The organism is Xanthomonas sp. NCPPB 2933, assembly GCF_056725225.1.
Map to the genome: position 1 here is coordinate 516,639 of NZ_CM161518.1, position 57,671 is coordinate 574,309.

General features: G+C 64.7%; 44 protein-coding genes, 1 tRNA gene, 3 other RNA genes and 2 pseudogenes (1 of these 50 only partly in view). 28 read left to right on the forward strand and 22 right to left on the reverse strand.

All coding sequences use genetic code 11. The features are described from left to right. From AC1PLU_RS02200 to AC1PLU_RS02210, 3 genes are all read left to right on the forward strand, one after another. A protein-coding gene (locus AC1PLU_RS02200; RefSeq protein WP_481107577.1) for a pyridoxal-phosphate dependent enzyme crosses the window boundary here: on the forward strand, positions 1-215 show its final stretch. 745 nt of this gene lie to the left of the window's left edge; 215 of the gene's 960 nt are visible here — the last part of the coding sequence; its start codon lies beyond the left edge, outside the window; the stop codon is at positions 213-215. Next, entirely contained in the window at positions 200-817 is a 618-nt protein-coding gene (locus AC1PLU_RS02205) for a YdcF family protein (protein WP_006451966.1), read from the forward strand. The genes AC1PLU_RS02200 and AC1PLU_RS02205 overlap by 16 nt, the downstream gene beginning before the upstream one ends. A gap of 79 nt (positions 818-896) precedes the next feature. After that, the gene (locus AC1PLU_RS02210) at positions 897-1,316 is read left to right on the forward strand and encodes a nuclear transport factor 2 family protein (RefSeq protein ID WP_481107578.1); all 420 of its coding nucleotides are present in this window, start codon (positions 897-899) and stop codon (positions 1,314-1,316) included. 218 nt (positions 1,317-1,534) lie between these two features. Here the strand turns inward: AC1PLU_RS02210 and lpxO are convergent, their stop codons facing one another. Beyond that, positions 1,535-2,440 carry a lipid A hydroxylase LpxO gene (gene lpxO, locus AC1PLU_RS02215; protein ID WP_481107579.1) on the reverse strand — a complete coding sequence of 302 codons (906 nt, stop codon included), beginning with the start codon at positions 2,438-2,440 and terminating at the stop codon, positions 1,535-1,537. A 94-nt stretch (positions 2,441-2,534) separates the two neighbouring features. Here lpxO and AC1PLU_RS02220 point away from each other — a divergent pair. Continuing rightward, positions 2,535-2,612: non-coding RNA, sX9 sRNA (locus AC1PLU_RS02220), on the forward strand. A 171-nt stretch (positions 2,613-2,783) separates the two neighbouring features. Here the strand turns inward: AC1PLU_RS02220 and bioC are convergent. The 5 genes from bioC to bioB all read right to left on the reverse strand — a co-directional run bounded on the left by bioC (position 2,784) and on the right by bioB (position 8,077). Then, complete coding sequence (gene bioC / locus AC1PLU_RS02225; RefSeq protein ID WP_104551520.1) at positions 2,784-3,668, reverse strand: malonyl-ACP O-methyltransferase BioC; 885 nt, start codon at positions 3,666-3,668, stop codon at positions 2,784-2,786. 213 nt (positions 3,669-3,881) lie between these two features. Then, positions 3,882-4,664, reverse strand: a complete 783-nt coding sequence (locus AC1PLU_RS02230) for an SDR family oxidoreductase (RefSeq protein ID WP_481094086.1) — start codon at positions 4,662-4,664, stop codon at positions 3,882-3,884. 43 nt (positions 4,665-4,707) lie between these two features. Then, positions 4,708-5,469, reverse strand: coding sequence for a pimeloyl-ACP methyl ester esterase BioH (bioH, locus tag AC1PLU_RS02235; protein WP_481094085.1), 762 nt, complete (start codon positions 5,467-5,469; stop codon positions 4,708-4,710). Positions 5,470-5,738: 269 nt separating this feature from the next. Further along, positions 5,739-6,944 (reverse strand): 8-amino-7-oxononanoate synthase, encoded by a 1,206-nt coding sequence (bioF, locus tag AC1PLU_RS02240; protein ID WP_481107580.1) that lies wholly within the window; start codon positions 6,942-6,944, stop codon positions 5,739-5,741. A gap of 98 nt (positions 6,945-7,042) precedes the next feature. Then, positions 7,043-8,077: a biotin synthase BioB gene (gene bioB, locus AC1PLU_RS02245; protein ID WP_481107581.1), complete on the reverse strand. Its 1,035-nt coding sequence runs from the start codon at positions 8,075-8,077 to the stop codon at positions 7,043-7,045. A gap of 49 nt (positions 8,078-8,126) precedes the next feature. Between bioB and AC1PLU_RS02250 the strand changes: the two genes are divergently transcribed. Further along, positions 8,127-8,852 carry a ComF family protein gene (locus AC1PLU_RS02250; protein WP_481107582.1) on the forward strand — a complete coding sequence of 242 codons (726 nt, stop codon included), beginning with the start codon at positions 8,127-8,129 and terminating at the stop codon, positions 8,850-8,852. Positions 8,853-9,229: 377 nt separating this feature from the next. Here the strand turns inward: AC1PLU_RS02250 and ubiA are convergent, their stop codons facing one another. Continuing rightward, on the reverse strand, positions 9,230-10,135 hold the full coding sequence (ubiA, locus tag AC1PLU_RS02255) for a 4-hydroxybenzoate octaprenyltransferase (RefSeq protein WP_481107583.1): 906 nt from the start codon (positions 10,133-10,135) through the stop codon (positions 9,230-9,232). 230 nt (positions 10,136-10,365) lie between these two features. Here ubiA and AC1PLU_RS02260 point away from each other — a divergent pair. The 3 genes and pseudogenes from AC1PLU_RS02260 to AC1PLU_RS02270 all read left to right on the forward strand — a co-directional run. Then, positions 10,366-10,442, forward strand: a tRNA-Arg gene (locus AC1PLU_RS02260). Positions 10,443-10,557: 115 nt separating this feature from the next. Then, positions 10,558-10,773, forward strand: coding sequence for an Arm DNA-binding domain-containing protein (locus tag AC1PLU_RS02265; protein WP_481107584.1), 216 nt, complete (start codon positions 10,558-10,560; stop codon positions 10,771-10,773). 227 nt (positions 10,774-11,000) lie between these two features. Beyond that, positions 11,001-11,288 (forward strand): annotated as a pseudogene (locus tag AC1PLU_RS02270) (tyrosine-type recombinase/integrase); the annotation flags it as partial. Positions 11,289-11,361: 73 nt separating this feature from the next. Here the strand turns inward: AC1PLU_RS02270 and AC1PLU_RS02275 are convergent. Then, positions 11,362-12,270 (reverse strand): LysR family transcriptional regulator, encoded by a 909-nt coding sequence (locus AC1PLU_RS02275; protein ID WP_481107585.1) that lies wholly within the window; start codon positions 12,268-12,270, stop codon positions 11,362-11,364. Positions 12,271-12,383: 113 nt separating this feature from the next. On the opposite strand from AC1PLU_RS02275, the gene AC1PLU_RS02280 reads away from it, so the two are divergent. Both AC1PLU_RS02280 and AC1PLU_RS02285 read left to right on the forward strand, forming a co-directional pair. After that, positions 12,384-13,304: an alpha/beta hydrolase gene (locus AC1PLU_RS02280; RefSeq protein ID WP_481107586.1), complete on the forward strand. Its 921-nt coding sequence runs from the start codon at positions 12,384-12,386 to the stop codon at positions 13,302-13,304. A 336-nt stretch (positions 13,305-13,640) separates the two neighbouring features. Continuing rightward, positions 13,641-15,884, forward strand: a complete 2,244-nt coding sequence (locus AC1PLU_RS02285; protein WP_481107587.1) for a beta-glucosidase — start codon at positions 13,641-13,643, stop codon at positions 15,882-15,884. Here AC1PLU_RS02285 and AC1PLU_RS02290 read toward each other — a convergent pair. The 7 genes and pseudogenes from AC1PLU_RS02290 to AC1PLU_RS02320 all read right to left on the reverse strand — a co-directional run bounded on the left by AC1PLU_RS02290 (position 15,881) and on the right by AC1PLU_RS02320 (position 22,903). Beyond that, on the reverse strand, positions 15,881-16,225 hold the full coding sequence (locus AC1PLU_RS02290) for a hypothetical protein (protein ID WP_481107588.1): 345 nt from the start codon (positions 16,223-16,225) through the stop codon (positions 15,881-15,883). The two genes, AC1PLU_RS02285 and AC1PLU_RS02290, sit on opposite strands and share 4 nt — an antisense overlap. Positions 16,226-16,279: 54 nt before the next feature. Next, positions 16,280-17,209, reverse strand: coding sequence for an amidohydrolase family protein (locus AC1PLU_RS02295; RefSeq protein WP_481107589.1), 930 nt, complete (start codon positions 17,207-17,209; stop codon positions 16,280-16,282). A gap of 114 nt (positions 17,210-17,323) precedes the next feature. Further along, the gene (locus tag AC1PLU_RS02300) at positions 17,324-18,055 is read right to left on the reverse strand and encodes an SDR family NAD(P)-dependent oxidoreductase (protein ID WP_481107590.1); all 732 of its coding nucleotides are present in this window, start codon (positions 18,053-18,055) and stop codon (positions 17,324-17,326) included. 215 nt (positions 18,056-18,270) lie between these two features. Further along, on the reverse strand, positions 18,271-19,737 hold the full coding sequence (locus AC1PLU_RS02305; RefSeq protein WP_481107591.1) for an aldehyde dehydrogenase family protein: 1,467 nt from the start codon (positions 19,735-19,737) through the stop codon (positions 18,271-18,273). A 107-nt stretch (positions 19,738-19,844) separates the two neighbouring features. After that, a pseudogene (locus AC1PLU_RS02310) lies at positions 19,845-20,611 on the reverse strand (SDR family NAD(P)-dependent oxidoreductase). Between the two features lie 156 nt (positions 20,612-20,767). Next, a complete protein-coding gene (locus AC1PLU_RS02315; protein ID WP_481107592.1) occupies positions 20,768-21,190 on the reverse strand; it encodes a nuclear transport factor 2 family protein in 423 nt (140 codons plus the stop codon). A gap of 33 nt (positions 21,191-21,223) precedes the next feature. Beyond that, a complete protein-coding gene (locus AC1PLU_RS02320) occupies positions 21,224-22,903 on the reverse strand; it encodes a GMC family oxidoreductase (protein WP_481107593.1) in 1,680 nt (559 codons plus the stop codon). 51 nt (positions 22,904-22,954) lie between these two features. Here AC1PLU_RS02320 and AC1PLU_RS02325 point away from each other — a divergent pair, with 51 nt between their 5' ends. The 3 genes from AC1PLU_RS02325 to AC1PLU_RS02335 all read left to right on the forward strand — a co-directional run bounded on the left by AC1PLU_RS02325 (position 22,955) and on the right by AC1PLU_RS02335 (position 25,240). After that, entirely contained in the window at positions 22,955-23,881 is a 927-nt protein-coding gene (locus tag AC1PLU_RS02325; RefSeq protein ID WP_481107594.1) for a LysR family transcriptional regulator, read from the forward strand. A 120-nt stretch (positions 23,882-24,001) separates the two neighbouring features. Further along, positions 24,002-24,448, forward strand: coding sequence for an Rrf2 family transcriptional regulator (locus AC1PLU_RS02330; protein WP_481107595.1), 447 nt, complete (start codon positions 24,002-24,004; stop codon positions 24,446-24,448). 147 nt (positions 24,449-24,595) lie between these two features. Beyond that, the gene (locus AC1PLU_RS02335) at positions 24,596-25,240 is read left to right on the forward strand and encodes an NADPH-dependent F420 reductase (protein WP_481107596.1); all 645 of its coding nucleotides are present in this window, start codon (positions 24,596-24,598) and stop codon (positions 25,238-25,240) included. A gap of 298 nt (positions 25,241-25,538) precedes the next feature. Here AC1PLU_RS02335 and AC1PLU_RS02340 read toward each other — a convergent pair whose 3' ends face one another. After that, on the reverse strand, positions 25,539-25,880 hold the full coding sequence (locus tag AC1PLU_RS02340; protein WP_006451224.1) for an HPF/RaiA family ribosome-associated protein: 342 nt from the start codon (positions 25,878-25,880) through the stop codon (positions 25,539-25,541). A gap of 352 nt (positions 25,881-26,232) precedes the next feature. Here AC1PLU_RS02340 and AC1PLU_RS02345 point away from each other — a divergent pair, with 352 nt between their 5' ends. After that, positions 26,233-28,656, forward strand: coding sequence for a DUF3772 domain-containing protein (locus AC1PLU_RS02345; protein ID WP_481108448.1), 2,424 nt, complete (start codon positions 26,233-26,235; stop codon positions 28,654-28,656). Between the two features lie 638 nt (positions 28,657-29,294). Here the strand turns inward: AC1PLU_RS02345 and AC1PLU_RS02350 are convergent. From AC1PLU_RS02350 to AC1PLU_RS02360, 3 genes are all read right to left on the reverse strand, one after another. Further along, positions 29,295-29,372: non-coding RNA, sX9 sRNA (locus tag AC1PLU_RS02350), on the reverse strand. A gap of 78 nt (positions 29,373-29,450) precedes the next feature. Next, on the reverse strand, positions 29,451-31,559 hold the full coding sequence (locus AC1PLU_RS02355; RefSeq protein ID WP_481107597.1) for a phosphoglycerol transferase I: 2,109 nt from the start codon (positions 31,557-31,559) through the stop codon (positions 29,451-29,453). A gap of 360 nt (positions 31,560-31,919) precedes the next feature. Beyond that, positions 31,920-33,644: an ABC1 kinase family protein gene (locus AC1PLU_RS02360; RefSeq protein WP_023902319.1), complete on the reverse strand. Its 1,725-nt coding sequence runs from the start codon at positions 33,642-33,644 to the stop codon at positions 31,920-31,922. Between the two features lie 129 nt (positions 33,645-33,773). On the opposite strand from AC1PLU_RS02360, the gene AC1PLU_RS02365 reads away from it, so the two are divergent. Together AC1PLU_RS02365 and AC1PLU_RS02370 are read left to right on the forward strand one after the other, a co-directional pair. Continuing rightward, entirely contained in the window at positions 33,774-34,715 is a 942-nt protein-coding gene (locus AC1PLU_RS02365) for a DUF808 domain-containing protein (protein WP_481107598.1), read from the forward strand. Between the two features lie 427 nt (positions 34,716-35,142). After that, positions 35,143-36,447: a glycoside hydrolase family 10-like protein gene (locus AC1PLU_RS02370; RefSeq protein ID WP_481108449.1), complete on the forward strand. Its 1,305-nt coding sequence runs from the start codon at positions 35,143-35,145 to the stop codon at positions 36,445-36,447. A 111-nt stretch (positions 36,448-36,558) separates the two neighbouring features. Here AC1PLU_RS02370 and AC1PLU_RS02375 read toward each other — a convergent pair whose 3' ends face one another. Beyond that, positions 36,559-38,187, reverse strand: coding sequence for a GGDEF domain-containing protein (locus AC1PLU_RS02375; protein WP_115037356.1), 1,629 nt, complete (start codon positions 38,185-38,187; stop codon positions 36,559-36,561). Positions 38,188-38,673: 486 nt separating this feature from the next. Here AC1PLU_RS02375 and glgA point away from each other — a divergent pair, with 486 nt between their 5' ends. The 8 genes from glgA to AC1PLU_RS02415 all read left to right on the forward strand — a co-directional run bounded on the left by glgA (position 38,674) and on the right by AC1PLU_RS02415 (position 51,911). Continuing rightward, positions 38,674-40,257, forward strand: a complete 1,584-nt coding sequence (gene glgA, locus AC1PLU_RS02380) for a glycogen synthase GlgA (RefSeq protein ID WP_006449759.1) — start codon at positions 38,674-38,676, stop codon at positions 40,255-40,257. Then, entirely contained in the window at positions 40,254-42,485 is a 2,232-nt protein-coding gene (locus tag AC1PLU_RS02385) for a 1,4-alpha-glucan branching enzyme (RefSeq protein WP_481107599.1), read from the forward strand. Before glgA ends, AC1PLU_RS02385 begins: the two co-directional genes overlap by 4 nt. 2 nt (positions 42,486-42,487) lie before the next feature. Further along, positions 42,488-44,245: a malto-oligosyltrehalose trehalohydrolase gene (treZ, locus tag AC1PLU_RS02390; protein ID WP_481107600.1), complete on the forward strand. Its 1,758-nt coding sequence runs from the start codon at positions 42,488-42,490 to the stop codon at positions 44,243-44,245. Then, a complete protein-coding gene (gene malQ, locus AC1PLU_RS02395; protein WP_481107601.1) occupies positions 44,242-46,191 on the forward strand; it encodes a 4-alpha-glucanotransferase in 1,950 nt (649 codons plus the stop codon). The genes treZ and malQ overlap by 4 nt, the downstream gene beginning before the upstream one ends. After that, the gene (gene treY, locus AC1PLU_RS02400; RefSeq protein ID WP_481107602.1) at positions 46,188-48,791 is read left to right on the forward strand and encodes a malto-oligosyltrehalose synthase; all 2,604 of its coding nucleotides are present in this window, start codon (positions 46,188-46,190) and stop codon (positions 48,789-48,791) included. Before malQ ends, treY begins: the two co-directional genes overlap by 4 nt. 13 nt (positions 48,792-48,804) lie before the next feature. Further along, the gene (locus AC1PLU_RS02405; RefSeq protein WP_481107603.1) at positions 48,805-48,978 is read left to right on the forward strand and encodes a DUF2934 domain-containing protein; all 174 of its coding nucleotides are present in this window, start codon (positions 48,805-48,807) and stop codon (positions 48,976-48,978) included. Between the two features lie 121 nt (positions 48,979-49,099). After that, on the forward strand, positions 49,100-51,262 hold the full coding sequence (gene glgX / locus AC1PLU_RS02410) for a glycogen debranching protein GlgX (RefSeq protein WP_481107604.1): 2,163 nt from the start codon (positions 49,100-49,102) through the stop codon (positions 51,260-51,262). A 16-nt stretch (positions 51,263-51,278) separates the two neighbouring features. Beyond that, positions 51,279-51,911 carry an NAD(P)H-binding protein gene (locus AC1PLU_RS02415; protein ID WP_481094073.1) on the forward strand — a complete coding sequence of 211 codons (633 nt, stop codon included), beginning with the start codon at positions 51,279-51,281 and terminating at the stop codon, positions 51,909-51,911. A 381-nt stretch (positions 51,912-52,292) separates the two neighbouring features. Here the strand turns inward: AC1PLU_RS02415 and AC1PLU_RS02420 are convergent, their stop codons facing one another. Then, positions 52,293-53,069, reverse strand: a complete 777-nt coding sequence (locus AC1PLU_RS02420; protein ID WP_481107605.1) for an SDR family NAD(P)-dependent oxidoreductase — start codon at positions 53,067-53,069, stop codon at positions 52,293-52,295. Positions 53,070-53,239: 170 nt separating this feature from the next. On the opposite strand from AC1PLU_RS02420, the gene AC1PLU_RS02425 reads away from it, so the two are divergent. From AC1PLU_RS02425 to AC1PLU_RS02440, 4 genes are all read left to right on the forward strand, one after another. Continuing rightward, positions 53,240-53,316: non-coding RNA, sX9 sRNA (locus tag AC1PLU_RS02425), on the forward strand. Positions 53,317-53,559: 243 nt separating this feature from the next. Then, the gene (locus tag AC1PLU_RS02430; protein ID WP_481107606.1) at positions 53,560-54,969 is read left to right on the forward strand and encodes an FAD/NAD(P)-binding protein; all 1,410 of its coding nucleotides are present in this window, start codon (positions 53,560-53,562) and stop codon (positions 54,967-54,969) included. A 249-nt stretch (positions 54,970-55,218) separates the two neighbouring features. Then, complete coding sequence (locus AC1PLU_RS02435) at positions 55,219-55,650, forward strand: VirK family protein (RefSeq protein ID WP_006448758.1); 432 nt, start codon at positions 55,219-55,221, stop codon at positions 55,648-55,650. Between the two features lie 32 nt (positions 55,651-55,682). Next, entirely contained in the window at positions 55,683-56,120 is a 438-nt protein-coding gene (locus AC1PLU_RS02440; RefSeq protein ID WP_481107607.1) for a VirK family protein, read from the forward strand. Positions 56,121-56,205: 85 nt separating this feature from the next. On the opposite strand, the gene AC1PLU_RS02445 is transcribed toward AC1PLU_RS02440, so the two are convergent. Then, a complete protein-coding gene (locus AC1PLU_RS02445; protein WP_481107608.1) occupies positions 56,206-57,666 on the reverse strand; it encodes an efflux transporter outer membrane subunit in 1,461 nt (486 codons plus the stop codon). Positions 57,667-57,671 lie beyond the last annotated feature (5 nt).

Sequence of the window (57,671 nt, forward strand, 5' to 3'; positions counted from 1 at the left end):
CGGCCGGCGCGCAGGTGATCACCGTGGACGATGCCGCGGTGGTGCAGGCGATGCGGCTGATCTGGCAGGTGCTCAAACAAGTCGTGGAGCCGTCCTCGGCGATTGCGCTGGCGGCGGTGCTGGCCGACCCGGCGCGCTTTGCCGGGCGCCGGGTCGGGCTGATCCTGTCCGGCGGCAATGTCGATCTGGATGCGCTGCCATGGGCCGCGGCGTGAGCAGGCGTTCGCGCGGGCTCGGCCTGTGGGGCTGGGGCTGGCGGTTGTGCATGCTGGCGGCGATCTGGCTGGTGGGCGTGGCGGGCTGGATCGTGTGGATCGGCGACCGCGACCAGGCCGCGCCGGCCGATGTGATCATCGTGCTGGGCGCGGCCGCCTACGATGCGCGGCCTTCGCCGGTGTTCGAAGAGCGCATCCGGCATGCGCTGGATCTGTACGCGCAGGGCTATGCGCCGCGGCTGTTGTTCACCGGAGGCTTCGGCAATGGCGCGCGCTTTGCCGAGTCGCAGGTCGCGCGGCGCTATGCGCTGCGTCACGGCATTCCGCCGGAAGCGATCGTGATCGAAACCGAATCACGCACCACCCGGCAGAACCTGCAGCAGGCGCGCGCGCTGATGGAGCGTCACGGCATGCACCGGGCCATCATCGTCAGCGACCCGCTGCACATGGCGCGCGCGCTGCGGCTGAGCCAGGAGCTGGGCGTGGATGCGCTGGCCTCGTCCACCCCCAGCACGCGCTTTCGCAGCTTCCACACCAGCTGGCGCTTTCTGCTGCAGGAGGTCTATTACTTCCACCGCGACCTGGTGGTGCAGGGCGCCTGATGCCGGGTCTGCAGCGTGCGATGACGTTGCAGTGCAAGACGCGCTCTATGATGCGGCTTTCCCAGCGGCAGGTTCGAGCATGAGCGAGAGCAATCGGCAACGCGCCACCGGCCTGGTCCAGGCCTACTACGAAGCATTCAACCGCGGCGAGTGGGACGCCATGTTGGCGTTCCTGGCCGACGACGTTGCGCATGACCTCAATCAGGGGCCGCGCGAGATCGGCCGGGCGGAATTCGCCGCCTTCCTGCAGCGCATGAACGACAGTTACCGCGAGCAGTTGCGCGACATCGTGATCACCGCCAACGACGACGGCACCCGGGTCGGCGCCGAGTACGTGGTGCACGGGGTCTACCACACCACCGACGAAGGCCTGCCGGAGGCCAACGGGCAGACCTACGTGTTGCCGGGTGGTGCGTTCTTCGATGTGCGCGACGGCAAGCTCACCCGCGTCACCAACTACTACAACCTGCAGGAATGGATCGCGCAGGTCTCGCGCTGATTGCATCGACCGGCACGGGCTAGACCTGCGTAGGAGCGCACCTGGGCGCGATGAGGCGCTACCGGGAATGCTTGGTCGCGCCCGGGTGCGCTCCTACGTGGTTGGTGCGGTAGTGCGGCCGGACCTATGCCTATGTAGGAGCGCGCTTGCGCGCGATGAGGCTTTCTCGGTAACGCTTCATCGCGCGCAAGCGCGCTCCTACGCGGTCGGTCTTGGCGTTACAGCAACACGATGCCGATCACTACCAGAATGAAGATGCCCCATTTGAGCGTCTGGTACAGCGGGTTGTTGCGTTCCTTCAAGGCTTTGGCCTTCAGGCGGCCAGCGTAGAAATAGCGGAACACGCGGTTGATGCCGCCGGTCTTGTCGCCTTCCTGATTGGGCGAGGCGCCGGCCGAGAGCAGGCTGCGGCCGACGAAGCGGTTCACCGCCGCCGCCCAGCGCCAGCGCATCGGGCGCTCGATATCGCAGAACAGGATGATGCGGTCCTGGTCGGTGTCGTTACGCGCGTAGTGGATGTAGGTCTCGTCGAACATGGTCCATTCGCCATCGCGCCAGCTGTGACGCTGGCCGTCGACGTCGATGAAGCAGCGGTCGTCGTTGGGCGTGGCCAGGCCCAGATGCAGACGCATGGACCCGGCGAACGGGTCGCGGTGCGGGCGCAGTTCGCTGCCCGGCGGCAACTCGGCGAACATCGCCGCCTTCACCGTGGGGATGGACTTCAGCAAGGCGGTGGTCTGCGGGCACAGTTCGGACGCCGACGGGTGCGCGGTGCCGTACCACTTCAGATAGAAGCGCTTCCAGCCACGGCGAAAAAACGAGTTGAAGCCGATGTCGGTGTAGCCGTCGGCGGCGCGGATCTTCTGCATCTGCTGCAGGGCCACCGCTTCATCGCGGATCAGCGACCAGTTGGCGCGCAACGGTGCCAGCTCCGGGAATTCCTTGCCGGGATCGATGAAGGGCGTGGTCGGCACCCGCGAACACAGATACATCAGCGTGTTGATCGGTGCCATGAAGGTGGAATGGTCCAGCAGCTGCCGGCTGAGCCGGTGCCGCACGCGACCGCGGTAATGGATGTACAGCGCCGATGCGATGAACAGCGCGATGATGAGCCACTTCAACATGGAGAAGGCCAATTAGGGAGCGGGGGCCGCAAACGCAAGAGCGGGATCAAAACGACGATGCAGCAGCCGGGCGCTGCCGGTGCTCGGAACCAGCATGTACTGCACACGTACACACCGGTTCCTCCGCGCCGTCTGCACGCACCCGACGACTGCTTGCCACGTTTTGCCAGCCACTCTGGTTGAGGCGTTGAACAAGGTGAGCCGTCACAGGAACATGCGGCCGTTAACGACTGAATTCTACCGGGTGTCGCCGCCGAGCCTGACAGGTCGGCATTGGCATCGGCCCAAGATTGTGTGTCTCACCGGCAGCAGCTGCATTGCGGCCAGCGATCTGTACCGCCGCTCAGTCGATGCGGCGGCGGATCGGGATCGAGGCCAACGGTACGCTGGCGATGTCGTGCCCTTGTTCGCGGATGGGCGCGCCCGGTGCCGGTGCCCAGGCGTGCGCGTAGATCACTTCCCAGGAGCTGGGCAAGGTGCCGTCGGGCCGCCGTAACGGCTCGTACGCGGCGCTGGCGGCGGCGAAGCGACCGCGTCCGGTCAGGGTGGCGCGGCGATCGCTGAGCGCGTTGGTGGCGCCCATCGCCCGCAGTTCGCGCATCAAGGCGGGCAGGTCGCTGTAGGTCAGCGTGAACAGGTCGCGGTCCAGCACCGGGTCGCGGAAGCCGGACATCAACAAGGCATCGCCGAACTGCGCGATTGGCGGGAAGCGGCTGACGTGCGGGGCCGGGTCGGCCTGGGCGAAGGCTTCGCGCAGTTCGATCAGCGTCTCCGGGCCGAAGGTGGAGCACAGCAACAGCCCGCCCGGGCGCAGCGCGCGGCGGAAGCCGGCGAACACCGCCGGCAGGTCTTCCACCCATTGCAGGCACAGATTGCTGAAGATCACATCCACGCTGCCGTCGGCGACCGGGAGCGCGCGCGCATCGGCGCAGACCTGCGCGAACGGTTTCCACCAGCCCGCGGCCTTGCGCGCCTGGCGCAGCATCGGCATAGCCTGATCCAGTGCGATCACCTGCGCCTTGGGCCAGCGTTTCTTGATCGCGCCGCTGGCATGGCCGGGGCCGGCGCCGACATCCAGCACCACCTTGGGCAGCTGGTCGTCAAAGTAGTCGAGCGATTCGAGCAGGCGCGTTTCCGCTTCGCGCTGCAGTGCGGCGGCGGCGGCATAGCTGCTGGCGGCACGCGCAAAGGCGCGCCGGACGTGGCGGGGGTCGAAGGTACTGTTCATTGCGGGGCTATTGTCGCCGCTGCGCGCGGCGGAGGGAATCGATGTGTGGTGTGGCGTGGCAATCGGCATGGAGAGCTCTGCACGCGGTCGCTCTGCCAGCGACTGCGTGGCGACCGCAATGGACCGGCACTGTGTTTCGACACGCCGAGTCGTGGCCGAAAACGACCGCGACGTCCGCCGCGGTCGCCACAACCTCCGCATGGCCGAAGCGCTCTAGAACGTGCCCGGGTAGCTGCCGCCATCGATCAGCAGGTTCTGCCCGGTGATGTAGCCGGCCTGCGCGCTGCACAGGAATGCGCAGGCCGCGCCGAATTCGTCCGGCTCGCCGAAGCGCCCGGCCGGAATGCCCGCGCGCTTGCGCTCGGCGACGTCCTCGGCGGTGCCACCTTGCTGTTGCGCGATCGCGGCGAAGTTGCCGCGCAGGCGGTCGGTCGCGAACTGGCCGGGCAGCAGATTGTTGATGGTGACGTTATCGGCGACCGTGCTGCGCGCCAGCCCGGCGACGAAGCCGGTGAGGCCGGCACGCGCGCCGTTGGACAGGCCCAGGATGTCGATCGGCGCCTTCACCGCGCTGGAGGTGATGTTGACGATGCGGCCGAAGCGCCGTGCGCGCATCGCATCGACGCTGGCGCGGATCAGTTCGATCGGCGCCAGCATGTTGGCATCCAGTGCGCGCAGCCAGTCTTCACGTTCCCACTGACGGAAATCACCTGGCGGCGGGCCACCGGCGTTGTTGATGAGAATATCCACCTGTGGGCAGGCGGCGAGCGCATCGGCGCGTCCTTGCGGGGTGGCGATATCGGCCACCACGCTGCGCACCTCGCCGGCGCCCGGAAGCGCACGCAACGTATCAGCGGCCTGCTCCAAGGCATCGCGCCCGCGCGCGACGATCACCACGTTCACCCCTTCACCGGCGAGTGCGCGTGCGCAGCCCAACCCCAAACCTTTGCTGGCGGCGCATACCAATGCCCAACGTCCGGCGATTCCCAAGTCCATGCGCTGCTCCTCGATCGATGAGTTGGCATGATCGGCGATCCGCTCATGGTACGGACGCAACGAAGCGTTGCAGTGCCTCGGCGACCTGATCGGCGTGGCCGAGAAATGGCGCGTGACCGCCGCTGGCGATGGTGAGTGCTTGCGCATGCGGGGCCAGCGCCGCGGCGGCGTGCATGCCGGCTGCCGGAACCAGGCGATCGCGTTGGCCGGCAATCCACAGGCTGGGGCGGGCCAAGTGCGGCAGCGCGCGGCGCAGGTCGGTGCGTTCCAGCAGGCTCAGGCCTTGTTGCAAGGCGTCGGCGGCCGGTTCGCCGCGCGCAACCAGCGTCTCGCGCAGGCTGCGCAGCTCGGCGCGGGCATGCGCCGAGCCCAGCGTATCCAGCGCCAGAAAGCGCTCCAGGGTGCCGCGATAATCGCGCGACAAGTCCTGGCCGAATTGCACGAAGACCTCGCGTTCGACCGCCTCCGGCCAATCGTTGCCACGCACGAACCGCGGCGTGGCCGCGATCATCGCCAGCCCGCGTACCTGCGGTTGGGTGGCCGCGGCATGCAGCGCGAACAAGCCGCCCAACGACCAGCCGATCCACACTGCCGGCGGTGTGGCCGCAGCGATTGCGGCGACCACGTACGGCAGCGCCAATGGCGTGCTGTCGTCGCGGCTGAAACCGTGCCCGGGCAGGTCCACCAGATGCAGTTGATAGTGCGGCGCCAGTCGCTCCACCAACGGTGCAAACACGCCGCCGTGCAGCGCCCAACCGTGCAGAAGAACCAGCGCAGGCCCGTGGCCGATAACATCGATATGCATGCGCGCATTGTCGCCGATCGGCACGGATCGGCGTGCACAGATCCGCGCGGAAGGGGCGGTGAGTCTTGAGTCAGTGCATGAAGCTTGCGCGTGGCGCATTGATCCTGGGTGCGAGCCAGTACGTGCGCGCATGTCCGCGCCAGCACCAGCGCTTGCGCCACTGATCCAGCAAGTATCAGCTGGGCGTGGACTGCGCGCTCGGTACTGTAGTGGTCGGGTGGTCCATGCCACCCCGCGCACCGGCTGCGCAGTCGTTTCGATCGCCGCCCTCAGGCGGAGGCGCGCAGCGGTTGCCGGCTCACCACATCGCGGGCCTGCACCAGGGCTTCGATCAACGCCTGCACCTGTTGTGGCGTGTGCAACGCAGACAGGGTGATGCGCAGACGCGCCTTGCCTTCGGGTACGGTGGGCGGGCGGATCGCGCCGATCAAAAAGCCGGCCTGTTCCAGCGCAGCGGACATCGCCATCACCGTGGCTTCTTCGCCGCACAGCAAGGGCTGGATCGGTGTATCGGAGGCCATCAGTTCGAAGCCATACCGGCGCGCGCCATCGCGAAAACTGCCGATCAATTCGGTCAGCCGCGCACGCCGCCAGTCGTCGCGCCGCGCCAGGCGCACGGCCGCCAGGGTCGCGGCGACCTGCGCCGGCGGCAACGCGGTGGTGTAGATGTAGGGGCGCGCGGTTTCGGCCAGATGGCGCACCAGCGCTTCGTCGCCAACCACCACCGCGCCATAGCCACCGAGCGCCTTGCCTAGGGTCACCAATTGCAGCGGCACTTCGGCCACGCCGAGCCCCGCATCGGCAACGCAACCGCGCCCTTGCGGGCCGAGCACGCCCACGCCATGCGCATCGTCGACGTAGAACAGCGCTTCCTGCATGCGCGCGACCAGACTCAATGCACGCAGCGGCGCAACGTCACCATCCATGCTGAAGACGCCATCGCTGGCCAGCATCGCCGCGCCCTCGGGCGCACCCTTGAGCTGACGCATCGCACCTTCCACATCCAGATGCGGATACCGCCGCAGCCGGCAGCCGGCCAGGCGTGTGGCATCGAGCAGGCTGGCGTGATTGAGCCGGTCCTGCACGCAAACATCGTCTTCTTCGCTGAGCAAGGCCTGCTGTACCGCCAGATTGGCGATGAAGCCGCTGCCGAACAACAGCGCCGAGGGATAGCCGAGCCAGTCGGCGATCTCGCGTTCGAGCGTTTCGTGCGCGGTGTGGTGGCCGCAGATCAGATGCGAGGCGGTGGCGCCGGCACCGTCGCGCGCGGCGGCGTCCTGCAAGGCGGCGACCACTTCGAACTGCTGCGACAGGCCCAGATAGTCGTTGGAGCAAAAACCGGTCAGCCAGCGGCCATCGATTTCCAGACGCACGCCATCGCGGCGGCCCACCTGGCGCCGCACCCGGACCCGTTCCTGGGCCACACGCAACTTGCGTAGCGACGAAATCCGTTCGTGCAGATCGGGGCGAGCCATGGAGTCGTTCAACGGCGGGAAGGGCCGCTAGCGTAGCGTGCGCAGCTCAGCGCGCCCAGCCGGCACCGACGACCGGTGCCGGCTGGGTGGAGCTGCGGTTACGCGGCGTGTTCGCAGGCCGCGCCGCGGGTGATGTCCGCATGCACGGTGCCGGGGTGGTCGTGGTCGGCGGCGTCGACGGTGATCTGCATCGGGCGCAGGCCCAGGCGCTGGAACAGGGCCTGGTCGCGTTCGGTGTCCGGGTTGCCGGTGGTCAGCAGTTTTTCGCCGTAGAAGATCGAATTGGCACCGGCCAGGAAACACAGCGCCTGCAGTTCGTCGCTCATCGCTTCGCGGCCTGCCGACAGGCGCACCATCGACTTGGGCATGGCGATGCGGGCAACGGCAATCATGCGCACGAACTCGAACGGGTCCAGTTGCTGGGTGCCATGCAGCGGCGTGCCGGCGACCTGCACCAGTTGATTGATCGGCACCGAATCCGGATGCGACGGCAGCGTGGCCAGCGCCAGCAGCAAGCCGACGCGGTGCTCGCGGGTTTCGCCCATGCCGACGATGCCGCCGCAGCAGGTCTTCAGGCCCACATCGCGCACGTGCTCCAGGGTGTTCAGGCGGTCCTGGTACTGGCGGGTGTGGATGATCGAGTCGTAGTAATCCGGCGCGGTGTCCAGATTGTGGTTGTAGTAGTCCAGCCCGGCGTCCTTGAGCGCGCGCGCCTGGCCGGCGTCGAGCATGCCGAGCGTGGCGCAGGTCTCCAGGCCCATCGCCTTGACCTCGCGGATCATCGCCGCGACCTTGGGGATGTCGCGCTCCTTGGGCGAGCGCCAGGCCGCGCCCATGCAGAAGCGCGAGGCGCCGGCGGCCTTGGCCTGGCGCGCCTTGGCGACGACTTCTTCGGTCTCCATCAGCTTCTGCGCGGTCACGCCGGTGTCGTAGCGCTGCGCCTGCGGGCAGTACGCGCAGTCTTCCGGGCAACCGCCGGTCTTGACCGACAGCAGCGTGGAGACCTGCACTTCGGCCGGATCGAAATGGGCGCGGTGCACGCTGGCGGCGCGGTGCAGCAGCTCCGGAAACGGCAGATCGAACAGCGCCTGCAGCTCTTTGCGATCCCAGTCATGGCGTACGACAACAGACATTGGGGTTTCCTGACAGTCAGCGGCTTGGAAGGCAGGCAGTCTGGTGAGCATGCAAGAGGCTGTCAACTTCGATGGGGTGCGCTCGGTTTACAGGTGGCCGCAACGGGTGTTGCGGCTGCTGCTGCCGAGCGTGTGCCTGGTCTGTGAAGAGGCCGGCACTGCCGATTGCGATCTGTGCCCGGCATGCCGCGCCGCCCTGCCGGATCACGGCCACGCCTGCCTGTGTTGCGCGACGCAGTTATATGTTTCCGATGGAGCGCTGCGATGCGGACACTGCCTGCAGCACCCGCCACCGCTGCAGCGCGTGCATGCGTGCTTCACCTATCGCTGGCCGGTGGATGGCTTGCTGCGACGTTTCAAGTTTCATCAGGATCTACCGGCCGGGCGCTTGCTCAGCGAGTTGATGGCCAAACGCTGTGCGGACTTGCCGCGCCCACAGGCGCTGGTGCCGGTGAGCCTGCATCGGCAGCGCCTGCGCCAGCGCGGCTACGACCAGGCGTTGGAGCTGGCCAAACCGATTGGCCGCGCGCTGCGGTTGCCCTGCCTGCCGTTATTGCGCCGCGTGCGGGCGACCGCTCCGCAATCGGAGCTGGATGCGGACGAACGCCAACGCAATATGCGGGATGCGTTCGTGGCGCGCGGCGTGTTGCCAGCGCATGTGGCCTTGGTGGACGACGTGATGACCACTGGCGCCACGCTGCACGCGGCGGCGCAGGCGTTGCGGCACGCGGGTGTGCAGCGGGTGGATGCGTGGGTATGCGCGCGGGTGCCGTGAGGCTTGGCTTACGCGTTGTAGCCTGCACCGTGAGGCTTCGCACGCACTGTTTGATGCGACTGGTCATCAAGTCGCGAGCCCACCTAAGTCATGAAAATAACGTGCCGAAGCGACGGCGTGACCGGGGATTGGCGGAGAGCGGCACAGGGATGTGTCGCGGCGGCGAGTCAGACAGGATGTCTGACCGAGCCGAGGAGCCGATTCCCGGTCGCGCTGTCGCCTCCCACCGAAGCCGGCACCTGACAAGTGGAACCATGCCGTACCCCAAACCCCGCTCCGCGCTTCAGCCCGCGTCTGCGACGTGGGCGCTCCAAAGCGCGCAAACAGTACCTTCTCGTCCCGGGCTTAACTCGCGACGCGATTGCCGCATCTGCCCGTCAGCGCAATGCCAGCGCAGCGGCGATGCCGACGAAGATCGCCAGGCCTACCCAGTTGTTGTGCAGGAAGGCGCGGAAGCAGGGGCCGCGTTCGCGATGGCGGGCGATGCGGAATTCGTAGGCCACCAGCAGCGCGGCAATGCCCAGCCCGGCCCAGTAAGCGATGGCAAGATCGGCACGTAGGCCCACCAGCACCAGGGCCGCGAACATCAATGCATACAGCACGCCTTGTGCAACCAGATCGAACTTGCCGAACAGGATGGCGGTGGACTTGCTGCCCATGCGCAGGTCGTCCTCGCGGTCGACCATGGCGTACCAGGTGTCGTACGCGGTGGCCCACAGGATGTTGGCCGCATACAGCAGCCAGGCCAGTGGCGGTACGCTGCCTTGCACTGCCGCGAACGTCATCGGGATACCCCAGCCGAAGGCCATGCCCAGATAGACCTGGGGCAGGTGGGTGTGGCGCTTGAGATAGGGATAGCTGGCGGCCAGGAACACGCCCGGCACGCTCAGCGCCACGGTCAGCCAGTTGAGCGTGAGCACCAGCGCGAACGCCACCAGCATCAGCACCACGAACACCCATAGCGCCTCGCGCCCGGATACCGCGCCGGTGGCCAGCGGACGCGACTTGGTGCGCTCCACATGCGGGTCCAGCCAGCGGTCGGCGTAGTCGTTGATCACGCAACCGGCCGAGCGGGTCAGCCAGACCCCGGCGGTGAACACGAACAGCGTCCATAACGGCGGCAGGCCATCAGCAGCCAGCCACAGCGCCCACCAGGTGGGCCAGAGCAGCAACAGGCTGCCGATCGGGCGATCGCCGCGGATTAACTTCCAGTACTGGCCCAGTCGCTGCGGCCAGGTCAGCGCGGCCGCAATGGGTACGTGTTCGACAGCATGCTTGCTCATGCCGCAAAGGGTAGCAGCGCGACTTGGATGCGGTCATGCGCTGGCTGGTGGTCGAGCCACCTCGACGGATGCTCACCGGGCGTGGTGCGGCCATGAGCCAATGGTCTGGGCGAAGATGGGCCGGCATGGCCGCTGGCCGGGCAAGCGCCGCGTGCTCCGGGCGTTTCCCACAGGTTGGACCCCGCCAGGGCCGTCACCTGGGCGCCTGTTCTGGCATAATGCGCGGCCAGGCGCTCGTAGCTCAGCCGGATAGAGTAGTGGCTTCCGAAGCCATTGGTCGGGGGTTCGAATCCCTCCGGGCGCACCAGATGGTCCCTCCAGGGACGTCCATGCAAGTCCAAGACCCCCGAGAAATTGGGGGTTTTTGTTGTCTGCCGGTTCCCCGAGGTTCACCCTGATCCATTGAAATCCAGGCTGGTCTGGTGCATGGCTGGGGGCCGCTTGCCCCCAGCGCAGATACGGATGCCCCCACACCCCCAACTGATGCTTCAGTACGTAGCGCAAAGCCCGCCACCAAGCCCGTAAGGCTGTTTGATGGCGGTGGCCTGTATGTTGCGATCTCGCCGACAGGCGCCAAACTCTGGCGATGGAAGTATCGGTACGGCGGCAAAGAGAAGCGCTTGGCACTGGGGGTCTAGCCAGAGGTCAGCCTGGCAGAGGCGCGAGCGCAGCATTTGGAGACACGCAACGTCCTTCGGTCAGGCATCGACCCAGGGGAAAAGAGACGGGTCGACAGGCTAATGCGCGTTGATCGGTCTCAGCTCAGCTTTGCGGTTGTCACTGCGGAGCTCCTGGAGCTACATGCCAAGAAGAATTCCGCCCTGACGATGAAGCGCAATGGCAGGCTCGTCGAAAAGACCTTAACCCTTACCTCGGTCATAAGCCTATCGCTGAGATATCTGCGCCGGAACTCCTGGCGGTTCTACTTAAGATAGAAATGCGTGGTGCCATCGAGACAGCACATCGCGCTCGAGGTATTGCCAGTATGGTGTTTCGATACGCGATCACCGTGGGCAAGGCTGAGCGCGACCTGGCTTCAGATCTTTTTGGGGCGCTGGAGACCCCAAAGGTGCAAAATTTCGCCAGCGTGACCGAGCCGACTGCCGTGGCGCCTCTGCTGCGGGCCTTGTGGGGACGACGTCCCCACAGCTGACAAGAAGCAATTTTCTAGCCCGCTGGAACCCCCGCGAGTGCAGAAGTGCCGTAGTCAGAGGCTCGCTGACCCATTATCCGCCTGGTGGATCAGCGCTCCATTCGTCGCTCAGTAGGTCGATGAAGCGACGGATCTTGGGCGAAAGGTGGCGCTTGCTCTGGTAGACGATACGGATGGGCTCAGGAGGGGGCTCGAATTTTTCCAACACCCTGACCAGCATTCCCGATTCGAGGTCATCTCGGATGAGATAGTCAGGAAGTTGGGCGACTCCCACACCTGCGCAGGCCGCGTGTTGCAAGGCTTCCCCGCTATCCATGACAAGCCTGCTTGCATCCGAAAAGGGCACATCGCCTTCTTCTGTTCGGAATGTCCACGGTCTTGGGCGTCCTTCGTCCAGGAAGAAACAGCAATGGTGCAGAGACAGATCAGAGGGGGTTGCTGGCTCGTTGTGCTTGGCTAGGTAGCCGGGCGATGCGCAAGTGAGCATTCGTTGGTGAGTGACGGTGCGACTGAAGATGCGAGAGTCCTCGCGCGCAGGGCCGGTGCGTACTGCAATGTCGATACCATCTTCAATCAGGTCCACAAAGCGATCGGAATACTGCACAACTGCGCTGACATTGGGCCACGCCTCGATGAACCGCTCCAGGACAGGAAGCACATACCGCACTCCCAATGTCACAGGAACACTGAGGGCGAGGCTGCCATAGGGGGCTTCCGAGCGAAGCGCCATGGCAGTCTCGGTCTCCTTCAGATCTTCGAGGATCAGAGAGCTTCTTGCATAGAGGACTTGTCCATCGTCTGTCAGGCTCAAGCTCCTGGTTGTCCTGTTCAACAGCCGCATACCCAGTCGTTCCTCCAAGCGAACGACACGCTTGCCGACTGCCGAGCGCGTCAACCCCAGGCGTTTGGCGGCCAGCGTGTAATTACCGCTATCGACGGCCGTAACGAACGCGATAATGTCGTTTATGTTTGTGAATTCCACGCAGGCCTCTAGGGATTTAACGCCGGAACAGTAGGGACCCCCATTCCCCAATCATGCGCCTAATCTTGGCATGCGGTTTTTTAAAGAACCAATTACCAACTGAGGGAATTCCCATGAACGAGAGCGTCAAGGCAAGTGTCAAAGAGTGGGCTGAGAGCTTGGCAGAGCTTGCCCCGGTGGTTACTGGGGAAAACAAAGCGCTCACGATGGAAGAAATTCGCAAAAGCTACGTGAACATGCTCGCCAAGCAGCTTCCGCCAGCAGGCGTGAGTTTTGAGAAGATCGAGCTGAGCGGCGTGCCCACAACTTTGGTGACGCCACCATCGCAGACAACGGACGCGGTCCTGTTCTATATCCACGGCGGCGCCTACATCGTCGGTGCGCCCGATGGATATCATGGAATAGGTGGCAACTATGCGCAGATGCTGGGCGCCAGGGTCTACATGCCCGATTACAGGCTTGCTCCCGAATATCCTTTCCCTACGCCAATTGAAGACACGCTGGCGGCCTACAAGGGGCTTCTTGCGTTGGGCATCCCGGCCCAAAAAATCGTTTTTGCTGGCGAATCGGCTGGCGGCGCCATGGTGGTTTCGGTCATGGTGGCGGCGCGCAACGCAGGCCTGCCTCTTCCTGCAGCCGGCACCGCCATTTCGCCGTGGGCGAATCTGGAGCACACCGGAGCATCGGTCACCAATCGCGAAGGACTCGATCCGCTGAACACCGCGGCGGGACTGCGTTTCCTGGCTCGCACCTTCCTGGGCGATGCGTTGCCCAATCATCCGATGGCATCTCCTGTATTCGCCGATGTCACCGGCCTGCCACCGATCCAGATTCAGATCGGCGAGAACGAGTTGATGTTGAGCGACGCGATGCGCCTGGCGACTCATCTGGGAGACAACCGTGTCCGGGTCGACCTTGAAGTCTGGCCGGGTATGTTCCATGCGTGGCACTTCTTTGCAAACGCCCTTCCCGAGGCGCGCGAAGCACTTGCAAGCTCGGTGCGTTTCTTGAGTGCGCAGCTCGAAAGGACCTGAGCCTAGCGACGTAGTGATGGCCTGACAGAAGTGTCAGTACGCGCTATCTGCTGATGCTGTTCTTTGAACACTGTGCTGTCGGCTACAAAGCAGATAGCACAGTGGCGTTGGATAAGAGATTACTGTGAAGTCGCGTCGCTCGTCGTGTCCGACGACCCTCGCCATCTGCTGTTCGCCGGTCCGGGCAAGCGATCTTTCATTGAATGCCAACGCGAAGCTTCGCCTTGCGCGTCAAGCGATCCGATGCTCGCGCCAGGCGCGCATTCGAGAGCCGCGTTTCATCACCTCCATACTCTCAGAAGCGTATTTTTCATGGAAATTTTCAGGAGTTCTATCTTGGACAGCACCCGTCACAGCGATACGCCTGGAGCCACGGATAACGCGAGCGTTATGCGCAAGGGCCATGCTCGATCGGTCGCTACCCACGCGCAGCAATTTCCCTGGTCTGACGCAAGCCTGTCACCTGAGACGCGTGCGTCTCAGGTTGTTCAGGCGATGACCGAGGACGAGAAATTTGCATGGTTGTCCGGGCCAATGGCAATTCCGATTGCGGGCAGCGACAAGCCGGAAGGTGCGCTCGGATCAGCGGCCTACTACCCGGCAGTGCCGCGTCTGGGTATTCCTGCGCAACAGCAAACCGATGCAAGCCTGGGTGTGGGGAATCTGGCGAATGTGCGTCCTGGCGATAACGCCACCGCGCTGCCATCGTCGTTGTTGCTGGGGGCCACCTTCAATCCAGTCATGGCGCGCGAAACGGGCGCGATGGTCGGGCAGGAAGCCAGGGCCAAGGGCTTCAATGTGCAGTTGGCAGGCGGGGCGAACCTGGTGCGAGAGCCGCGCGGTGGACGGAACTTCGAGTATGTCTCCGAAGACCCACTACTCACCGGTGTGATCGCCGGCAACTCGGTCGCGGGTATTCAATCGCAAGGCGTGGTATCCACCGTCAAGCATTTTGCGATCAATCCGCAAGAAACAGGGCGCGTGGTGGTGAGCTCGGACATCGCGGATCAGGCGCTCCAAGAGTCGGACCTGCTTGCCTTCAAAATCGCTATCGAGATTGGTGAGCCAGGTGCAGTGATGCCAGGCTACAACCTGGTCAACGGAGAGTGGGCCAGCGAAAATGCTTACCTCATCAACACTGTGTTGAAAGAAGAATGGAGATATCCGGGTTGGGTGATGTCCGACTGGGGGGCGACCCATTCGGTCGAGAAGGCCGCACTTGCCGGACTGGACGTCCAATCCGGAGCGAACCTGGACCCTGAGCCGTATTTCGGCGAGCCGCTGCGAACGTCCGTCGGCAAGGGCCTGGTTCCCCAGGCGCGTATCGACGACATGGTGCATCGTCAGCTGCGAAGCCTCTTCGCTGTGGGGGTCATCGACAATCCGCCCCAGCCTGGCGCTGCAATCGACTACTCCGCGCATCGACTGTTGGCACAGCGGTCTGCCGAGCAAGGCATCGTGTTGCTCAAGAACCAGGCAGATGCACTGCCACTTGCCAGAGGCGCTAGCCGCATCGTCGTCATTGGCACACAGGCGGACATCGGTGTCGTGGCAGGGGGCGGCTCGTCTGCCGTCACTCCGATCGGTAGTGTGACCAAGCCGGGCTTCGAGTTCATGGGAACGGTGATGGAGAAGGTCTACCACCCCAGTTCGGTGTTGCACGCGATCAAGGCCGAAGCGTGTGCGGCGCAGGTCGATTATGTGAGCGCGAACGATGCGGCCGCCGCCGTCAAAGCGGCGCACGCTGCCGATGCGGTCATTGTCGTGGCCGAAGAATGGCGCTCGGAAGGTCAAGATGCCCGGGGTCTCTCATTGCCCGATGGGCAGGATGCGTTGATCAGTGCCGTGGCCCAGGCCAACGCAAATACGGTGGTGGTGCTCGTCTCCGGCGGACCGGTCACGATGCCTTGGCTTGCCGACGTCGTTGGCGTGGTCGCAGCGTTCTACCCTGGGCAGGGCGGCGGGGAAGCCATCGCTGGCATCCTGTTTGGCCGCGTCAACCCTTCCGGACGCCTGCCCATCACGTTCCCACAGCGCGTCGAACAGTTGCCGCATCCAGAGCAGCGAGATCCGGCGACCACGACATCCAATCCGGGCGAGCCGATCAAAGGCGACATCTTCCATATGGATTACAACGTCGAGGGCGCGGACGTCGGCTATCGCTGGTTTGCCTCTCGCGGCCTAACCCCCCTGTTTCCGTTCGGATACGGGTTGTCGTATACGCGCTTTGAAACCCATGACCTGCACGTGCGCGATGAAGGTGGCAGGTTCGTGGCGCGGTTTGTCGTCTGCAATTGCGGCGACCTTGCCGGGGCGTATGTGGCGCAGGTGTACGTGGCGGGTGTGGGTGCGATTGAATTTGTGTACCGGCTTGGCGCCTTCGAGCGCGTCGAACTTGCGCCTGGCGAGAGCAGGCAGCTGGAACTGGAAATCGATCCCAGGTTTTTCGCCAGGTTCGATACGACATCCCGTCAGTGGGCGATTGCGGAAGGCACCTACAGCGTGCGCGTAGCGGACAACGCAGCCGATCCAGGGCAGTCAGTTTCGCTGGACGTGGGAGCTCGCAAATTCATGCTTTAGAGAACGGCACTGACCCAGCAGGTTCTGCTCAGGTCGTGCGGTTGATGCAGCGTTTGCTGCCTTGCGACGATGGCAGCGGTAAGCGCGCGGCTCACGGAGTATTTGCCAAGAATGCTGGAGTCGATATGCAAAATGGCGGTCATGGGACAATCCTGGGGCCGCGAAATTGCGGCAATGGTTGGAAAAAAGAACGCTTTGGATTTTGCTGAACTGCGTCGATCAGCATCACCTGCAGGTGCCTGGAACACGCCGCATTCCTTGCTGCCGGATAACGCTTCACCCGGGTCACTGCAGCGCTGCAGAACCTGCGGACCCACGCGAGCGTGCAAAACAGCGCGCACGCCGGCACCTGCCAGGGAACAGCGTCACAACACGCCGTGGGTGACGGCGAAGCATCACGGCGTTCTTCCAAGCAGGCGAGCGGCGTTCTGGCGGTAGATCGCCGGACGCGACAGCCCGGTGACGTCCATGGCGTCCAGCGCCGCGCTGAACGTGTCGAGTCCGAAGTCCGGTGCCATCGGGAAATCGGTCCCGAAGACGATGCGCTCAGGATCTGCCACCTGGGCCAGGGCGGCAAACGTCGCCGCGCCCGCCGCCAGTGCGGTGTCGTAGTAGAAGGCGCGAAATGCGTCGGCCGGGTCGCCGATCCGGTCGATGACGCCCGGCATCATCTGCAGGCTGAGCGCGATACGCGGGAACAGGAACGGCAGCGCACCGCCTGCATGCGACAGAATGAAACGGATGCCGGGAAAGCGCGACAGCACTCCGGCGATGATCAGGCTTGTCGCGGTCCGCGTGGTTTCGAACGGGAATTCCAGCACGGACGCCGGCGCAACGCGGGGCAAGCTGTAGGACGGCTCGTTCGGATGAATCAGCACCACCGCGCCACGGCGGTCGAGTTCTTCCCACAGCGGAGTGAAACGTTCGTCCCCAAGGTAGGCTCCATCGTAACTTGTGAACACGATGAAACCGTCGGCCTTGAGTATATCCAGGGCGTAGGCGGCTTCCGCAAGGCTGGCGTCCATGTCGGGCAAGGGCAGGCTGGCAAACGCACCAAAACGGCCTGGATATTTCTGGCGTAGATCGGCCGCAGCGTCATTGCAGCCGCGTGCGATCGTTCCCTGATGATCCGTCATCGGGACCGACGAGACCGACAGGATGCCTTCGGCGATGCCGGCGGCGTCCATCATGGCGATCGCCTTGTCAGGCGACCATTCTGGTGCACGCTTGTTCGGCATCTGCGCTGCAAGCACGTCCATGCCGACCGCGTCGATATAGACCTTCGGGAAGAAGTGCTGGTGCGTGTCGATCTTGTTGAATGACATGATGGCTCCTTGGTTGGCATACGCCGTGACGCGCCACGCTGGACAGATCGCCGCGACCTGGCGATGAGCATCTGAAGGTTCGCCACCTGATCGGTGGCGGGAAGGGCGGGCTGCTCAGGAAATCTTGTACTGCCCGCCGTCCACCGGAAGCGCCTGGCCAGTAATGAACGCTGCGTCGTCGCTGGTCAGAAAACAGACCGAGCCGGCAATATCCTCAGGCTCGGCAAAACGCTTGATCGCCTGGTGCTGCCAGGTCTGGCGTTTCTCCTGCTCGGGCATCTCCTGGGTCAGGCGCGTGTTGGTGATGGAGGGGAGCACCGCATTGACGGTGATGCCGCAATCGGCAACATCGTTGGCCAATCCCCGCACGAACCCGATGACCCCCATCTTCGAGGCCATGTAGTGGCTCATGCCCGAGATGGCCAGTCCGATGGAGTTGGACGATATGTTGACGAAACGGCCCCAATTGTTCTTCCGCATCTGAGGCACGAATTGTTTGGCGCTCAAAAAGTGTGCGTCGAGATTGATGGAGAAGGTCTTCTTCCATTGCTCCCAGTCAAGCTCGTCGATCAGCTTCGGGCTGCCGATGCCGGCATTGTTCACCACGATGTCGGTGCGGCCGAAGCGCTGCTGTACCTGCTGATCGATACGCTCCCAATCCGCAGCGCTGGTGACATCGCCGGTAACGATCAGGCTGTCGCCGGCGAGCATGCCGGCGGTATCGTGTGCTTGCTCGATATCCAGCAATACCAGCCGGGCACCATGCGCTGCGAGCTTGACTGCAATGGCCTGACCAATCCCGCGGGCGGCGCCTGTCACGATGGCAACGCGGCCATCGTGGCTCAATTTCATCGGTTTCATGTCGGTTCCTTGAAAGTCAATTAGGTACGCAACGCAAGCGACGCGGTGGTGCTGTGCCTTCCGCCCGAGGGGCGGCCAACACAACACCTGCTCAGTGCTCGGTGCCCGGTGCGGCATGTGCCGCGCCGGGGGCTTGGTGGAGAGCACCGCATGCCAGTCACTTGATGCGCGCTCGCGTCGTTCTGTTGGCCGCACTGAACTCAGAACGGGTATTGCTCTTCGTTCTTGCTGTGACGGGCGTTGATCCAGATCGTATCGGTGAAATCGTTCATGCAATCCGGCCCGGTGCGACCCCAACCGCTATCGCGCACGCCACCCATCGGCACATGCGCCTCGTCGTTGACGGTTGCGGTATTGACGTTGACCACGCCGGCCTGGATCCGCGGCGCCAGCTCCAGACCACGGTAGGTGTCGCCACTCAGGATCGAGGCAACCAGGCCATATGCGGTACGGTTTGCGACCCTGACAGCGTCTTCGACGCTATCAACGGGTTCGACGATGACCACTGGGCCAAAGGTTTCTTCATTGGAGATCGTCGCCTCATAGGGAACATTGGTCAGGATGGTCGGTTGATAGACCTGACCTTCGAAGGTTCCGCCTGTCTCTATCCGCGCGCCCATCGCGACGGCTTCCTGCACGCCTTTATGGACTTTTTCGATCGCGGCCCTGTTGATCAGTGGCCCGATCAGGGTGGCAGGATTGGACGGGTCGCCCATGGGGAGCTTGCGGGCGCGCTGGACGAACTTTTCAAGGAATTCATCATGCAGCTTGCGTGCAATGATGATCTTGCGCGTGTTCATGCAGATCTGTCCTTGATGGAAGAATGCTCCGAACGTCGCAGTGCGCACCGCGAAATCGACATCCACATCGTCCAGCACGATCAGCGGGTTGTAGCCGCCCAATTCCAGCACGGTACGCTTGAGCGTGCGCCCGGCACGCTCGGCGAGTATCCGCGCAGTCTGCACGCCGCCGATCAGGTTGATACCACGCACATGTTCCGATGCGAACACTGCATCGGAGATCGCGCCGGCACCGCCAGGCGCATGCGGCACGACGTTGATGACGCCAGCAGGAAAGCCGGCTTCTTCGGTAATGCGCGCAACCATCAACCCTGCCGAAACCGGCGCGAATTCCGACGGTTTGATGATGACCGTATTGCCGGCAGCGAGCGGCCCAAGCGCTGCGCGCCACGACAGGATATTGGCCCCGTTCCAGGGCGTGAAGCAGGCGATTACCCCGAGCGGGCGGCGAATGCTGAAGGACAGGCGGCCGGCGACATCGCTCGGAAAGGTCTCGCCCTTGGGGTTGTAGATCCAGCCCGCCGCCGCTTCCAGGTTCTGGACGACCAGGCTTTGCTGGAAACGCGCAAAGGAAATGGTGCTGCCCGTTTCGCGCGACAGGATATCGGCGATCTCTTCCGAGCGTTGGCGATAGATGGCGGCGGCCTTCAGAAACAACGCAGCCTTCTTCGCAGGCGGCATCGCTGCCCAGGCCGGAAACGCCTGCTGAGCTGCGTCGATGGCGGTATTGGCTTCCTCCGCGCCACAGTTGGCAACATGCGACATCAGTTTGCCGCTGTAAGGCTCGAACACATCGAAGGTGATGCTGCCGGACGACTGTTTCCATTGGCCACCTGAAAAGTAGCCGTGATCTTGAATCGTGCTCATTTCACACCTTTATTGGGTTGGTCAGATGCTTGATTGCGGACGTCGAGATCCACCGCGCCACGGGTCTGCCGCAGCGCGTTTGTTTTTTCCACACTGATTGCGAGGTTTTAGATAAACATGCCGCCGGAGGCTTCGATACGTTGTGCGTTGATCCAGCCATTGCCGTCTGACAGCAGTCCGGCAATCACCGGTCCAATGTCATCTGGCAGGCCCACACGACCAAGCGGGTCTGCGCGGAGATCAGCTTGTTGAGCGCTGCGTTGTCGCGCACCACACCACCGCCAAAATCGGTCTCGATGGCGCCTGGCGCCACCGCATTGACGGTGATGCCGCGTGGACCCAGTTCCTTTGCCAGGTAGCGGGTGAAGACCTCGATGCCGCCTTTCATCATCGCGTAGGCCGCATACCCTGGCAGCGCGAAGCGGGTCAGCCCACTCGACAGGTTGACGATGCGGCCACCGTCTGCGATGAGCGGCAGCAACGCTTGGGTCAGGAAAAACACGCCCTTGAGATGAACCGCCATCAATTGATCGAACATGGCCTCTGTGCTCTGTTCGATTGGCGCTGCCAGCCCGATACCTGCATTGTTCACCAGGAAATCGATGTTGTCGCGCGACCAGGTTGTAGTGAGACTTGCGCGTAATCTGGCGACGAACTCGGGAAACGCGCTGATTTCTGCGGTATCGAGGCGAAGCACGGCTGCCTTTCTGCCAAGCTGCTCCACTTCGCGCGCGACCTCACGCACGCTGTCTTCCTGCGACTTGTAGGTCAGCACGACATCGGTTCCGTTGCTTGCAAGGGCCAGTGCAGTACTGCGGCCGAGCCCGCGGCCGCCGCCGGTGATCATTGCCAACTTGGTTGTATTTTCCGCCATTGTCTTTTCCTTCGGGCGTGCGCCGCTACACCGCGGTGCCGCCGGCTACCTTGGCGCTGACATTCATGTAGAGACGTTGAATAGAGGCCGCTGCGGCCTGTGGCAATCTGCACGCCTTGCCTGGGCGATGCGTGCAGGTTGCCAGCGATCGCGCGCTTAGAACTTTGCGTCGCTCAATGCGGCAAGAAACGCCATCGGATTCCAGTACTCGCGGTAATTGACCACCAGGCCATTCTTGAACGTCACCACCGTGGCATAGCTCATTTCATAGGGGTTGCCGTTGGAAATGACCGTACCCGATGCACTCCACTCGGCGATCGCCACGTTGGGGTCGTCGGTGGCATGGATCTTCAGGCTCGGAATGGTCTTGACGTCGATTACGTTCGGGTAATTGCGCATGTACTCGTAGATCGCTGCGCGACCGACCAGTTTCCTGGACGACACGTCGGGTGCGAACGGGAACTCAACGACGACATTCTCGTCGCACAGTTCTGACCAGCCCTTCATGTCCTTGGCCAGAAACGTGTCCAGGGTGCGTTTCAGAAGCTGGACGGCGGTGTGGGTGTCTGGGTGGCTCATGCGTTGCTCCGGTGGGTTTGTGGTGTGGCTGGATCAGGCGTTGGGCCAGACCCAGTTGGATGCGATACGTTCGGCCAGCATCATGGTGGGAAACGCTGTCGCGACCGAAGGGACGTCGGGCCAGATCGATGCATCGACGACACGCAATCGCTCCACGCCGCGGACGCGGCCATCGGTATCGACCACGGCAGTCGGATCGCGCTCGCCGCCCATCGGCACAGTGGAGGTTGGATGCTGATAGGTCGCCACGCTGGCAGGCAGCGTGGCATCCAGAGCGGCGCGATCGCCGACAGCCGCGCCGGGCGCGAGCTCGCCGCCGACGACATCTGCAAATGGTTGATGCCGCGCGATGTCGCGGATCACCTCCACTCCGTCGATCAAGCGTTCCCGATCGCCAGGATCACTGAGGAAGCCCAGATCGATGATGGGTGCCGCCTGAGGGTCGCGGCTGGCGATGGTCACAGAGCCGACCGACCGCGGGCGCACCAAGGCCGCGAACAGCAGGAACATGGCGGTGTCGGATGACTGCCCATTGGCGGGCAGCGCGGCGGTGCTGATATTGAGGTCGGCTTCATCCCCGACCGCATGCTGCGATTGCGTCCACAGCATGGCGCCGATGGGCGGATACGGCAGCCCGACCGCCTCCTTTTTGATCGACCACACGGTCGGCACCAGTGGATGGTCCTGCAGGCGACGGCCAACCGGCAGGTCGGCAACGACATCGATGCCGAGGCTGCGCAGCGTGTCGCCAGGGCCGATGCCAGAGCGCATCAGGATCGCAGGACTGGCGTAGGTGCCTGCCGACAGAACGACGGTGTCAGCACGAATCACCTCGCCACCGGCCAGACGGACTCCGATGGCGCGCGTACCTTCCAGCACGACGGCATCGACCAGCACCTGGTCGCGAATGGTCAGGTTGGTGCGTGCACGAACCGCCTCGCTCAACAGGGTCATGCCGGTCGTCAGCCGCACGCCCATGCGCGTGTTCATGACATAAGGACCGACGCCCAGTGGATCTGCGGTCGCAAACCCGGCCGAGCGTTGATGGCCGGCGGCGAGGGCAGAGGCAATGAAGGCGCGATGCTGGTCCGACACTTCCTCGTCGCCGAGCTGATGGACTGGGAAAGGACCGTCGTGGCCGGCGCCACCGCTGCCGGAGGTACGCTCCAGCGACTGGTAGAACGGCTGGGTGGCGTCCCAGCTCAATGCTTGCAGATCGTATTCCCGGGCCCAGCGCTCGTGGTCCGACTTCGGTAACCGCATCGCCACTGCACCGTTGATCGCCGACGAGCCCCCGAGCACCTTGCCGCGATTGAGCGGCATGCTTCTGCCAAGCAGCCCGGGCTCCGATTGAAAGCCCCAGTCGTGCTGCGAGTCGCCGCCCACCAGGTCCTGGCGCCGCACGGCGTTCGGATACGCGTCAGGTGCATAGGCCACGCCTGCCTCGATCAGCAGAACGCGACGCGAGGAATCGGCACTCAGCCGGTTGGCCAGCACGGCGCCGGCGGACCCACCCCCAACGATGATCAGGTCGTAGGGGGAACCCGACGAATCGACGACGCCCGCCTTGTTGGAACGAGGTTGCGGTAGATCCTCACCGGTGCTTCCTGCGGCGTTACGATCGATCATCGACAGTGGCTCCCAAACGTGTGGCGGTGATGCTGACATCCGCGCGTTGTAGTCAACAAGCCTGTATTTTTCGATGCGATCCATCGGTTAATCCGATGGATGAGCCGGTAATCACAAATTACAGAAGGCGTCAACATGCTGGATGGTCTATCGCTCGATCAATTGAGAACTTTCATCGCCTCAGCCGAAGAAGGCAGCTTTTCTTCGGCGGGCAGACGCCTTCGACGCAGCCAGTCCGCCATCTCGGAAACGATGAATAATCTTGAACGGCAGCTTGGCGTGCGCCTGTTCGATCGGCAGGGGCGATATCCCAAGCTGACCCCGGAAGGGGAGGTGCTCCTGGCGGACGCGAGATCCATCATGGCGGGCGTGGAGAATCTGAAAGCCCGGGCGAAAGGGATATCCGCGGGGCTGGAGCCTGAGCTCGTTGCAGTGATCGACGTTTTTTTCCCGATCACTGCCATGGCAGAGGTTGCCCACGAATTTCGGATCCAATTTCCGGATACGCCGCTGCGGCTGTTCGTCGAGGCGCTGGGTGGCGCGATGCAGCCGGTTGTCGATGGACGGGCCAGCTTTGGTGTTGTCGGGTCCTTGCAGATGTTGCCCAGTGGCCTGGAGTCGGAACAAATTGCCACCATCGACTTTGTCAGGGTGGCTGCCAGTCATCATCCGCTTGCCACCTATGACGGGCCGATCCCGCCCGAGGAGCTTGCCAAGCATGTGCAACTGGTGTTGACGGACCGATCGAGCATATCGGAAGGGCAGGAGTTCGGTGTGCTGTCTCCCCTGACCTGGCGGCTGGCGGACCTGTTTACCAAGCATGCTTTTCTTGTCAGCGGTCTGGGTTGGGGTGGCATGCCGTTTCACGCGGTTTCAAAAGACATCGCTGAAGGACGGCTGGTTGTGCTCCCGATCGAGGGGACGCCGGTGGGAGGGCATCGGATGCCCATCTCGGCGATCTATCGCCTGAGCGCCCCGCCGGGGCCTGCAGGTCGCTGGATGATTGAGCGCCTGAAGCAGTGCACCAGGGGCCGGCAGGTCGCAACGGACCTGGCGCAGTAGCCGGGCATGGGCGATCGGTGCGTCGAATGGCGCCCGGACGAGCAGAAACAAAAAAGCTGGACACACCCAAAAAAGTGTATTAGTGTTTGTTACACACATTCACTAGATCGACCTCAGGACATGCCCACCAGCAGCCGTTTCGCCGTTGCCACCCACATCCTCACTGCGCTTGCAGTGGGCGACGGCACGCCGATGCGTTCGGACGATCTGGCGTATTCGGCCAATACCGGTGCCGTTGTCATTCGTGGGCTGCTGTCACGCCTCAGTGAGGCAGGGCTGACGCGCTCGCAACTTGGCGCCGGTGGTGGCGCGATGCTGGCCAAACCGGCGAAACAGATCAAACTGTTGGATGTCTATGCGGCGGTGGAGGACACGGAGCTGTTTTCGGTGCATCGGACGCCGCCCTGCGAGAACTGTGCGGTGGGCGGTAACATCCTGGCCGCGCTTGAGCCGACATTGACCCGAGCTCGCAAAGCACTGGAAGCCGAGCTTGGGAAAACCACCATCGCAGATTTGGCCCGCGACGTCGCTCGGCTGGGAAACTTCTCGAGTCCCCTGGTCTGGTAATCTTTTAGTCTTAAATGTCGTTAAGACGACGACACACATTTATTTTGCTGAAGCAAGGCGACAACAGAGCTGCAGTGGTCTGGGGTGCTGGCAACCTCACTCACTTCTACAACCCCTCACTTCAATCACGTCAACAGGATATAGATCATGAGCATCGGCATTATTGGTTCTGGCGCGCTTGGCGCCAACGTCGCACGTGCACTCGCCAAGAAAGGGATTGCAGCATCAATTTCAAACGGCCGTGGGCCGGCTTCGCTCGCTGCGCTGGTCGATGAGCTTGGCCCCTCGATCACCGCAGTCACCACAGCCGAAGCGGCGAGCGCCGACATCGTGATTGCTGCGATACGCTGGGTCGATGCCGAGAACGTCATGACTGGCCTGCCGGCGTGGAATGGACGCATCGTGATTGACGGCACCAATCCGGTGGAGTTTATCGATCCGGCTTCTCCGGACGCCAACGATCCGAACAATCCACTGGCAGCCTACGGCATCAAGGCCGTGGATCTGGCGGGCAAGCACTCGAGCGAGGTATTCAAGCAGTTCGTGCCAGGGGCAAGGGTGGTCAAGGCGTTCAATCACCTCGACGTCAATGTCCTGGCCGAGCCCGAAGTCGCCGGTGGCAAGCGGGTGCTGTTCTATTCCGGGGACGACGCTGCCGCCAAGGCCGAGGTCCACGCACTCATCGACGCGATGGGCTTTGCGCCGGTCAACCTCGGATCGCTCGATGTCGGCGGGCCGCTTGCATCGCTGCCTTTTGGCTCGCTATCCGCACAGAACTTCGTAAAGCTCTGATCGTATCGCGCAAGGTTGCGGACGGATCGAGTTCTATTTCATCCGTCCGGGCTGTGTTGCAAGTCGGTAAGACTTGCACACAGCTGACAGGCTGCTGCTGGCGCTGCGCAGTGAATATGGCAAGCCGCAGACGCAGCCGACCGATGCCGATCTGGATTGGCGGATCAATGCAGCGCGAGCGAGGCAAAGCGGGAGCCTGCTGCGCGTCGCTGCTTCTCCGTGACACATTTGGGGTGACGCATCTCGGTGGCGCGCTTATCGGCAGGGTGCGCAAGCGCGCCCCCTGCCAGAGGCGGAATCAAAGCATGTCCGGCGGCGGCGCGGTCGCCTTGGCGTGCTGCTTGCCGCGCGCATGTTCGATGGCGGTACGCAGCTTGCGCGCGGCGCCGGTGACGGCGGAAGCGGTGGTTTCGGCGCTATTGGTGGCCGCGATCGGCGGCAGGCCGGCGACGTGTGCCTCGATGCTGCAGGTTCGATCCGCCGCGCCGCCGCGTTGACCGTTCTCATCGCGCAAATGCACTTCGACGCGGGTGATGTCGTTGGCGAAATGCGCCAGCTGGGCGGAGCAGGTCTTCTCGACATGCTGCACGACAGAGGGGTCATGCGGCACGTGCTTGTCGGTCTGGATCTGAATCTGCATAGGTGTCTCCTTCGCGGTCATCCGCTGCGTCTGCCGTAGCGGTGACTCGATTCTGCGACAGCGCACCGTTGCCGCGAGGTGACAAGCTGCACCGCGTTCATGCGCAGGTCGGGATGGGTGGGGCGTCCATCCCCCTGCGGCTGCCAGCTGTGCCGCGGCTGTCGCGCACGAACCGCCAATCGCGGATTGCCAGTCCACACTGGCGAGCTCTGCCAGACTGAATCCTCACGGCAGCAGCGATCGGCTGTACCCGAAGCAGTGGATTAAGATGCCGTCACTGCGGTAGTCCGCGCTTGTCCAATGCCTGCCTGTGTCTGAATTCCGATTTGCTCTGGGTGGCCATCGCGGCGTGTTGCGGCGTGTGCTGTTGCTGGCTGCGTTATGGATGGTGTGCGTGGGCGCCGCAGTGGCGCAGGACGACGACACGCTGCTGGAGAACGCGCAGACCCAGCTGGACAGCATGCAGAAGGTGCTGAGCCAGGCCGACACCGGCATGGACAAGGCCGATAAGGACCAGCTCGGCAAGCTGACCGACGACGTCACCGGTGCGCAGCGGCAGGCGCAGGATCTGGTACGCACGCTGGAGCCGCCGCTGAAGGAACTCAACGTGCGGCTGGAGGGGCTGGGCGTCGCTCAAAAGAACGAGCCGACCGACTTGCGCGAGCAGCGCCAGTCGCTGACCAAGCAGCGCGATCGGCTGGATGCCGAGTTCAAGCGCGCCACACTGCTGGTCTCCAATGCCAAGGACCTGGCCGATCGGCTTGAACGCGAACGGGTGCAACGCTTCAGCGTGCAGCTCTCCACGCGTGTGGCCTCGCCGCTGTCGCCGACATTGTGGAACCAGATCGCACAGCAATGGCCTGACGATCGTGACCGTCTGCAGGCGCTTTCCGCCAAGACGGTGCAGATGGTGCAGGCGGGAACTGCAGCCAACGGCGTGGGCGGGCTGATCACCGCCGCCGTGATCGCGTTGCTGCTGGCACTCCCGATGCGGATCTTCCTGCGCCACCTGGGGCGCCGTTACGCAGCCTCGCGTGCGCCCGGCGGACGCCTGCGACGCTCCGGGCTGGCATTGTGGTTCTTGCTGGTCGGTACGCTGAGCCTCGGGATTGCGGCGTTCGTGCTGGTTGAAGGCATCCGCGCGCTCGGCGAGCTGCCGGACGATCTGGATCAACTGCTGACCGGGTTTGTCGCCGTCAGTCTGGTGGCCGCCTTCGTCGGTTCGCTCAGTGCAAGCCTGTTGATGAAGCACCAACCCAGCTGGCGCTTGTTTCCGCTGGACGATGCCACCGTCGATCGCCTGCGCGTGCATTGCCTGGCTACCGCCGCGGTCATCTGGCTCAGCGGCATGGCCGCAAAGATCAGTGAAGCCGCAGGCAGCAGCCCTGCGCTGACGACCGCCACCGATGCGGTCGCCGCGTTGTTGTATGCGGGGTTGATCCTGTCGGCGCTGGCCGGCCTGAGCCTGTCGTTGCGGGCGCAGGCGGCGACTGCGGGCGCGGTCGATCCCGACAGCGATGCGCCAACGCCGGTGGTGTCGCGGGGCGGCGGCTTCATCGTGCTGATTCGGCTGCTGGGCCATCTGGCGGTGATCTTCGCCCTGATATCGGCCTTGTTCGGCTACCTCAATCTGGCGTTGTTCGTGGAGCGGCAGATCATCTGGATCACCCTGATCTGCAGCCTGCTCGGCTTGCTGGTGGTGTTTGCCGACGATCTGATGAGCTGGATGTTCAATCCCGACGGCCGTTTCAGCCGCGCGCTGTCGCATGCGCTGAGCATCGGGAGCGGACGCCTGGTCCAGCTGGGGCTGCTGATGTCCGCAGCGACGCGGGTGCTGCTGGTGCTGTTGGGCATCGCAGTGCTACTGACGCCTTACGGAGCCAATATCAATGTGGTGACCGGCTGGGCGGAGAACATTACCCACGGCATCCCCATTGGCAAGGAACTGGTGATCACCCCCAGCGATGTGTTCAGGGCGCTGTGTGTGTTCCTGCTCGGCATGGGGCTGGTGCACGTGGTGCAGCAGTGGCTGCTCAACACCTATCTGCCCAAGACCGAACTGGATGCCGGTGCGCGCAACTCCATCAGTACGGTGGCGCGCTATCTGGGCTGGCTGATCGTGGCGATCTGGGGCCTGACCGCGCTGGGGCTGGATCTGAAGCGGCTGGCGCTGGTGTTGAGCGCATTGTCGGTGGGTATCGGTTTCGGCTTGCAGGCGATCACGCAGAACTTCGTGTCTGGCTTGATCCTGCTGGCCGAGCGGCCGGTGAAGATCGGCGATTGGGTGCGCATTGGTGACCAGGAGGGCGATGTGCGCAAGATCAGCGTGCGCGCCACCGAAATCCAGGTCGGCGACCGCTCCACCCTGATCGTGCCCAACTCGGAATTGATCACCAAGAGCGTACGCAACATGACGCTGTCCAACCCGATGGGCCGGGTGCAGCTGCAGTTCTCGGTGCCGCTGGAAGCAGAGGTGGGCAAGGTGCGCGACATGTTGCTGGAACTGTTCGCCGAGCACACCAAGGTGTTGGCCGAGCCGGCGCCGGCGGTGTTCATCGATTCGCTGGCCGGCGGCCACGTCAACTTCAATTCGTTCGCCTATGTCCGCAGCCCGCGCGATGCATATGGCGTACGCAGCGAGTTGTTCTTTGCGCTGCTGCAGCGGATGGAAACCGTGGGCATTGCGCTGCAATCGCCGCAGGAGATTCGTTTCAGCCGTGCGGGCGCGGCGGTGGCGCGCGATGCAGGCGATGGCACGCCTGCATCGGAAGACTGAGCTGGCGAGTGCACGCAGTGTGCGGGCATAGGCACTGCAGCCACACCTTAGATCAGCTGCTGTACGACTGATCTATCCGCACTGTCGAACTGCTCCAAAATAACCGGGATGTCGAGGCTTCGCGTTGTTTGGATACGGTCAAACGATTAAGTCAAAAGCTTGGTTATTCGAGTCGAGTCGAGGGTGCGGTGCCCTCACCGCTCGCGGGACACGCCGCAAGTACGTCCATGTAGGCTCGGTGGCGGCATCCATGCCGCCACACGGTCCCGCAATCGGTGAGGGCACCGCACCAGAAAGTTGGTCGGCTGCTTTCTTAAAAGCTTATTGGTTGCTCGGCTTGCGTTAGAAAGCTGATAGGACACGCCCTTACCCGAACAGCGAATGTCGCGCATTGCTTGCAACCGTGCAAAACGACACCCTCGACTGGTCCTTGCCCGCCTACCGTCGCGGGACCTTACGCGGCATGGATGCCGCGTAAGAGCCTACATGGACGTACTTGCGGCGTGTCTCGCGATGGTAGGCGGGCAAGGGCCCTGCAGCCAACAAGCAGATCAGCGGCTTTACAGCTGATCTATGAGCATCGTCCAATCACATCCTCCAATCGTTTCAAGACGACCGAGATCTCACGGTCTTGAAGTGACCGACAAAACGTCGCGCGCAATTGGCAACACGGTTATGGACGGTACGCTCAGAACCGGCATGTACGCGTGGTACATGCCGCACCGAGCAACCAGCGCTGAGCATCCGCATCGAGCAACAGCGGCGCACGCTTGATGGCCGTACAGCGCCGCAACTCAGGAGCGGTCTGCGACAGGTGTTTCCTTGACCAGTGCCAGATCGTCCACACTGACGTCTTCGGTGTAATCCAGCCAGGCACGGATTTCCAGGTCCTCCACCGCATGTTCCAGGCCTACCGGCATGCGGATGCGTCCCGCCGCATCGGGCACCACCCATTGCTGGGCCAGCACCACCTTGCGTTCGGACGACACCGCTTCCACCCAGAATGCACGCGTGGGCCGGCGTTTTGCATACAGCTCCAGCATGTAGCGGCCGGCTTCGGTCTTGCGCGCAGTCTGGGTGAGCATGATCGGCTGACGCACGCGTGGGCGCGGGCCTTGCTGGCTGGCCTCCAGCGGCGCGTCCACGGCAATGCCACGGGTCAGGTCCGGATCGCGATACAGCTTCATGCTCTGCTGGCGATCGACCACCAGTGCGCACCAGTCGCCGTCGGCCGAGCCGTCTTCGAATGCCGTGCAGCGGTCCACATACGCCAGCGTGCCTTCGGTATGCGTGCGATCGAACTGGCGCGAAGTGTTTTCCAGATACACCGTTTTCAGATTGGTGTCCTCGTCGTATTCCAGCAGCACCGGCGGGCGTACCTGCTGCACGCCCACCACCACATCGCCATTGCCGTTGATGCGCAGCATGCGTGTGCTGCGCCCGGTCCATAGCGTGCGTGCGTAGGCGAGATAGCGCGGGTAGTCCTTGCCGCTGTCGCGACTGGCCGCCACGCTGGCGCTGGGTGGCGCATCGCTGGCCAGCAGCGAACGGCCGAAGCCCAGCGTGCGCATGCCCGGTTCCAGCAATTGCAGCAGCGTTGCACCCGAATCCAGTGTGCTGCCGGCGCGCGTGACCACTTGCTGCGGCGCGATGTCCTTGCCCAGGAACAGCAGCAGGTTTTCGCGCTTCTGCTTGGCGAGTACATCGCTGAGATCGTTGGGCATCGCCAGGTGATCGGAGGCGATCACGATGATGGTGTTCTTGCCGTAGCGGCTGTTGCGAATGCGCGCGACCAGCTCGCCGATCAACCGATCGCTGCACTTGATCGCATGCAACAAACCGATGTCGCCCAGCGCGCTGTCGTAGTGCTGGCCCTTGCATGCCAGTGGCAAGTGCCCGGCAGGATGGTGGGTGTCCATGGTCAGCGTGGTGAGCATGAACGGCTGGCCGGCGCGCGACAGCGTCTGGAAGCTGTCCCAGGCATCGTCCAGCAGCACATCGTCGTGCACGCCCCAGGCGGAAAAATGTTTTGGAGCCACGCCCTTGTCGCGGAAGTAGCTGACGTCGTGCACCACATCGAAACCATGGCTGGACAGAAAACTGCCCTTGCCGGCAAAGCTGGCATCGGCACCACCGACATAGTGATTGCAGTAGCCCTGATCCTTGAGATAGTCGCCCAGGCAGCGCGCCTCCGGCAGGAACAGGCCCATGCGGCCCATGCTGTTTTCATCGCCGGGCGCGGTGGTCAGCGGCACGCCGCACATCGAGGCGACCATGCCGGCAATGGTCCAGCCGCTGCCTTCGGTGGAGGTGAGGTTGCGTACGTCCACCGCCTCGGTGGCCAGCGCGCGCAGGTTCGGCATCAGGCCGGGAAACACGTCTTCGTCGAAGTAGGTGCGTTCCAGACTTTCGCCGTAGATCCACACGATGTTCTTGCGCTTCTGCAACGGCTGCTGCGGTACCAGATATTCCGGCACCACGGTGGCGTAATCCACCGGGCGCAACTGGTAGTACAGGCGCTTGCCATCGCGATACAGCGGGCTGACCGCGATGCTGACCAGCAACATCGTCACGAACGCAGCGAACACCGCACCGCCACCGCGCGGGCGACGGAAACGCCGCACCTTGAGCAGTACCAGCGGGCTGAGCGACAGCAGCACCATGCCGATGAACACGGCGATGTAGCCGGAAAAATCGCTGACCCCGGCGCCGTCCATGTCGGCGCGCAAGTGGTACAGCGTTGCGGCATTGATGCCGTCGCCACTGAGCCGGTCGACCAGACCCCAGGCGCTAAGCAGCAGCAACAGCAACGACAGCAGGCCAGCCTTCAACCACGCCAGACGTGGGGAGGCGACCAACAACCAAAGCAACAGCAACAACGAGAACAACAACATCCAATGCATGCGGCAGCGTCCGTGGGGGAATGATGCGAGCGCGTACCGGACGCCTTGCTCGCCTGTCCTGTGCGCCACACCCAATGTGACACCCGGATGACGGACTATGCCGCGCTGAAGCTGACTGAAATGTTTGGTGGAGTCGAGCGCCTGCCGCAACGCGGCGCAGCGTGCGCGCTGACGATCACCTGATCGCGGTGGCGCTCGCTGGAGATTCGCGGTCTCTGCATTCCGCACCTGGCGTGCTTCTCGCACATGGGCGACGTCTCGATAGCGCCACATCGCCCGACCGCTGGACGCGGCGGTCTTGGCAAGCGACGCCGGGTGGAGCCATGTCGCGCCCGGGTGCGTTCCTACGCGGGGGGGGCGCTATCGGTGCCCGCGTTCCTCGCGTGCACGCACGCGGCGGTCGAAGAACAATGCACTGAGCACGATACCCAGACCCAGGAAGACCCCGAGCAGAAACAGCACCATCGCAATCGCCGGATAGCCCCACAGTTTCAGCCCGGTTTCGATGCGCATCATCTGTGCCGAGGCCATGATCAGCGCCGCCGTCACGATGCCGGCCGCCACCCGGTTGGCGATCTTCTGCAGGCTTTCCATCAGATGCGATTCTTCCAGCCCGGTGACGCGCATCTGCAGGCGGTTTTCTGCGGCCAGCGAGAGAATCTCGGACATGCGCCGCGGCCCTTCGCGCACCAGGTGCTGCAGCTCCATCGCCTCGCTGGCCAGGTTGGCGGCGGACAGGGATTTTTTCAGGCGCGCACGCATCACGTGCTGCAGATGGCGCTCGACGATGCGGCGCGTATCCAGGGTGGGCGACAACGCGCGGCACACGCCTTCCAGATTCAATAGCGTCTTGCCGAGCAGGCTCAACTCCGGCGGCGTACGCAGGCCGTTGGCGGTGGCGATGCGCACCAGATCCAGCACCACGCGGCCTTCGGAGGTGGTGTCGTGGGCGGCGTAGCGGGCGATCATTTGCCCGGTCTCGCGCTGGTAGCGGTCTTCGTCGTAATCCTCCAGCCGCGTGCTGAGCGCGATGGTCTCTTCGGCGACTTCTTCGCCGCGGCCATCGACGGCGGCGAACAGCAGCTTGAGCAAGCGCTCGCGCAGGCGCGGCGGCACGTGGGCGACCATGCCCAGGTCGAAGATCGCCAGGCGCCCGTCCTGCAGCACGCGCAGGTTGCCCGGATGCGGGTCGGCATGGATTTCGCCATGCACGAACATCTGGTCCAGATAGCCCTTGACCAGCTCTGCGGCCAGGGTGTCCATCGGCTGTTCGGTGCGCCGCAGGCCGGAGATCTTGTCCACGCGCACGCCTTCGGCCAGCTGCATGGTGAGCACCTTGCGGCTGCTCAGGTCCCAGATCGGTTGCGGGATCCACAGCATCGGAAACGGCTTGAGGTGCTTGCCGAAGCGCACCAGCGTTTCGGCTTCGTCCTCGTAATTGAGTTCGGCGCGCAGGGTCTTGCCGAATTCGCCCAGCCAGTCGGCAAAGCGCACGCGCCGGCCGATACCGGTCAGCCGGTCGGCGGCGGTGGCAAAGCTCTTGAGCACGTCCAGGTCCGAGCGCACCTGTGCGGCCACTTCGGGCTTTTGCACCTTGATCGCCACCGGGGTGCCGTCGCGCAAGGCGGCGCGGTGCACCTGCGCCAGCGAGGCGCAGCCCAGCGGCACCGGATCGAAAAACGAGAAGGCCTTGTTGACCGAGACGCCGAGTTCTTCTTCGATGATCTGGCGGATGCGCTCCACCGGCACCGAATTGGTGTTTTCCTGCATGCGCTCCAGCGCGGTGGCAAATTCCGGCGGCACGATGTCCGGGCGCGTCGACAGCATCTGGCCCAGTTTGACGAAGGTGGGGCCGAGTGCCTCCAGATCGGAGACGAATTGGTCCGGGGTGCCTTCGGCAGGCACTTCGTACTCGTTGATCGCCGCCGGATCCAGGTTCATGCCGGCAAACACGCCCGAGCCGCGATAGCGCAGCAACAGGCGCAGGATCTGGGTACGCCGGCTCATGCCGCCCACCACGGCGTTATCGGCCGGGATCGCGGCCTGGGCCGGCGTGCGGGAAGGATCGTTCGGACTCAAGGCCATCTCCGGCACTCGTGCAATCGCTGAGTGTGGCCAGCGCTGGGTGGTGACGTGGTGAATCCGACGCACGCCATCACCCCATGCGGGCGCTGGATCGGCGAGAATCCAGCGCCACCCACGAAGGACCCCCGCATGGCCGGTGCCAGCCTGTTCACCCTGCTCGACGACATCGCCACCCTGCTGGACGACGTTTCCATCCTGACCAAGGTCGCGGCCAAGAAGACCGCCGGCGTGCTCGGCGACGATCTGGCGCTCAACGCGCAGCAGGTGACCGGCGTGACCGCCGACCGCGAATTGCCGGTGGTGTGGGCGGTGGCCAAGGGCTCGCTGGTCAACAAGGTGATCCTGGTGCCGGCGGCGCTGGCGATCAGCGCGCTGGAAGCCTGGCTGCGCGGGCGCGGCTACAACGTGCCGCTGGTGATGCCGCTGATGATGATCGGCGGCGCCTACCTGTGCTTCGAGGGCGTGGAGAAGCTGGCGCACAAGTTCCTGCATAACGAGGAAGAAGAAGCGCAGCGGCATGCCGAACGCACCCGCGCGCTGGCCGACGAGAGCGTGGACGTGGTGGCGCTGGAGAAGGACAAGGTCAAGGGTGCGATCCGCACCGACTTCATCCTGTCGGCGGAGATCATCGTGCTGTCGCTGGGCGTGGTGGCCGGGGTGTCGTTCGGCCAGCAGGTCGCGGTGCTGGTGGCGATCGCGCTGGCGATGACGATCGGTGTGTACGGCCTGGTCGCGGCGATCGTGAAGCTGGACGACCTGGGGTTGTACCTGACCAACAAGGGCGCGGCGTTGGCGGCGTTGGGTCGCGGCATTCTGGTGGCCGCACCGTGGCTGATGAAGTTCCTGTCGGTGGCCGGCACGCTGGCGATGTTCCTGGTCGGCGGCGGCATCCTGGTGCACAACATCCCGGCGCTGCACCATTTCGTGCAGGACCTGACCAAGTCGGCTGGCGGCATGGGTTGGTTGGTCGATGCACTGGGCAATATGCTGGTTGGCGTGATCGCCGGTGCGATCGTGCTGGGCGCGGTGATGCTGTTCCAGAAGGTGCGCGGGAAGAAGCCGGCGCATTGATGCCGCGTCACGGCTGCCGGGTTGGGAGGCAACTCGGCACCGGTGTGGCGTCGTTAGCTGGCGTCGATCGAGCGGCATGGCGATGACGGTGGCTGCCAACGATCCGCCAGTGACTGTCGGCCGTTTGCGAGCATCCATCTGCACGATGGCGCCGCCGTTTCGGGCATTGCGTCACGGCAGCTGCGTACCTGACGAAGCGAAGTTCGTGATTCCGATGTTGCGCGCGTCTTCCGGCGGTCGCCATTGCTAGGGTGTGCTTCGTGGGTGGTATCGGAATGTGCTGCATGACGGCAGCCTGACGTAGAGACCGTGCCACGACTGCAGCAGCGCGATGCAGGAGGGATGCGTGAAGAAAACGGCTGAAGAACAAGACAACACGCGTGCAGCGCGGCCTGCCGTGCAGCAGCCGGATCAAGCGCGGCAGGCAATGTCAGCAGCGGATCGGGATGCGGTACCGGTCGGCGGCTCCCCCGGCATTGGTCGGCGGCGCTTTCTCGGTTTGGGATCTGCAGCAATGGCCGCGGCCATCGTGGGCGTTCCAGCCAGCGCAGCCACGCCCGCGAGCGCTCAGATGCGCGCGACCTGGATCACCAGCGTGTTCAATCTCGACTGGCCAAGCGCTGCGTCCGCACGGATCGTCGACCCTGCCGAACGTATCGCGGTACAGCAGCGGGAATTGCTGGCAATCGTCGATCAGGCCCAGGCGCTGCATCTGAATACCCTGGTCTTTCAGGTCAAGCCCTGTGCCGATGCGCTGTACCGCTCGCGCATCCTGCCATGGTCGCCGGTCATGACCGGCATTCTAGGCAAAGACCCGGGGTTCGACCCGCTGGCATTCTTGCTGCGGCATGCGCATGCGCGGGGCATCCAGGTGCATGCCTGGCTCAATCCCTATCGTGTTTCGACCGGCCTGGACCAGGCCACGCTGGATGCGTTTGGCACTGCGTCCAACGATTCGCCGCAGAGCGTGTATCTGCGCCACCCCGACTGGGTGGGTGTGGCGGCCAATCGGCTGGTGCTCGATCCAGGCATTCCGGCCGTGCGTCGCTGGATCTGTGGTGTGGTTGCCGAGCTGGTGGCCTTCTACCGCGTGGACGGGGTGCAATTCGATGACTACTTCTACACCGAATCGGCGCAGTCTCCCCTCGACGATGCACAGACCTATGCCGCCCATGGGGTCGGATTTGCCGACAAAGGGGATTGGCGCCGCGACAACACCTATCGATTGATGCGAGAGGTGGCCAGGACCATTCGCGCGATCAGGCCAGGGGTGGCATTTGGGGTCAGCCCGGCCGGAGTGTGGCGCAATCGCCAGGATGACCCGTTGGGCTCGGACACACAGGCCGGTGCGCCCGCATTCGATACCAGTTACGCCGATACCCGCCGTTGGGTTCGCGAAGAACTCGTGGACTACATCGTGCCGCAGATCTACTGGCCGCTGGCACGCCAGGCGGTGCGCTACGACACCATCGCACGCTGGTGGGCGGACACCGTGCGCGGTCGGCGCGTGCAACTCTATATCGGCATGGCGTTGTACAAGGTCGGCACTGCCAACGCACTGGAGCCGGATTGGACAGTGGACGGCGGTGTGCCCGAGATCGCCCGCCAGCTGGACGTGAATGCATTGCTGCCTGAGGTTGGCGGCTGCATGTTGTTTCGCCAAGGATTTCTCGCTGCGGCCCAGACGCAGCAGGTGGTGGACTATCTCAGGCTGCGTTGGCAGAGCTCTTGAAGCGATTGGCAAGATGCCTGTCCAGCCAATGAGGCGACGGAGGGCGCTGACTCTGCTTGCCCCACGCAGGCGTCGGGTCCGGTGCGGGGACGCACCTGTCGGCACGTGCCGCTAATCCGCGCTGATCACCCGGTTCTTGCCGGCCGACTTGGCGTCGTACATGGCGCGGTCGGCCCGGCGGATCACATCGTCCTGGGATTCGTCGAGATGGCGCAATGCCACGCCGCCGCTGAAGCTGATGAACACGCGCACGTCGTCGTGCAGCAACGAGCGTTGTGCCAGCGCGCGCTGCAGGCGGATCACCGCTGCGCTGGCTTCGAAGATGGTGGAGTCCGGCAACAGCAGCACGAATTCTTCGCCGCCGAAGCGGGCGATGGCGTCGGTGGTGCGCAGCACGGCCTTGGCCACGTCCACGGTGTGGCGCAGCGCGGCGTCGCCGCCGGCATGGCCGTGGGTCTCGTTGAGGCGACGGAAGTCGTCCAGGTCCAGCATCGCCACGCATAGCGGCTGCCCGCTGCGCTGGGTGCGTGCGGCTTCGCGCTGGAACAGTTCTTCGAAACCGCGCCGGTTGAGCGCGCCGGTGAGCTGGTCTTCGCGCACCAGGCCGGCCACGTCCTTGAGTTCCTGTTCGAGCGAGGCGATGCGCTGCTCGGAATCTTCGACCTGGCGGCGGGCCGAGAGCAGTTCGTCGCGTGCGGCCAGTGCCTGCGCCTGCACCCCGGCGGTGTCCTGCAGCAGGTCCTGCAACAGGCGATTGAGGTCCGGAATGCCGCGTGCGTCGCCGATCGCCTGCGAATAACCGGCAACGCGATCATGGTATTCGCCGGTGCTGGTGGCCATGCCGTCCAGCCGGTCGACGAAGGACACCATCATCTCGCGCATGGCGGTCTTGGAGTCGGCGATGCCTTGCTTGAGCAGGCCTTGCTTGTAGATGACCTCGCGCAAGGTGCCGCGCGCCTGTTCGATCGAGCCGACGTCCAGCGGGCCGGAAATCAGTTGCCGCACCACCGAGATCTGGCCTTGCAGCCAGCTGCGGTCGTCGAGCAGTTCGCCCACGTTCTCCAGCAACAGGTCGAACAGGCCGAGCAACAGGTTCTGTTGCTCGCTGGCATCTTCGGCGCGCAGGCCGATCTGGTGGCTCAGCTCGCGCAGCCGCTGTTCCAGCGTGATCAGCTCATGCCCCGGGCGCCAGTGGCGCAGCGCCGAGGCCAGCGTCTGCGCCTCTTCGGCCAGCTCGGGGCTGCGTTGCAGCAGCGTGGCCAGCGCGTTGCCCAAGGCATGCCGCAACAGATCGCGCAGCTGCTCGGCCTCGGTGCGGCCTTCGGCCAGCGAATCGCCGGTGTCGACGGTGCGGATGTACTTGTCGATCAACTGGCGCAGGCCGCGGCCGTAGCCAGGCCAGTCGCCGGCCGCGTAGGCCGCGCTCAGGCGCACGCCCATGTCGCCGAGTTCGCCGTGCAGGCTGGCGATGCCTTCGGCAAACGACAGCAACAGGGCTTCTGGATGCGACGCATGCGAGAACAGGCGTATCAGCAAGGCAGTGGCGGCGGCAGGATCGTGCGCGCCGGATTTGGTCTTGGCCGGCACCAATTGATGCGCCGCCAGGCCTTGCCCGCCGCGCTCGCCGCTCAGCACTGCCGGCAAGGCCGCAGCCGGGCGCGCGCTGTCCGCCCCACCCCAGGGCAACAGGCGGCGCAGCCCGCCACGCGGGCGGCTTGGGAGTTCAGGCTGGTCTGCCATGCGCCAGGGTCTCAAAGTCGTAGTGCTATCGCTCGTTATCGGCGCGCAGGCGGGTGGCTTAAGCGGGCCAGACAGGAGTCTGCATGACCAGCATGCGCGCATCGGCCGGGCAGGGGCGCGACCCGTGCTGCGCGCGTGCGCATGAACAAGTCATACAAGTGACGGCGGGCGCCGCCGAAAGATCGCGCCTGCGGTGCATTGCAGTGCTGGTGCACCGATAGAGGCACGTCAGTGCCCTGCAATGTGCGGCTTATGCCTGCGTGCATGCGCAACCATGCGCAACGGAATGTCGGTTGTCGCAGAAAAGTCAGCACGTATTCACGCATTTTTTATTTGGTCGGGGTGTAGATTCATCCCCAAGGACAACGTGGAGTACGCGCGTCATCCCCGCTCCTCATTCGCAGCAGGTCGCCTGGCCGTAGTGGCAGACGATGGTTTCCGCTTCGCTGTTTTTCCGTCTCCACCCACTTTACGACGGACGTTTAGATGGTTGCCATGATGCCGCTGCACGCTACTACCGCACGCTTAGAGCGAAGCACGATGATCCCTACTCTGAAGAAGAGCGGGCGACCGCGCGATGCACGCGGGCGTTTCATCCGGCACCACGAGCGCCTGCCGGTCTCGTTGGCCGACACGCGTGGTGCGCTGTTCGTGGTGTCGGAGATGGCGGACTTCATCAAGGCCGGCGGTCTGGGCGATGTGGCCGCGGCGCTGCCACGCGCGCTGCGCCACCGTTACGACGTGCGGGTGTTGATCCCCGGCTACCGCGCGGTGCTGGCACGCGCCGGCAAGGTGGAGATCGTCGGCCGGGTGTTGGCGCATGCTGCGCTGCCGGCCTGCGACATCGGCCGCATCGTGCAGTCCGATGGCCTGCCGATCTACATCCTGTTGTCCAAGGAACTGTTCGAACGCGACGGCTCACCGTATGTGAGCACCAGTGGTTCGGAGTTCGAAGACAACGCGATCCGCTTCGCTACCTTGTCGCATGCCGCCGCGCAGATTGCCGCCGGCCATGCGGGATTGGGTTGGAAGCCGCGCCTGCTGCACTTGAACGACTGGCCGTGCGCGTTGGCGGCAGCCTATGTGCGTTGGTCCGGCGGCACCACGCCGTGCCTGCTGACCATCCATAACCTGGCCTATCAGGGTCTGGTGCCGTATTCGATGGCAGCCGCGCTGGGTATCCCCGCCGAGCGGGTGGCCGAGCTGGAGTTCTACGGGCAGATGTCGTTCCTGCGCGGCGGCATCGTGCATGCCGACCACGTCAACACGGTCAGCGTCAGCTATGCCCAGCAGATCACCGGCCCGGCACAGGGCTGCGGGCTGGATCGCCTGCTGGCCGGCCGCGCAGCCAAGGGCGCACTCACCGGTATCGTCAACGGCATCGACGCCAGCTGGGATCCGCGTACCGACGCACATCTGGACGCGCATTTCAGCGTGAATCATTGGCAGGGCCGTCAGGCCAACGCCGCGCAGGTGCGCAAGGCCTTCGGGCTGCGTGAAAGCACCGGTCCGTTGTTTGCGGTGGTCTCGCGGCTGGTGCATCAGAAAGGTCTGGACCTGATCTGCGAGGTCGCCCCGCAGATCGTGGCGGCCGGCGGCCAGATCGCGGTGATCGGCGGCGGCGAGCCGGAGATCGAGCAGCAGGTTGCAGAGCTGACCCGGCGTTATCCCGGCCAGGTCGGTGCCTTTATCGGTTTCGAAGAGGGCCTGGCGCGGCGCATGTTCGCCGGTGCCGACTTTTTGCTGATGCCCTCGCGCTTCGAGCCCTGCGGGCTGAGCCAGATGTACGCGCAGCGCTTCGGCTGCCTGCCGATCGCGCACGCCACCGGTGGCCTGATCGACACGGTGGATGACGGTGTCACCGGCTTCCTGTTCCAGCAGGCCAGTGTGGAGGCCTTGCGCCGCTGCCTGGAGCGCGCCTTCCGCACCTTCCGCCTGCCCAGCCTGCTGTCGGCGATGCGCCGTGCGGCGATGCTGCGCCCCAGCGGTTGGGATGTGGCGGGCAAGAAGTACCTCTCCCTCTACGAACGCACCGCCGCCACTGCGCCCGCGCTTGCGACGGTGTCATGAGCGAACGGTTGGGCGTGCAGGGGCAGGAGACGGAAGCAGCGGCGGTGAGCATGGAAGAGGCGTCCGAAGTCATGCGGTGCGTGCAGGCGCTGGCCGATGGATTGCCTGCCGATGCCTTCGCGGTACTGGGCCCGCACACACAGGCCGACGGCCGCCGCCTGGTGCGCGTGCTGGCACCCGGCGCCGAGGCGATGGGGCTGATCGATCCGCGCGGCAAGTTGTTGGCACGCATGCAGCCCGACGCGATCGAGGGCGTATTCGAAGGCGTGTTGGCGGTGGAGGGCCCTTACCGGCTGCGCATCGTCTGGCCGGATGTGGTGCAGGAGATCGAAGATCCCTACGCGTTCGCCGCCACGCTGGATGAGTCGGTGCTGCTGCAGATTGCCGCAGGCGATGGCCAGGCGCTGCGCAACGCCTTGGGCGCGCAGCATCTGCACTGCAACGATGTGCCGGGCGTGCGCTTCGCCGTGTGGGCGCCGCACGCGCAGCGTGTGGCAGTGGTCGGCGACTTCAACGGCTGGGACCTGCGCCGGCATCCGATGCGCCAGCGGATTGGTGGCTTCTGGGAGCTGTTCCTGCCGCGCGTGGAAGCCGGTACCCGCTACAAGTACGCCATCACTGCCGCCGACGGCCGCGTGCTGCTCAAGGCCGACCCGGTGGCGCGTCAAAGCGAATTGCCGCCTGCCACGGCCTCGGTGGTACCGGGCACCGCGGCGTTTGCGTGGACCGATGCTGCCTGGATCGCTTCGCGCGATGCGAGTGCGGCGCCGGCGCCACTGTCGATCTACGAAGTGCACGCCGCCTCCTGGCGCCGCGATGGGCATGACCAGCCGCTGGATTGGCCGGCGCTTGCCGCACAACTGATTCCGTATGTGCAGCAGCTCGGCTTCACCCATATCGAGCTGCTGCCGATCACTGAGCATCCGTTCGGTGGCTCGTGGGGCTATCAACCGCTGGGCCTGTACGCGCCGACCGCGCGGCATGGCAGCCCGGATGGGTTTGCCCAATTCGTCGACGCCTGCCATCGCGCCGGCATCGGCGTGATCCTGGATTGGGTCAGCGCGCACTTCCCCGATGATGCGCACGGCCTGGCGCAGTTCGATGGCGCCGCCCTGTACGAACATGCCGACCCGCGCGAAGGCATGCATCGCGACTGGAATACGCTGATCTATAACTACGGCCGGCCGGAAGTGACCGCCTACCTGCTGGGCAGCGCGCTGGAGTGGATCGACCACTACCACCTCGACGGTCTGCGCGTGGATGCGGTGGCCTCGATGCTGTACCGCGACTATGGCCGCGCCGAAGGCGAGTGGGTGCCCAACGCGCATGGCGGGCGCGAGAATCTGGAAGCCGTCGCTTTCCTGCGCCAGCTCAACAGCGAGATCGCCACGCGCTTTCCCGGCGTGCTGACCATCGCCGAAGAATCCACCGCCTGGCCGGGCGTGACCGCGCCGATCAGCGAAGGCGGCCTGGGCTTTACGCACAAATGGAACATGGGCTGGATGCACGACACGCTGAGCTATATGCAGCGCGATCCGGCCGAGCGCGCGCAGCACCACAGCCAGCTGACCTTCGGACTGGTCTACGCGTTCTCCGAACGCTTCGTGCTGCCGCTCTCGCATGACGAAGTGGTGCATGGCACCGGTGGTCTGCTCGGTCAGATGCCGGGCGACGACTGGCGGCGCTTCGCCAATCTGCGCGCCTATCTGGCGCTGATGTGGGCGCATCCGGGCGACAAACTGCTGTTCATGGGTGCCGAATTCGGCCAATGGCGCGACTGGAATCACGACCAATCGCTGGACTGGCATCTGCTCGATGGCGCGCCACATCGCGGCGTGCAGCAACTGGTGGGCGATCTCAACGCGGCCTTGCGTCGCGTGCCGGCCTTGTATCGCGGCACCCATCGCGCCGACGGCTTCGACTGGAGCGTGGCCGATGATGCGCGCAACAGTGTGCTGGCCTTCATCCGCCACGATCCCGAGGGCGGCTCACCGCTGCTGGCGGTGAGCAACCTCACCCCGCAACCGCTTCACGACTATCGCGTCGGCGTGCCGCGTGCCGGCGGCTGGCGCGAAATCCTCAACACCGACAGTGCCCATTACGGCGGCAGCAATCTCGGCAACAGCGGTCGCCTTGCGACCGAGCCGATGGGCATGCACGGGCACGCACAACGCCTGCGCCTGACCTTACCGCCGCTGACCACGATCTATCTGCAAGCGGAGAAATAACGATGAACGAGCGCAACGACACCCTGCCGGCATGGGGCGCATGGCCAGCGGGTGAGGGACAGGTGCGCTTTGCGCTCTGGGCACCCGATGCCAAGGGCGTGGATGTGGTCTTCGACGACGGCGTGCGTCGCGCGCTGCACGCCGGGCAGGATGGGTTTTTCACTGCGCTGATCGACTGCGCCGCCGATGCGCGGTATCGCTACAGCGTCGATGGCGGCGAGCCGGTACCGGACCCGGCCTCGCGCTGGCAGCCTGAGGGCGTGCACGGCCCCAGCGCCGTGCAGCCCAGCGATGGCTACGCTTGGCAGAACATCCAGTGGCAGGGACGGCCGTGGGACGAGGCGGTGATCTACGAACTGCACGTCGGTACCTGCGGCGGCTATGCCGGTGTGCAGGCGCAATTGCCGCAGCTGGCGGCGATGGGCATCACCGCGATCGAGCTGATGCCGTTGAGCGCGTTTCCGGGTGCGCATAACTGGGGCTACGACGGCGTACTGCCGTACGCACCGGTGGAAGCCTATGGCACGCCGGACGAATTGAAGGCATTGATCGATGCCGCGCACGGGCATGGCCTGATGGTGTTGCTGGATGTGGTCTACAACCACTTCGGCCCGGACGGCAATTATCTGCACAGCTACGCTGCACCATTCTTCAACGAAGACAAGCCCACCCCGTGGGGCGCGGCGATCGATTTCCGCAAGCCGCAGGTGCAGCGCTACTTTCTCGACAACGCGCTGATGTGGTTGCACGAATACGGCTTCGACGGCCTGCGTCTGGATGCGGTGCACGCGATCACCCCGAACGCCTTCCTGGACACCTTGCGCGAGACCGTGCAGGCCAGTCTGCCGGCCGGTCGCCACGTGCATCTGGTGCTGGAGAACGAATTCAACCAGGCCTCGCAGCTGCAGCGCGGCTACACCGCGCAGTGGGACGACGACTTCCACAACGCCTTGCATGTGTTGCTCACCGGTGAGGAGGAAGGCTATTACGCTGCATTCGCCGATCAACCGACCCAGCATCTGGCGCGCGTGCTGGGCGAAGGCTTCGCGTATCAAGGCCAGCCGGATCCGCGTGGACATGTGCGCGGCGAGCCCAGCGGCGGCCTGCCGCCACACAAGTTTGTGATCTTTGCGCAGAACCACGACCAGATCGGTAACCGTGCGCGGGGCGAGCGGTTGACCGTACTGGTGTCGCAACAACGCCTGCGCGCCGCACTGGCGTTGACTGCGCTGACGCCGATGATTCCGCTGTTTTTCATGGGCGAACCGTGGGGCGCCACGCAGCCGTTCCTGTTCTTCACCGATTTTGGCCCGCCGCTGGACGATGCGGTGCGCGAAGGCCGTCGTCGCGAGTTCGCGCACTTCGCCGCGTTCGCCGACGAAGCGCAGCGCGCCACCATTCCCGACCCGAACAGCCACGCCACCTTCGCCGCATCGCGGTCGCCGATCGAAGACGCTGTGCAAGGCGAGGGCGCGCAGTGGACAGCATGGTTCACCGCCTTGCTGGGCGTGCGCCGCCAATGGTTGGTGCCAGGCCTTGCGCAAGCGCGCGCCGTGGGCGCCAGTGTGCTGGCCGAAGGCGCGGTGACTGCCAGCTGGGAATTGCCGGGTGGGGTGTGGCATATCGCCTTCAACGTCGGCAGCGCTGCAGTGCCGATGCCGCCACTGCACGGACGTGTGGCGCATGCTGAAAACGTCGCTGCCGATGGGCAGCAGTTGCCGGTCGATGGCTTCATCGCCTGGCATGAGGAGCGCGCATGAGTACGCGCGATCTGAGCAGAGCGGATCTGCACACGCTGGCCGCAGCGGCCGGGGTGATGGTGGATTGGGTGGATGCCAGCGACCAGCCGCGGCAGGTGTCCGAACAGTCGCTGCATGCGGTGCTCACTGCGCTGGAATTGCCTGCCGCCACCGCCACGCAACGCGAAGACAGCCTGCGTCGCTGCAAGGCGCAGGCAATCGAGCCGGCACCGCTGTTGACCGTACAGGTGGCCGCGCTATTGCCCGTGTCGGTTGCCCCCAATGCCAGCGGCCGTTGGGTGGACGACAGCGGCGCCAGCGAGCAAGCGCGTGCGGATGCGCAAGGGCAGGTGCGCGCACCGCAGCGTTTCGGTTACTGGACGCTGCAGATCGGCGAGCTGACCCAGCAGGTCGCAGTGGCGCCGCAACGCTGCTTCAGCGTGGCCGATGCGTGCGGATTGCCGGCACCGCGTGCCTGGGGTATGGCGTTGCAGGTGTATTCGGCGCGCAGCATCGACGACGGTGGTATCGGTGACGCGTCCGGCACGGTGGAGTGGCTAAGGCATGCCGCGCTGGCTGGTGCCGATGCATTGGCATTGAGCCCGGTGCATGCCTCGCGCCCGGTCACCAGCGGCTACAGCCCGTATTCGCCCAGCGACCGGCGCTTTCTGGATCCGTTGCATGCCGCGCCTGTGCGCGTGCTGGGCGAACTGGCACTGGATGCGATCAACGAAGTGCCTGGGCTGCGCGAGCGTTTCGATACGCTGCATCACAGTGCATTGATCGACTGGCCGGCGTCTGCGCAGGCCAAGTGGCAATTGCTGCGCCATCTGTACACGCGCGTCGCAGCAGATCACGCTGACCTGGTCGCGTTTCGTACCGAGGGCGGCGCTGCGCTGGAGGGCTTTGCACGCTTTGCTGCGCAGGATTTCGGCGATGGCGATCCGCAGCTGCATGTATTCACGCAATGGCTGGCAGCGCGCAGCTGGTCGGATGCGCAGCGCGAGGCGCACGAGCGTGGCATGAAGATCGGCTTGATCGCCGATCTGGCCGTGGGCTTCGACCCGAATGGCGCCGAAGCTGCGGCTGCCGCAGACACCGTGTTGCGTGGCCTGGTGCTGGGCGCACCGCCGGATGCCTTCAATGCCGATGGTCAGCATTGGGGCATCGGTGCGTACTCGCCCACTGCATTGCGACGCAGCGGTTACGCGCCGTATATCGCGCTGCTGCGCGCGGTATTGCGCGACCGTGGCGGTATCCGTATCGACCATATTCTTGGCCTGCTGCGGCTGTGGGTGGTGCCCGAAGGCGCCAGCTCCAACGAAGGCGCGTATCTGGCCTATCCGCTGCACGATCTGCTCAATCTGCTCGCGCTGGAATCGTGGCGGCATCGCGCTATCGTGATCGGCGAAGACCTGGGTGTGGTGCCGCGCGGCATCCGCGAAGAACTGTCGCGGCGTGGAGTGATGGGCATCGATGTGTTGATGTTCACCCGCGACGCCGATGGTGCGTTTGTCTCGCCGGCGTTGTGGCGGCCGGATGCGGTGGCCACCACCACCACGCACGATCTGCCCACCTTGACCGGCTGGCGCGAAGGCCGCGATATCGATTGGCGACGCAAGCTGGAACTGATCCAGCCCGCGCAGGCCAGCGACGATGCCACCGCGCGCAGCAAGGATCTTGCACGTCTGGATGCGGCGGTCGAACACGCCGGCCTCAGCGCTGCGGACGACCCGCTGCTGGGCGCGCTGCGCTTCACCGCCACCAGCGTCTCGCCACTGGCCCTGCTGCCGGTGGAAGACGCGTTGGCGCTGGAAGAACAACCCAATCTGCCGGGCACCGTCGAGGTCCATCCCAATTGGCGCCGACGCCTGCCCGATCCCTTGCCGCATGCGCGCCTGAGTACGGCGCTGCAGGGCTTTGCCGAGGCGCGTCGCGTCGCGGCCGTTTCGGAACCGCATCCATGATCGATCTTCGCGCCACCGCCCGCCTGCAGCTGCATGCCGGCTTCACCCTGCACGATGCGCTCGCGCAGGTGCCGTACTACACCGGCCTTGGCATCAGTCATCTGTACCTGTCGCCGATCGGCACTGCGGTACCCGGCTCCACGCACGGTTACGACAATATCGACCCGACCGTGGTCAATCCCGAACTCGGTGGCGAAGCCGCGTTGATCGCCTTGTCGCAGGCCGCGCGCGAACACGGCATGGGCTTGATCGCCGATATCGTGCCCAACCACATGGCCACGCACGCGCATAACGCGTGGTGGTGGGATGTCTTGCGTAACGGCCGCAGCGCCAAACATGCCGACTGGTTCGACATCGATTGGCGCGCCCCGGGGCGCGACGGCAAGTTGTGGCTGGCGGTGCTGGATCGCCCGTATGCCACCGCACTGGCCGAAGGGCTGATCACGCTGGTGGTCGAGGACGACGGCAGTGCGGCGCTGGCGCATTACGATCAGCGTTACCCGATCCGTCCGCAGACGCTGGAGGTGCCGGAAAAGGCGGCACGTGCGCAATGGCTGCGCGACTACAACGACGGCGCCAAACGCGGCGATGGCCGCCTGCACAAGCTGATCGAACGCCAGCCGTATCGCTTGAACTGGTGGCGCGTGGGCAACGACATGCTCAACTACCGCCGCTTCTTCGATATCACCTCGTTGGTCGCGTTGCGGGTGGAGCTGCCGGCAGTGTTCGACGCGGTGCATGCGCTGCCGCTGCGGCTGGTGGCCGAGGGCCATCTGGATGGCTTGCGCATCGATCACGTGGACGGGCTCACCGACCCCACCGGTTATGTGCGCAAGCTGCGCAGCCGGCTGGATGCGGCCGGGCGTCAGCGCGGGCTCAAGCCCGGCACGCTGGCCTTATATCTGGAAAAGATTCTGGCCCCCGGCGAAGCCTTGCCGGCCGACTGGCCCTGCGATGGCACCACCGGTTACGACTTCATGGACCAAGTGGGCGGCGTGCTGCATGACGCGGCCGGCTTCAAGCCGCTGGCGCGTGCCTGGCAGAAGGTGAGCGGACGTAGTGGCGATTTCGCCCAGGAAGAACGCGCCGCACGCGACGAGATCCTGCGTGGCCCGCTGCAGACCGAATTCAATCGCGCCGTCGGTGCGTTGTCGGCATTGGCGCGACTGGACCCGCCCACGCGCGAGTTCAGCCCGCAGATGCTGGCGCGCGGCCTGTGCGTGTTGCTGCGCTGGTTCCCGGTGTACCGCACCTACGCCGGTGCCAAGGGCGTGACCGGCAGCGAAGCCGAGCGCTTACGCGCCACCGCCGCGCATGCGCGCGAGGGCATGCCGGAATCGATCGTTGCGGCCGTCGATGCGATCGAGCGCTGGTTGCTCGACGATGCCGGTGCCGATCGCGCGCAGATCGCCTTGCGGCGCATCCTGCGTCGTCGCGTGGAGCAGTTGTCCGCACCGCTCAATGCCAAGTCGGTGGAGGACACCGCGTTCTACCGTCACGGCGTGCTGCTGTCGCGCAACGAAGTCGGTAGCCATCCGACCCACTTCGCCAACGAGGCGGCCGAGTTCCACGCGCAGAATCTCGAACGCGCCAAGCACTTCCCACGCGCCCTGCTGGCCACTGCCACGCACGATCACAAGCGCGGCGAAGACCTGCGCATGCGGCTGGCGGTGCTGTCCGAGCAACCGCGCTGGTGGATCGAGCAGAGCACCCAGTTCGATGCCTTGACCGAGACACTGGAATCGCCGGCATTGGCCGGTGGCGACCAGCAGATGCTGTGGCAGACCCTGGTGGCCGCCTGGCCGATCGGCCTGGGCGCCGATCAGACCGAGCCGCTGGCCGCGTACGCCGAGCGCATTGCGCAATGGCTGCTCAAGGCAGTGCGCGAGGCCAAGTTGCACACCAGTTGGACCGATGGCTCGCCGGTCTACGAACAGGCCGTGCAAGCCACCGTGGAGCAGGTGTTGTGCAGCCGCGCCGGGCTGCCGCTGCGGCGTGCGCTGCTGCGCGCCAGCAACCACATCGCCGCCGCCGGCGCGCGCAATGCGCTGGTGCAAACCGCGTTGCGCCTGACCGTGCCGGGCGTGCCCGATCTGTATCAGGGCACCGAAGGCTGGGATCTGTCGCTGGTGGATCCGGACAATCGCCGCCCGGTCGATTACGCGCAGCGCCAGCAATGGCTGGCGCAGGCGCGCGACTGGAACACGCTGCTGCGCAGCTGGCGCGATGGCGCGGTCAAGGCGCGTCTCACTGCGCTGCTGTTGCAGCTGCGTGCCGAACATCCGGCGTTGTTCGCGCAGGGCGACTATCAGCCGCTCAACGTGGCAGTCAGTGGCGATGCGCAGGTGCTGGCGTTCCGTCGTCAGTACCGTGGCCAGTCGCTGGTGGTGGCGGTCACGCGACTGGGTGCCGGTGACCAGACCGAGGGCGATCTGCCGTTGCTGGTGCCGCCGGCACGTTGGGGTCAGGCGGCGTTGGCATTGCCGCAAGGCACATACCGTAATGTGCTCGATGGCAGCACGTTGCAGCCGCAGCAAGGACGCCTGGCGCTATCCACGCTGTTTGCACGCGCGCCGGTGGCAGTGTTGACGACCCCCTAAGAGAACGTACGCAATGAACGATACGCAACGGCAGGCGCGACTTCGCCAGTTGGCACAGGAGATATGGGAGGCCGAAGGCCGCCCGGACGGGCATGCGGCCCGTCATTGGGCCATAGCCGAGCGCCTGGTGGACGCCGAAGAACGCGCCGCCGAACAGGCCAACCCGCCCGTCACTGCACGTCAGTAACGGTGCCTCTGTCATCTTGCATGGTGCACCCTGCTGGCCGCGCCATGCAGGGTTGAACGTGCACCCGCACGCATTCGTATTCGCTCACTGGTTTTGAGTTCACCGTTTTCAGGAGTTACCGATGGCCACTCGCAAGTTCACGCAACGCTCGCGCATCCGCGAAGGCCGTCCCAATCCGCTTGGCGCCACCTGGGACGGGTTGGGCGTCAACTTCGCGTTGTACTCGCGCAACGCCACCCGCGTGGAACTGTGTCTGTTCGACGAGCGTGGCCGCGAGCAGGAGCGCCTGGCGCTGCCCGAATACACCGATGAGGTCTGGCACGGCTATCTGCCCGACGCACGCCCCGGTCAGTTGTACGGCTACCGTGTGCACGGGCCTTACGCGCCCGATGCCGGTCACCGCTTCAACCATAACAAGCTGCTGCTGGACCCGTATGCCAAGCAGATCGTCGGCGAGCTCAAATGGGCGCCGCATCTGTTCGGCTACACCATCGGCCATCGCGACAAGGATTTGAGTTTCGATCGTCGCGATAGCGCCGCGTTCATGCCCAAATCCGCCGTGATCGACCCGGCCTTCACCTGGGGCCAGGATCGCCCGCCGCAGACGCCGTGGAATCGCACGGTGATCTACGAAGCACATGTGCGCGGGCTGAGCATGTTGCACCCGGCAGTGCCGCCGGAAGATCGCGGCACGTTCTCGGCCTTGAAGACCGACGAGTTGATCGACCATATCAGCTCGCTCGGCGTCACCGCGGTGGAACTGCTCCCCGTGCACGCCTTCGTCGACGATCAATACCTGCTGGAAAAAGGCCTGCGCAATTACTGGGGCTACAACACGCTGGGCTTCTTCGCGCCGCAGGCGCGTTACATGTCCACGCGGACCGTGGCCGAGTTCAAGCAGATGGTGGCGCGCCTGCATCACGCCGGGCTGGAAGTGCTGCTGGACGTGGTCTACAACCACACCGCCGAAGGCAACGAACTTGGGCCAACGCTGTCGTTCAAGGGCATCGACAACGCCAGCTACTACCGGCTGGCCGACGACCGCCGCTTCTACATCAACGACACCGGTACCGGGAACACCTTCGACCTGACCAACGTCGGCGCATTGCGCATGGTGATGGACTCGCTGCGTTACTGGGTGCAGGAAATGCACGTCGACGGCTTCCGTTTCGATCTGGCCAGCATCCTCGGCCGCGAGCGTTATGGCTTTGACCCCTCGGGCAGCTTTCTCGATGCGGTGCGCCAGGATCCGGTGCTGAGCCAGACCAAGTTGATCGCTGAGCCGTGGGATATCGGCCCGGGCGGTTATCAGGTCGGCAATTTCCCGCCGGGCTGGGTGGAATGGAACGACAAGTTCCGCGACAACGTGCGCGCGTTCTGGCGCGGCGACGGTGGGCAACTGGCCGAGTTGGCCACACGCCTCACCGGCTCGGCCGATCTGTTCAACCACAGTGGCCGACGCCCCACCGCCTCGGTCAATTTCGTCACCGCGCACGACGGCTTCACCCTGCGTGATCTGGTCAGCTACGAAGGCAAGCACAACTTCGCCAACGGCGAAGAGGGCAGGGACGGGAGCGACCACAATATCTCGGCCAATTACGGTGTCGAAGGCGATACCAACGACCCGACGATCAAGCAGCTGCGGCGTCAGCAGATGCGCAATCTGCTCGCCACCTTGCTGCTCTCGCAAGGCACGCCGATGCTGCTGGCCGGCGATGAATTCGGCCACAGCCAGAACGGCAACAACAACGCGTATTGCCAGGACAACGAACTGACCTGGATCGACTGGACTGCCGCCAGCAAGGCCGCCGCCGCCGATCAGGCCGCGTTCGTGCGCCGGCTGATCCGCATCCGCCAGCGTTATCCGCTGCTGCATCGCGCACGTTTCTTCGATGGCAAGTTCGATGAAGCGCTGGGCCTGCGCGATCTCACCTGGCTGGCGCCCAACGGCAACGAGATGGACGAAGCCGGTTGGCACGACCCGGAAGCCCGCGCGCTGATGCTGCGCCTGGATGGTCGCTCGCCGACCACCGGCCTGCGCGAAATCGCCGCCAACGTGAGCTTGCTGATGTTGATCAATGCCGCCTCCACCAGCGTGACATTCACGCTGCCGGCGATGCACGACGAACATTGGCGCGTACTGGTCGACACCGCACGCCACGGCGGCCGCGTGGTGGCCGGTGGCAGCGAATGGAAGGCGCCAGCGCACTCGTTGACCTTGCTGGCGGTGGAGCGCGATCGCATCGCCAGCAGTGCGCGCATCGTCTCCGAGGGCGCACGCTGATGGCAGGAGCGCACTGATGGACGTGTTGTTGGCAGGGGCGACCGGTCTGGTCGGCAAACACGTCTTGCAGCAGTTACTCACTGACACGCGCTGCACGGGCGTGGTTGCGATCACGCGCCGGCCGCTGACGCAGATCCATCCCAAACTGCGCAACCAGGTGATCGACTTCGATCGCCTGGACAGCTGGACCGCTCCGCGCATGGAAGCGGCCATCTGCGCCTTGGGCAGCACCATGAAACAGGCCGGCTCGCGCGAAGCGTTCTATCGCATCGATCACGGTTACCCGATGGCACTGGCACGTGCCGCCTGCGCGCAGGGCACCTCGGTGTTCGTACTGAATTCGGCCGCCGGTGCCAATGCGCACTCGCGGATTTTCTACAACCGCGTCAAGGGTGAGCTGGAACGCGACCTGCGCGCGGTTGGCTTTCCTTCGCTGACCTTCGTACGCCCGGGGCTGATCGGCGGCGAGCGCGAAGAGCGGCGTACCGGCGAACATCTCGGCAGTCTCGTGCTGGGCGCGCTCGGCCCGTTGCTGCCACGCCGCTTCCGCATCAACCCGGCCGAACGTATCGCTGCGGCAATGGTAAGCGCAGCGCTGGCACCTGCGCGTGGGGAGCACAGTGTTGAGGCGGCGGAGCTGGTTGGCTAACGCTATCTGGTCGCCTCGTCGAGAGGCCGTCGGATAGAGAGCTGATTTTCCGCTGTTTCGTAGGAGCGCGCTGGCGCGCGATGAGGCGTTACCTATAAAGCTTCGTCGCGCGCCAGCGCGCTCCTACAGATGCGCGTGTAGCGGATCGGCATCGTCGCAAGCACAAATACTCTGCTCACGTCCCCAACGACTGCCCACTATCTACCAGCACCCGCCCGCCCTCGCGAGGGTGCCGCAGATATAGGACTGGCTGTCAGCTGTTTCGTAGGAGCGCGCCTGAGCGCGATGAGGCGTTACCGACAAAGCTCCGTCGCGCGCAGGCACGCTCCTACAGATCCGCGTGCGGCTGAGAGACATGCTCCGCAGGCGCATGTAATGCGCTCAAACCCCCAACGACTGCCCGCCATCCACCGCCAGCACTTGCCCGGTGATCCAGCGCGCTTGCGGCGATGCGAGAAACAACGCCGCATCGGCGATGTGTTGCACCTGCCCGAACTCGCCGAATGGAATGCTGTCGCGGATGCGTGCATACAGTTCCGGTTCTTCATCGCGACGCCGTGCCCATAGTCCGTCCGGAAATTCGATCGAGCCTGGCGCAATCGCGTTGACGCGGATGCGCTCGCGCGCCAGTTCTGCGGCCAGCGTGGTGGTGTAGTAATTGAGCGCAGCCTTGGCGGTGGAGTAGGCGATCGCACGCGGCGTGGGGCGCTGCGCGTTGATCGAGCTGATATTGAGGATCACCGCCGCAGCGCTGTTGCGTAAGTGCGGCAGCGCGGCGCGATTACAGCGCACCGCGGCCATCAGATCCACGTCCAGACCGGCCTGCCAGCTTGCATCGTCATTGCCGTGTCCATAGCCGGAGGCGTTGTTGATCACCACGTCCAGGCCATTCAATGCCTGCGCTGCAGCGTCCACATAGGCCTCGATTTGCACAGCATCCGACAGGTCGCAGGCGAAGGTATGCACCGGCGCGCCATGCGGCGCCAACGCATGTGCGGCGTATGCGAGGCCATCGGCATTGCGTGCGCACAGGGAGACGTGCGCGCCGTTGTGCACGAACGCGTCGGCAATGGCCAGGCCGATGCCACGGCTACCGCCGGCGATCAGGACACGTTGGTCGCGCGGCGCGAGTTGCGGGCGTGCTGCAGGAATGGACATGGCGGGCACTCGATCGGAAACCGGCATTATCGAGCAGCCTGGTCATGACGCAGTGTTCGGCGCCATTGCGGTGTTGGACGTACCATCGCAGGTGCACCCAAAATCCAAGAGCGGCTAACAAAATTACTGCGCTCACCGCCAGACGCGCGCGGCCGGTGCTCGGAATCGGCATGTGCCACCCGTACACTCCGGTTCTGAGCGCGCTGTCCGCATGCCCCCGGCAACTGCTCGCTACATTTTGTCAGCTACTTTCAATTGCGGTGCGCAGCACAGCGCTGCGAGCCACGTGGGGAGCCATGCACCAGCACCTACCTGCGGTCGCGTGCGCTGTCATCTACATGCAATGCGGCGCGCGCGCCGCCTGCGACGCAAGCCTCATCACCAACCATGATCAGCTCATGCGTTTTCGCTTGCTCGCCGCTAACCATTTGTTTACACGTTCGCGCCGCGCTACGGGCACAACGTGCGGGTCATTCAGTGGGAGTTGCACATGGAAACCCATATCACCGTCATCGGTGCCGGCTTTTGCGGTACCGCGCTGGTTCGTGCGCTGGCGCAGACGGCCGACGCGCAGGTCCGCATCACTTTGGTCGGCGTGGCAGAGACTTTCGGTAGCGGCATTGCCTATGGTGCGGCGCGGCCGGAACACTTGCTCAACGTGCGTGCCAAAGACCTGGGCATCGATGCGCAAGCGCCTGGTGCATTCGCAGATACCTTGCATCTTGGCGATAGCGGGCGATTGGAATTCCTGCCGCGCCTGGCCTATGGCGATTATCTGCGCAGCGAGCTGGATACTGCAGTGAGTGGCGCGCAAGCCTCGATCATGCGGCTATCGCAAGAGGCCGTGGCAGTGGAGCGCGCGCGCAAGGGGTTTCGCGTGTTTCTGGCCAATGGCGATGCCTTCCATAGCGACCGCGTGGTGTTGGCGGTGGGTGCGCTGCAACCGCAGGCGCTGGCCGGCATCGGACCGCGCTTGAGCGTGCATCCGCGCTACATCGGGTGGCCGTGGCAAGGCGATGCCTTGGCGCGGTTGTCGCCCGACGATGACGTGCTGATCGTTGGCACCGGGCTGACGATGGTGGATGTGGCCTTGACCCTGCATACGCGCGGGCATCGTGGCCGGTTGGTGGCGATCTCACGGCGTGGGCTGGCACCACAGGCGCATCTGCGCCAGCCGGGCGCGGCGCTGGAATTGCCGCCGCATCTGCAGCGCGCGCTCAAGGACGCCGACCTGCGCGGCCTGCTGCGCGGCGTGCGCCAGCTGAGTGCGGTGGTCGACGATTGGCGGCGCGTGGTGGATGCTCTGCGCCCGCATCTGCAGCCTTTGTGGCAGCGTCTTGAGTTACCTGAGCGTGCGCGCTTTCTGCGTCACTTGCGGCCGTATTGGGAAGTGGCGCGGCATCGGGTTGCGCCGGGCGCGGCGGAGCAATTGGCGCAGCTGCAGGAATCGGGGCAACTGCAGATCGTCGCAGCGCGTTTGCTGCGTGCGCGTTGGGTGCCCGATGGCGTGGAGGCGGTGATCCGCCCGCGTGGTGCTGCCGACGCGCAGACCGGTCACTACGACGCTGTGATCCGCGCCACCGGCTTGGATACCGACATCGACCGCACCAGCGACCCGCTGATCGCCGGCATGCGCGAAGCCGGCCTGTTACGTGCCGATCCGCTTGGGTTGGGTGTGGACACCGACGCGCAATTGCGGGTGCGCGATGGCGCCGGGCAAATCGTGCCGGGGCTGTATTGCATTGGTCCGCTGTTGCGTGGACGGTATTGGGAAATCACCGCCGTGCCGGAGTTGCGCGTCGCCACGCGTGCGTTGGCCGACCGTCTGTTGTTGGGCGCGATGCCGGCGTTACAGCCGGAGCCGGAACATGTGCCGCGCGAGGTCAATGCGCGTTTGTAGGTGGCCGTACCCTCACCCCAACCCCTCTCCCGATGGGAGGGGCTTATCGCTCCTTCCAGCGGGATCTTGATCTGCGCGCGCAGGTATAGCCCTCATCTCGCCATCTCGCGCGGACTTCGCCAAACAGCGCAATCATGCAGCGTGATGCGTAGCGCACTGCACCGGTGCGTACAGGATTAGGTCATGTTGATCGGCCTGGGCTGATTACAGTCCAGGTCGCTTCATCCCCTCGTCCGCCTGGAGTCCGCCATGCCCCGTCTTGCTGCCACTGCCTTGCTCGCCACGCTGTGCGCTTGCGCGCTACCCGCCTGGGCCAGCGAATCGCTCAACACCCGTGCTGAAGTGCTCGCGGCCCTGGAGGCCGGCTATGACGTTAGCCTGACCACCGATCTCGCTCGCTGCACGCCCGAAGAAGGCACCCCGGTCACCCAGACCCGTGGCGGCCGCCATATCGATGCCTATCGCATCACCGAGGACGGCACCGCCGCATTCTCCGGTTCGCACTTCACCGTGGCCAACGACGGCAAGCCGATCCAGCAGTTCATGCGTTATCAGCTGCGTCCGGATGGCAGCGTGCGTTTCACCACCTACATGTACGACCTGCCGGGTCTGCAACAACGTGGCCCGGTGCTGGCCTATCAATGCACGATCAACCAGGGCATCCGCTTCCACGCCGATTGAGCGCGTTTGCCCCCTCATTACCGAGAAAGCACATGTCCTCACGTCTGTATTTTTCACTTGCTATTGCAGTGCTGTCAGCCAGTGCAATTCCCGCATTCGCCACGCAATCCTTGAACACGCAAGCGAGTCTGATCGATGCGTTGGAGGCCGGCCGCAATGTGGCGGTGTCGGTCGATCTGTCGCGCTGCACGGCCGAAGCGGGCATTGCATCCAGTCGCAGCCGCGGTGGTGTGCGCATCGGCGCCTACCGTCTTACCGCGGACGGCACCTTGGCGTTTTCCGACACCCAGTTCATCGCGGCTAGCAGCGATGGCAGGCCGTTCCAGCAGTTCCAGCGCTACCAGGTGCTTGCCGACAACAGTGTGCGGCTGACCACTTACATGTACGACCTGCCGAGTCTGCAGCAACGCGGGGCACTGTTGGCGTATCAATGCACGATCAATCAGGGCATTCGCTTCCACGCGCACTGAACGCGCCGATGCGTTGCGCGATGCCACTTGAGCGAGTGGCATCGCGTCGATGACGCTACAGCATCAACATACAACTCGGTGACGACTACTGCACCGCAACCGCATCGGTGGCGCCGGATTGCCAACCGCCGCCCAACGCCTTGAAGGTGGCCACTGCACTGCGTGCCGCATCGGTGCGTGCCTGCACCTGCGCATCGGAGGCACGCAGCAAGCTGTCGTCGGCATTCAAGACTTCGATCAGGCTGACCACGCCTTTCTCATAGGCCAGCGCCGATGCACCACGCGCCTTGCCCAGTGCATCCACACCTTGCGATAGCACCGCTGCCTGCTGCTCGCGTTTGACCAGTGCGGTCAACGCATTCTCCACGTCTTCCGTGGCGCGCAGCACGGCCAGGCGATACGCGGCCAGCTGCTCGGCTTCCTGTCCCTTGGCCTGGGCGATCTGCGCGTTGATGCGGCCGAAATCGAACAGCCGCCAGCGCAGACCCAGCACGCCGGCGGATTGGCTGGCATCGCTGGTGAACAGGTTGGCGCCGGAGATGGCGGTGGCGCTGCCGAGTAATCCGCTGAGCGAAAATTTCGGGTAGTACTCGGCCATCGCCACGCCGATGCGCGCGTTCGACGCTGCCAGCCGGCGCTCGGCGACGATCAGGTCCGGGCGGCGCCGCAGCAGGTCGCCGGGCGTGCCCGTTTCGGCAATGCGCGGTGCAAGCGGAATGGGTTTGCTGGTGGCCAGCTCTGCACGATGCGTCCCTGGCGCAACACCCAACATCACGTCCAGTGCATTCATCGCCGCGACCAGGCCGCTTTCGATACCGGGCACCGATGCCTGCGCCTGTGCAAGCGCGCCTTGCGCCTGGTGCAGTTGCAGCTCGGGTGCGAGTCCTTTGCCATGCAGCAGCGTCACCATGGACAGCAGGCCTTGCTGGGTGGCGACCTGGCGCTGCGCCACCTCCAGCCGTGCCTGCAGGCCGCGGATGCTGATGTAGATGTCGGCGGTCTGTGCAGCCACTGCCAGACGGGTGGCGGCTGCACCGGCTTCGCTGGCCTGGTAGTCGGCGAGTGCGGCCTGGCGCCCGCGACGCAGGCCGCCGAACAGATCCAGCTCCCAGCTCGCGCCCAGGTTGGCTTCGTAGGTGCTGGCATAGCGGTCGAAGTTGGGCGTGCTGCTGAGCACCTGGCCCAGCGGGGTTTCCAGCGACTGATAGGCGCGGGTCGCGTTGCCGCTGATGTTGCCCGAAGGCAGCAGTGCGGCCGTGGCGGCGGTCAGCCCGGCGCGGGCCTGGGTGACACGTGCGCTGGCCTGGGCCAGGTCCAGGTTCTGCGCCAGCGCCTGGGTGACGTAGCGGCTCAGGTCCGGGTCGTCGAAACCGGTCCACCAGGTCGATAGATCGGCCTGTGTAGCGGCCTGGCGCTGCTCGGCCGCTGCCTGGCCGAGATAGCGATCCGGCAGGGGCGCCGAGGGGCGGGTGTACTCGGGGCCAACGGCGCAGCCTGCGGCAAGGCTGGCGGCGATGAGCGCGGCAAGGGGGCGAAGTGACGACATGACGG

Bases quoted from the DNA above. Each gene is read 5' to 3' on its own strand.
- AC1PLU_RS02205 (WP_006451966.1), top strand. From the start codon at position 200: ATGGGCCGCGGCGTGAGCAGGCGTTCGCGCGGGCTCGGCCTGTGGGGC.
- AC1PLU_RS02210 (WP_481107578.1), top strand. From the start codon at position 897: ATGAGCGAGAGCAATCGGCAACGCGCCACCGGCCTGGTCCAGGCCTAC.
- lpxO (WP_481107579.1), bottom strand. From the start codon at position 2,440: ATGTTGAAGTGGCTCATCATCGCGCTGTTCATCGCATCGGCGCTGTAC.
- bioC (WP_104551520.1), bottom strand. From the start codon at position 3,668: ATGAACAGTACCTTCGACCCCCGCCACGTCCGGCGCGCCTTTGCGCGT.
- AC1PLU_RS02230 (WP_481094086.1), bottom strand. From the start codon at position 4,664: ATGGACTTGGGAATCGCCGGACGTTGGGCATTGGTATGCGCCGCCAGC.
- bioH (WP_481094085.1), bottom strand. From the start codon at position 5,469: ATGCATATCGATGTTATCGGCCACGGGCCTGCGCTGGTTCTTCTGCAC.
- bioF (WP_481107580.1), bottom strand. From the start codon at position 6,944: ATGGCTCGCCCCGATCTGCACGAACGGATTTCGTCGCTACGCAAGTTG.
- bioB (WP_481107581.1), bottom strand. From the start codon at position 8,077: ATGTCTGTTGTCGTACGCCATGACTGGGATCGCAAAGAGCTGCAGGCG.
- AC1PLU_RS02250 (WP_481107582.1), top strand. From the start codon at position 8,127: ATGCAAGAGGCTGTCAACTTCGATGGGGTGCGCTCGGTTTACAGGTGG.
- ubiA (WP_481107583.1), bottom strand. From the start codon at position 10,135: ATGAGCAAGCATGCTGTCGAACACGTACCCATTGCGGCCGCGCTGACC.
- AC1PLU_RS02280 (WP_481107586.1), top strand. From the start codon at position 12,384: ATGAACGAGAGCGTCAAGGCAAGTGTCAAAGAGTGGGCTGAGAGCTTG.
- AC1PLU_RS02295 (WP_481107589.1), bottom strand. From the start codon at position 17,209: ATGTCATTCAACAAGATCGACACGCACCAGCACTTCTTCCCGAAGGTC.
- AC1PLU_RS02305 (WP_481107591.1), bottom strand. From the start codon at position 19,737: ATGAGCACGATTCAAGATCACGGCTACTTTTCAGGTGGCCAATGGAAA.
- AC1PLU_RS02315 (WP_481107592.1), bottom strand. From the start codon at position 21,190: ATGAGCCACCCAGACACCCACACCGCCGTCCAGCTTCTGAAACGCACC.
- AC1PLU_RS02320 (WP_481107593.1), bottom strand. From the start codon at position 22,903: ATGGATCGCATCGAAAAATACAGGCTTGTTGACTACAACGCGCGGATG.
- AC1PLU_RS02325 (WP_481107594.1), top strand. From the start codon at position 22,955: ATGCTGGATGGTCTATCGCTCGATCAATTGAGAACTTTCATCGCCTCA.
- AC1PLU_RS02330 (WP_481107595.1), top strand. From the start codon at position 24,002: ATGCCCACCAGCAGCCGTTTCGCCGTTGCCACCCACATCCTCACTGCG.
- AC1PLU_RS02335 (WP_481107596.1), top strand. From the start codon at position 24,596: ATGAGCATCGGCATTATTGGTTCTGGCGCGCTTGGCGCCAACGTCGCA.
- AC1PLU_RS02340 (WP_006451224.1), bottom strand. From the start codon at position 25,880: ATGCAGATTCAGATCCAGACCGACAAGCACGTGCCGCATGACCCCTCT.
- AC1PLU_RS02355 (WP_481107597.1), bottom strand. From the start codon at position 31,559: ATGCATTGGATGTTGTTGTTCTCGTTGTTGCTGTTGCTTTGGTTGTTG.
- AC1PLU_RS02360 (WP_023902319.1), bottom strand. From the start codon at position 33,644: ATGGCCTTGAGTCCGAACGATCCTTCCCGCACGCCGGCCCAGGCCGCG.
- AC1PLU_RS02365 (WP_481107598.1), top strand. From the start codon at position 33,774: ATGGCCGGTGCCAGCCTGTTCACCCTGCTCGACGACATCGCCACCCTG.
- AC1PLU_RS02370 (WP_481108449.1), top strand. From the start codon at position 35,143: ATGTCAGCAGCGGATCGGGATGCGGTACCGGTCGGCGGCTCCCCCGGC.
- AC1PLU_RS02375 (WP_115037356.1), bottom strand. From the start codon at position 38,187: ATGGCAGACCAGCCTGAACTCCCAAGCCGCCCGCGTGGCGGGCTGCGC.
- glgA (WP_006449759.1), top strand. From the start codon at position 38,674: ATGGTTGCCATGATGCCGCTGCACGCTACTACCGCACGCTTAGAGCGA.
- AC1PLU_RS02385 (WP_481107599.1), top strand. From the start codon at position 40,254: ATGAGCGAACGGTTGGGCGTGCAGGGGCAGGAGACGGAAGCAGCGGCG.
- treZ (WP_481107600.1), top strand. From the start codon at position 42,488: ATGAACGAGCGCAACGACACCCTGCCGGCATGGGGCGCATGGCCAGCG.
- malQ (WP_481107601.1), top strand. From the start codon at position 44,242: ATGAGTACGCGCGATCTGAGCAGAGCGGATCTGCACACGCTGGCCGCA.
- treY (WP_481107602.1), top strand. From the start codon at position 46,188: ATGATCGATCTTCGCGCCACCGCCCGCCTGCAGCTGCATGCCGGCTTC.
- AC1PLU_RS02405 (WP_481107603.1), top strand. From the start codon at position 48,805: ATGAACGATACGCAACGGCAGGCGCGACTTCGCCAGTTGGCACAGGAG.
- glgX (WP_481107604.1), top strand. From the start codon at position 49,100: ATGGCCACTCGCAAGTTCACGCAACGCTCGCGCATCCGCGAAGGCCGT.
- AC1PLU_RS02415 (WP_481094073.1), top strand. From the start codon at position 51,279: ATGGACGTGTTGTTGGCAGGGGCGACCGGTCTGGTCGGCAAACACGTC.
- AC1PLU_RS02420 (WP_481107605.1), bottom strand. From the start codon at position 53,069: ATGTCCATTCCTGCAGCACGCCCGCAACTCGCGCCGCGCGACCAACGT.
- AC1PLU_RS02430 (WP_481107606.1), top strand. From the start codon at position 53,560: ATGGAAACCCATATCACCGTCATCGGTGCCGGCTTTTGCGGTACCGCG.
- AC1PLU_RS02435 (WP_006448758.1), top strand. From the start codon at position 55,219: ATGCCCCGTCTTGCTGCCACTGCCTTGCTCGCCACGCTGTGCGCTTGC.
- AC1PLU_RS02440 (WP_481107607.1), top strand. From the start codon at position 55,683: ATGTCCTCACGTCTGTATTTTTCACTTGCTATTGCAGTGCTGTCAGCC.
- AC1PLU_RS02445 (WP_481107608.1), bottom strand. From the start codon at position 57,666: ATGTCGTCACTTCGCCCCCTTGCCGCGCTCATCGCCGCCAGCCTTGCC.